Origin of the sequence: Bacteroides sp. M10 (assembly GCF_014334015.1) — a bacterium.
GTDB lineage: Bacteria > Bacteroidota > Bacteroidia > Bacteroidales > Bacteroidaceae > Bacteroides > Bacteroides intestinigallinarum.
Map to the genome: position 1 here is coordinate 346,030 of NZ_CP060488.1, position 56,931 is coordinate 402,960.

The window sequence follows — 56,931 nt, forward strand, 5'->3', positions numbered from 1 at the left end:
AGGCTGATGCGGCAAGCCGCCGCCCTCTACGAGAGGAAGACGGGCGGCAGACTGCCCGGCGACTATCTGGAAGCGGTGAAGGCGGAACGGGCGCTGCTCCACGGGCTCGCCCGCCACGGCTGGGACGGTCAGCGGGAAGTCCCGAAGGAGACGGTGGAGAAGTACGGGCTGACGGAGGATTTTGCCGGCATCGCCCGGCTGAGGTGGGACTACCACCTGAGCGAGGACAACGGGGACCTCTCCCGTGACTACCCGGAAGCCGCCATCGGAAGCCACAACCGTGCCATCCGGGAGCGGGCGGCGAAAGAACTGGCAGGTCTGGAAGCGAGGCTGTTTCCCGAAAAGGCGGCAAGCCGGGAACGGAAGGCTGCACACCTGCGGGCGGACAACCGGGCAAGCCCCACGGCATCGCTCAAACGGGAACGGAAGGAGCCGCCCGGCAAGCGGCAAGCCGGGGAGACAGACAGGCGGAAGCCCCCGGTAAGGAGAATCAGAATGTAGGACAACCATAAATTTTTGACATGATGGAAGAACAGAACCAAGAAAAAGCAACGGCAACGCAGCACGTAAAGGCGGCGGATGCCGCAGCCCCGGAGACGGGGAACGGAAAGAAGGAGGACAAGGGCGGCGGGAAAAAGGAGAAGAAGACTGCCAAGCCGCTCACCCCGAAACAGTTGCAGCAACGGAAGAAGCTGATGGTATATCCGCTGATGGGCTTGCTGTTCCTCGGCTCGATGTGGCTGATATTCGCGCCTTCGGAAAAGCGGGAGGTGAACCGGGACACCGTGGGGGCGTTCAACGCCGACATCCCCCTGCCGGAGAACGACGGGATCATCGGCGACAAGCGGAAAGCCTACGAGCAGGCGCAGGCGGAAAGGCGGCAGGCAGAGAAGGTGCGCTCGCTGGAGGACTTCGCCTTCTCCGAAGAGAGCGATGCGGACGGGGTGGAAATGGAACTGCCGGACAGCGAGCCGGAACGGGAACCGTTCAGGGACTACTCGGGCAACGGCGGCCGCCGCTCCTCCGTCGCCGCCTACCGGGACATCAACCGGAAACTCGGCTCGTTCTACGAGGAGCCGAAGGTGGACGGGGAAAAGGAGGAGCTGAAAAGGCAGGTGGAGGAACTGACCGCCAAACTGGAAGAAAGGGAACGGCAGGCGGGCGGAATCGACGATCAGGTGGCACTGATGGAGAAGAGCTACGAGCTTGCCGCCAAGTACATGGGGCAGAACGGGCAGGACGGCGCAACCGTGCAGGCACCCGCCACCGGGCAGGGCGGCAACGGTCTGGGACAGCCCGCCGTGGCGGTGCAGGCGGCACGGGAGCGGACGGTATCGGGGCTGCAACAGCCATTGAGCGATGCGGAGTTCATGCGGCGGTACAGCCAGCCGAGGAACTACGGCTTCAACACGGCGGTGGGCAGCGGGTACGCCCTCGGGAAGAACACGATAGCCGCCTGCATCCACCAAGACCAGACGGTTATGGACGGTCAGCAGGTGAAGCTCCGGCTGCTCGAACCGTTGCAGGCGGGAAACTTGACCATCCCACGCAATACGGTGGTATCCGGTACAGGCAAGGTGCAGGGGGAACGGCTCGACATCACGGTATCGTCCGTCCAGTACCAAGGTAACATATTGCCGGTGGAATTGGCGGTCTATGACAACGAGGGAATGAAAGGGCTGTGCATAGAAACCTCACTGGAGCGGGAAGCGGCAAAGGAGGCGATGGCGAACATCGGCGGCGGGCTGGGAACGAGCATCTCGTTCGCACGGAGCGCCGGGCAACAGGTGGCGATGGACATCACCCGTGGGCTGATGCAGGGCGGCAGCCAGTACCTCGCCAAGAAGTTCCGCACGGTAAAGGTGCACCTGAAAGCGGGTGATCCGCTGATGCTCTACGCCAAACAACAATAAATCAACAGATTATAAAACCATTAAAAAGTAAAGACAATGAAAAAGATTTTTGGATGGGTCGCCCTGCTTGTGGGCATGGTGACGGGTGCGAACGCACAGGTGAACGACACGATACAGCGGACCACGGGCAATGACCTGTATCAGGGGATTACACGGAAGCTACCCTACCGGCAGATGGTTACGCCCCACGGGGTGCAGGTGACGTTCGCCAAGACGGTGCATATCATCTTCCCCTCGGCGGTGCGGTACGTGGATTTGGGAAGCGACCGGATTATCGCCGGGAAAGCGGACGGTGCGGAGAACGTGATCCGGGTGAAGGCGACGACCGAGGGGTTTCCGGGGGAAACGAACTTTTCCGTCATCTGCGAGGACGGGAGCTTCTATTCGTTCAATGCCCGGTATGCGCATGAGCCGGAGATGCTGAACATCGAGATGAAGGATTTTTTGGAGAACGGGGACACGACGGACTTTTCGCATACCCGCATGAACATCCATTTCCGTGAGCTGGCAGGCGAAAGCCCGCTCTTGGTGAAGCTGATCATGCAGAGCATCTACAAGGAGGACAGGCGGGAGATCCGGCACTTGGGCTGCAAACGCTTCGGGGTGCAGTTCCTCCTGAAATCCATCCACTCGCACAACGGGCTGTTCTATTTCCACACGGAAACGAGGAACAGGTCGAACGTGGCTTTCCGGACGGACTTTATCCGGTTCAAGATCGTGGACAAGAAAGTGCCGAAGCGCACCGCCATTCAGGAGCGGGTGATAGACCCGGTGCGCAGCTACAACGAGGTGCTGGTGACGGAGGGGAAAAGCGACGTGCGCACGGTGTATGCCGTCCCGCAGTTCACCATACCGGACGACAAGCTGCTGGTCATCGAGCTGTTCGAGAAGGACGGCGGCAGGCACCAGACCATCCGGGTGGAGAACGCCGACCTCGTGGCGGCAAGACAGATTAACGAACTGAAAATTAAGTAAGCGATGAAAAGGTTACTGTTCATTATCCTGCTTTTCGGGGTGTGCCTGCATGTGAACCAGGCACACGCCCAACGGTGCCTGCCCGGAATGAGGGGCATACAGCTCACGGGCGGGCTGTCGGACAACATGCGCTGGAAAAACGGCGACGGCTTCGGCTACCACGCCGGGATAGCGGTGAGCACCTACACGAAGAACGCCCACCATTGGGTGGTCGGTGCGGAATACTTGGAGAAGCGGTACGGCTACCGGGACTGCCTCTATCCGGCGAGCCAGTTCACGGGCGAGGGCGGCTATTACCTGAACTTCCTGTCAGACCGGAAGAAGACGTTCTTCGCCGCACTGGGGCTGTCCGCCCTTGCCGGGTACGAGACGGTGAACTGGGGCGAGAGCCTGCTGCCGGACGGCTCCCGGCTCACGGATGAGGACAATTTCATCTACGGGGGTGCGCTGACGCTGGAGCTGTCCGCCTACGTGACGGACAAGATTGTCTTGCTGGTAAACGGTCGCCAAAGGGTGCTGTTCGGCGGCGACTGCGGGAAGTTCCACACGCAGGTCGGCGTGGGAATACGTTTTATGATTCGATAACTGCTATATTATAATAATGTATATATGAGGACAATGATTTATAAAATACTCACGGGCTGCTACATCGTGGCCGCCCTCGTGCTGGTCGCAGCCTGTAATGACGGGCTGGACATTCAGACGAAATACCCGTTCACGGTGGAGACGATGCCCGTCCCGAAGGAGCTGAAAGTGAACGAGACAGCGGAGATACGGTGCGAGCTGAAACGGGAAGGACGCTGGGAGGACACCCGGTACACGATCCGCTGGTTCCTCTTCGACGGGGAAGGGACGCTCAAACTGGATGACGGCACGGTGCTGCTGCCCAATGACCGCTACCCGCTGGAGAAAGAGACGTTCCGGCTCTATTACACCCCGCTGTCGGACGAACAGAGCGGCTTCACCGTCTGGGTGGAGGACTCGGACGGTCAGGCGGTCGAGCTGGAGTTCGACTTCAATGCGGACAACGACAAGGAGGACGGGTATGGAACGGAATGAACTGGTTCTATACCTCGACATACCGGAATTTTCCGAAGCCCTGCATGCCTCGAAGTGGCGGACGGACATTGTCCTTCCACAAGCGGGGGACAATATATGTCCGGAAAACCTGTTGTCGGAGAAAACGCTCGCCATGCTGGAGACGGTTTCCGCCGGGGAGGTCTGGGAAGACATGAAGGACGACTGCCGGACCATGCGCCGGGTCGTGGAGCACGAGCTGTTCCGGGTGACGGAACGGGGATTTCACCTGCGCAGGGACGGGACACCGTGCTGCACGCTGACGCTGCAAAGATACCGTGTGCACGATGCCGGAAGGCGGATGAAAACAGAAGTGCCGCCACCTTGTCCAGCCCGGGGCGTGGAACGGAAAAGCGGGAAAATCCGGTTTTATTTCCGGAAATACTTTGTGCATATCGACGTGCCGGACACGCTGTCGCAATACCCGGAGGTGCGTGAGTTCGTGAACATAAAGTCGCTGCTCTCGGAGGCGGATAGAAAACTGCTGGCGGAAACGGAATGCGATGAAGCGGAAAGCCTGCTGGAACGGATAGAGAATGAAGGCTATTGCCATGTCCGGGCGAGGTGCTGGACGCCGGACGAGGAGAGCGGCGGATGGATGTGCGTGTTGTCGGTGGATGTTTAAAGGGGTTTATAACAAGAAAAAATGTAAAAACATGGAACGAGAAGAAAGAATGTATCAGGTGCCTTTAGAGATGATATGCAGGCACGACCGCACGGCGGAGGTCTGCCGTGCCGCCGTTGAAGAGGACGGCTGGCAGTTGGAGAACGTGCCCGAAGAGTTGAAGACGCCGGAACTGTGCCGGAAGGCGCTGGAAACGGAAGCGGGGTTCGGGAACGACTTCCACCGGGGGCTGGTCCAGCATATCCCGTCCCCGGAGGTGTGCATGGAGGTGCTGAAGGAGTGCCGGGAGAACAACCCGGAAGAACTCTACGGGGTGGCGGTGGCTATCCGCCCGGAGGTGATGAACGGCGAAATGGCGGACTTCCTGCTGCCGCTGGACGGCAGGTGCATCAGCATCCTGCCCGTACACCTGCAAACGCCGGAGCGGGTGCGGGTGGCGGTGGAAACGTCGGGGATGTCCGCCGTCGGGCGTGGCGGAGTGCCGAAAAGCCTGCTCACGCCCGAGGTGTATGTCAGGTGCGCCGCCCACAGCCGGGAGTCGCTGATGATGATCCCGTGGGCGGAACGCTCGCCGGAGGTCTGCCTGATGGCGAAGACACTGTACCCGGACTGGGTGAGGAATCACCCGGAGTTCGTGCCGGAGAGCGTGCGTAACCAAGACAGCATCTACACGCTGAACAGCCTGATGGAAAGCCTGACGGGGGAAAAGTTCAGCTACCGGCAAATGACGGACTTCTACAACGGGAAGCCGCTGGAGGTGAAACGGATGGAGACGCCGGACGGCGTGCAGAAGGACAAGTCGGTGAAGTTCGACAAGGAGACGGGGAAGTTCTCCTTCTCCGACATCCGGCAGGAGCGGAAACGGGGGTTGAAGATGTAGCGTGAGCCGGACGAAATGGAAAGCATCCTTCGGGATGCTTTTTTCATATCCGCCCTGCCGCTTTCCGGTTTCTTTTGCTTCTTGTTCTTTTCCCGCCCCGCTCACGAAAGAAAAGAAGTGCGAAACGGATAGCGAATAAAAAAGGGGACGCTTAAAGCATCCCCTCGTCCGTGTAGCTGAGGTAGGTGTCCTCGGTCAGTATGATGTGGTCCAAAAGCTGTATGCCGATTGCCTCGCAGCCTTTCTTCAACTGGCTGGTCAGGTTGTTGTCCGGCGTGCTCGCCACGGTCGAGCCGGAAGGGTGGTTGTGCGAGAGGATGATTCCCGAGGCGTGGGAGACGAGAGCCGTCTGGAGGACGATGCGTATGTCCACCACCGTGCTGTTCATGCCGCTGCGTGAGACGCACGAGACGCCCAGCAGCCTGCCTGCGCCGTTCAGGTACATCGCCCAGCACTCCTCGTGGTGCTGCATACAGTCCTCGTAGAAGGTCTTGAGGATGTCGTAAGACTCCTTGGAAGAGTGGATTCTAACTCTCTTGGATGCGTCAGCGTCCTTGTAACTTACGGTGATTTGAGGAAAAGACAGTGTATTCATAATGCAAAAAATTAAAAGTGAAACATTTATTTTTTGCTTTGGGGCACGGGGAAAGAACGGACTTCATGCAAGGCTTTTGCGTGGAATACGACCCGAAGGTGTGGAGATTGCGCGCAAAACCGTCAGGTTCAGCCTTGCTACTTGTCCGTTTTTCCCCGTAGGTTTGCTAAAAAATGAGTGTGGAGCTTGGCTAAAAATCCGGTGGGTCAAAGGGTTTCTTTTTGCTTCTTTGTCTTTTCCCGCCCACGGCTCACCGAAAGAAAAAGAAGTGCGTCCGAAAATCGGGTCAATCCTTTCCCACGGGCGGGTAAAAATAGAAGTCCGGGCGGATCGCTACCCGTCCCGGACTTCCGGCGATGAAACATAGAGGGGGAATGTTATGGCTTGATTTCCCCCGTTGCGATTAAATTCCCGTCCGAATAATACGCTATCTTCCCGTAGGTAAATCCCATGTCGGGAATGGCTACGAAAGCGATATAGTCCGAATACTCCCTGCCTTTGAGGTTCTTCCCGACAAGGTTGTTGAATATCATGGGGATGCTATGACCGTCCCCGCTGTAAAGGACGGTTTTCCCGTTCTGTCTGATTTCCCGCTTCATGCCGTTTCCTTGAAAAGTGTCCCGTCGATAAGGTACTCCCAATTATTCCTGTGGCTCTCGTCCGTGAAATATTCCTCGCTCTCGCAATACTCGCAATCGTCACGGCACGAGCGGAAGAAGTTTTCCAGACAGTCACGCATGAGTTCCTTGAAATTCCGTGTGTCGGGCGAGCGCATGAAGTCCATGAGGGGTTGCAAGATGATTTCGTCCGACACAACGCCCGTGAAGGGGCATTCGCAAGTGACGGAGATACGGCTCCTGCGCCTTTTCTTGCGGTCTTTCGTCCAATAGACCTTGGGCTTGTACAACCCCGCATGGAAGTTGTTATAGAGGTAAGCCAGCAAACGGACGCCTGAAAGTTCCTCCGTGTCCGCCTCGTGCTTGGTATAGAAACGGTAAGCGTATGTGCAACTGTCGTAACGGTAGTTGGTGCAGACGATACGAAAAAGATTGCAGAAGGCTTCGAGCGTGTCGCAGTTCTCGGAAGCATACGGGTAATCGTTTCCCTTGGCAAGCCAGTCGGTATAGGCTCTCTGACGGGCTTCGTCCTCCAGTTCCGCAATGCCGAATAGTGTATAGGTTCTCTGTACGGTTCGCATAAGTTTGAAAATTTGAAAGTTTGAAAATCGGTTTCTTTGCTATCTTTCTTTTTCGCCACGGCTCACGAAAGAAAGTAGCGGGCGGATTTCTCCGCCCTGCCCTTTGTCCTTAGGCTGCAATCTCTTCGGGTTGCGGTTGTTCCTCGGGTTGCGTTACCTTGCGCTCCCTTGCCCGTTCCTGTACCAAGAGGACGGCTTTCTTTTCCTCGATGCGCTGGTGACGCTTCTCGTACACCCCGTTGTACTCCCTTTCGATGTTGGCGAGTTCCTCCGGCATGTGCCTGCGTGCGAAGTCAAGCAAGAGGGTCGCCACGGTGTTGTTCCCATACGCTCCCTTGAAGTTGGCTACAAGGAAGTCCCTGCGGATGATGGTCTTCATCCTCACGGTGAGGTTGCCGATAATCCCCATCTTGTCCTCGTCCGTGATATACGGCTTGTCTTCCGCAATCCCCACGGCTGCGAAGTGTTCCTTTCGGAGCGAGGACAGAAGGAAGAAGTACAACATGGTATCTTCATCGGCACTGAACTTACCGCCCGTGATGTCGGCTTCGAGGATTTGCTTCTTGGTGTCCTCCACCGTGCGTTCGAGTGCGATTTCCTTATTGCGCTCGTCCTGCTTCTCCAACTTCTCCACGGGTGAGAGCGGTGCGGGTCCGGGCGTTCCGTCCGCTGTCTGCGCTTCGGTCATGTTCTCCACGTAACAGAATGTAATTTCCTTCTGCCCGATTTTGGCATAGACGGTGATTTCCCCCGCTCCGCTCCTGCGGGTGATTTCCTCCTCCTGCTCCATGTAGTCCGCCCATTGCTGCTCGTAGCGGGTGCGGGCTTCCCCGTAGCGTTCGGGGTCGTTGAAATTTTCGGCTTTGGGTTCTTTGGGGCAGCTTGAAAAGGCGGTGTACCTGTCAAGGGTCTCCACCTCGTAGCCCGAAGCGGTTAGCCGTTCTACCACCGTCTCGTTGGTAGTGTAGCGGTCACGGCAGAGCGACACCTCCGGCTGGTTCCGCATGATTTGCACGGCTCGCTCCATGAGGTAGGATGCGTTCATCTCGGCAAGGCACGTGCGGTTGGCGCAATGCCCGCACCCGCCATCACGGAACAACAGCAAGTTATTGGTGTTGTGTGCGCACGTGGCGCACTCGGTCTTGTCGAAGCGGTAGTATTGCAGGTCGGTGGTGAAGTTCTGTTCGATGCGCCTTGCGACATCGGCGGCTTTCAGTCCCCGCCAACTGTTGTACGTTCCCTCGTCCTGCAAATGCTTTTCGTACACCTCACGCTGAATGTCCTCCCCGTATCGGCAGATTTCAGCCGCCACGCTGATGGTGATTTCATCCGCATCCAAGAGGGCGGCGATTTCGGGGATAAGGGCGGTGAATTTCAGCCGTGTGCGGATGTAGTTCTCGTTCTTTCCGAAGAGTTGCGCCAAGGTCTGCACGGTGTGGCGTCCGCTCTCGATAAGCCGCTGATAGGCTGCGGCTTCCTCCACGGGTGTCACGTCCTTGCGCTGCAAGTTCTCGGTAATCGCCATTTCCTCGGCTTCCTCGTCCGACAACTCGGTTACGATTGCGGGAATTTCGTCCCTGCCCGCAATGACGGACGCACGGTAACGGCGTTCCCCGAAAACAATCCCGTAACGGTCTGTCCCGTCAACGGGGCGCACGGTGATGGGCTGCAACACGCCCTGCTGCTTGATGCTCTCTGCAAGCTCGTAAAGGCTCGTTTCATCGAAACGCTTGCGTGGGTTGAAACCGCTCGGCTGAATGTCTGCCAACGCTACCATCGTGATGTTTCTCTCTGCTGCTGATTGATTTGCTTTTGTCTTCATAATCCGTTTGTTTTTAAGTTGATTGTTTATTCTTGTTCTTTTTGATAATTTTTTCCGTTCGGGTAATCGGTTTCTTTGCTATCTTTCTTTCCCCGCTCCGGCTCACGAAAGAAAGTAGCGGGCGGAAAATCCGCCCTTGCGGGCTACCTGCGGTTGTAGCATACGTTCGCGAACTTCTTCTTTTGCTCTACCGCCCGTTTGAGGGTGTAGAACGTACCGCCCACGGCTACCGCATCGTAATAGACCATCAGAAAAGCGGAGTTTTCCAAAAGGTAGTCGTTACGTCGTAGGAAACAGCCCTCGGTATATCCGTCCTGCAAGGTTACCACTTCATCGGCTTGCGCCAAAATGGTGTCGTAACGCCGCTTGTCGGCTTGGGTGTACCGCTCGGCTTGTCCCTTGAAGGGAACAACGCATTTCAGCCGGATATGTGGGTATTCCTTTTTGAGGTTCAAGACTTCCTCTGCTGCGATAAGGTCGAAGCCCTCGCACATTCCCGACAAAAAGGTGTCGTAGCCTTTTTTGATGCAATAACTCTCGATGGCTACAAATGTATCGAACGCCACCTCCCTGAAGAGTTTCTCACGGTCTGCCGTGAACTTGGCTATACGGTTGGTGCGGTGTCCCGAAAAGGCTACCGTCTTTTCCTTGGTAACGGGTGTTCCGTTTTCTGTCCATGTCCTTGTTTCCATATCGGTAAATTTTAGAGTATTAAAAGAATGATTATCAGTACGAACACGAAACCGACAAACAGACGCCACGCAAGGGCGAGAACAAGCCGTGCCACGAAGTAAAACAGAGCCACGACAAGCGACAAGGCGAAAAACCGCCCTGCGGTGGTGGTGAGGAAATAAACCACCGAAGCCCAAAGGATTAGGCGGTATATCCGTTTGTAAACAAATGTCGTTTTCATGTTCTTGGGTTTTGTCGGGCGGATTGCTCCGCCCGTGGTTGTTTAATAGTTTCCTTTCGGGATATAGCGGTTATCAGCCAACAGCCGGAAAGTGTCGTAATCAGCCGTTCCCCGATAACTTAGGGACAGTTCAAAGGAGAGGTGTCCTTTCTCTATGTAGAAAGTGAAGCGCAAGCCGTTGCGGGTTATCGTCCCTTTCGCATAGTTTCTACGTTCCCAGCTTACGGGTTCGTTCTCGATACTTTTCAAGAAGTCGGCTACCTTTTTCGAGTTCTCCGCATTTTCCTGCTCCACCTGCCTGTATATCTGCGTGCAGTAGTTTATCCAATCGTTTATTTTCTTGGCGGTGAACACGCCGATATTGCACGGCTTTTCGTATTGGCTGCCCGCCCTTTCGATGTCGTAGCGGTTGACATACTCAAAATGCTCCATGTCGGTGGCTATCCTGTATTTGTTCTCTTTGTTTATCCTGTACACATGGAAACGGATGCCGTTGTACGTGAACTCTATGCGCACGCCGTAAAATGCGGGGTATTCACCGCTTACCACGTGGTAGCCGTATTCCGCTTGGGGTATGTACTTCCTTACCTCCTGCATGAGTGGAGACAGTTCTTTTTTTGCCTGTTCCACCTTCTCGGTAAACATAGCTTTTATGTTTAACCCGTTAAATTCCTTTTCTGATAATGTTTTCATCGTCTTATGTCTTTAGTGGGGCGGACTGCTCCGCCCGTTGGTTTATACTCTTGTTCCTTTGCCGTCCCGCTTAGGCTGCTGCGGGTTCGTTTATCGGTTCGATTACCTTGTCGGCAATCATCTTCGCCGCCTTGTTCACGTCCCCCAATATCTCCACCAAAAAGGCGGGTTCTTCCTTTAGCTTGGTGAGCCAGTGTTTCAGATAGGCGGCGTTGTTCTCCTGCGGTGCGGCTGCGTAGCCGAAGAACGCACCGCAAAGGGCTGCGGTAAGTTCGGCGACAAGTTCCTCACGGGCATAGAGCGCATCCCCGAAGAAGCTGCCGAACGTGCGGTTCAGCCGTTGGGGGCTTCCCGTGCTGTGCGCCATCTCGTGCAGGAGCGTGCCGTAATATTCCGCTCCCTGCGGGAACTGCTCACGCTGCGGGCAAATGATATGGTCGGAAGAGGGCGAATAGTAGGCACTGTCCGAATACTGCACCTTGATGGGGCAATACCAATTTTGCAGATAGACAAGCTCGTCCAACGCCTCGTAAATCATTCCGTCCGAATAGTCTTCGGGTTGCTCCCCCTTCTTCATACGCTCGTAGCGTTCGGGCTGCTTTTCGGCAAAATCGGTCTGGTCGATGTTGAAGACATTGTAATACTTCATCTGCGGGATGACCTTGTAATTTTCCTGCTCGGTTGCGGACAGTTTGCGGTATTCCTCGTACTTGATTGTCTTTTTCGTTTCCTTGTGTACCACGAACTTAAACCAATAATAGACGGGAAACGAGCGTGCGCCCTTGCAAACACTTAAATCCTCTTCCTTCGCTTGGTTGAACGTGAGGAACACGGGCAAAGTGAATTTCATGAACTCGGTGTAGAACAATAACATCAAGACATTTCCGCCGTTATAGAGCGTCCCTCTGATGTTGCGGGGCAAACCTTGTTCAAGGCTCGCAATCCACGGCTTTTGCCAATCCGTTTTCAAGCACTCGATTTTCTTGATTAACAAATCGGTGAACATCGGTGCAATCTTTTCGATGGTGCTGTTCGTTGTTGCCATAACTCACAAATTTTAATCGTTATTACTCTGTTTTCATCGCTTGTCGCCCCAACCAATTTTTTTCCCTTGGCTGATTGGGAAGAACATTGACCATCATTGAAAGCGGAAAAGGTGAATTGCAACCATCTGAAAAAATGGTAAATACTACCCGCAGGGTGGAGATTTGGCATTTTTTGCGGATTTGCTTTCACCTCCGCCTACCTTCGTCAATGTTTTTCCAATCAGCTTAGGGAAAAAATGCCCTGTCAGTCTATTCCAGTCAATGGTAAGTTACTTGCCGGGTGCGGGAAGAAGAAGCCTTCCGGAGAGCCGGGAACGCCCGTTTCCCAAGGCAAGGAGATACGGGCGGGAGAAGTATATGGGAGCACGGTCAGGTTTCGGCTGCCGGACAAACGCCGGGGAACTCTTTCGGGCGGCACGGACGGATGTGTTCCGTTTGTCCTTCCGCCCGATGTCCGGCTTCGGCCATGCAGCCTGCCGGAATGGTCGGAAACGGACGCCGGGACGGGACAGCCCGTGCGCCAAGGTTTAAGCGCAAGACAGTGAAATCCCTTTCACCCACGTTAGGGATTGCAGGGGAAAGCCCACAGCATAGCGAGGACTTGCAGCGGAAAGCCCGACCCGAAGGGGAACGCCCAAACAACCGCCCGCAAAAACTGCTTTTAAGCATACCTTGAAAAAAGGAAGACCGAATATTCCGAAGTTTCGCCCTTATGATATATATTTGTAATTGAGCGAAGATAATAGCGGAAAACGTGGATAATTACATGTCAGTGATTATGAATCAAAAAAAGGAAATATTAGAAAAATTGGCTTTCATAAGACGCCATAAAGAATTTGCATCTTTTGGAGTAAAGGAACAAGAGGTATCTTATAATCCTTGTCTATCTGAAGAAGATATTAAGGGGTTTGAGCATAAACATTGTATAACTCTTCCTGATGATTACAGAACTTTTATTTCTGAAATAGGAAATGGAGGTTTCGGACCGGGATATGGATTATTGCCTCTTGATAAAGCTATTGTTGATTTCAAATTAAGAGACAAACCTAATATTTCCTTGAATGAAAAATTCCCATATCAAGATAGTTGGAATGAAGAATGGATAACCTCCTTTAATTGGAACGAGGGATACCCGGAAACGGAAATTGTTAATGCGTATATTAGTACCGCACATATTGCAGGCTGTCTGCAAATAAGTCATTTCGGACATGGATGTACATTTCTATTGGTGGTGAATGGAAATGAAAAAGGACATATTTGGTTTGATGGACGAGCTGATTATAGTGGACTTGTACCGAAATTGAAAGATGGGCAAAGAATATCATTTATAGAATGGTATGTAACCTTTCTTGATATGGAAATTGAGAACATAAATGAATCACTAACACACAGCACTACCGCTTAAAGCGGAACGCTGTCGGACATTATCTGCCCAATAATATGAACTAAAAAAAGTGATATGGAAACTAAAGCGGAAGTCCTAAAATACATGTTTACAAGAATACAAGAGATGCTTCCTGTAAATGTGGTCAAAGCAAAAAAGAATAAAGACTACTTTACTTACATAGTGGAAAACGATTGTAGTATTGAGTTTTACTTTCAAACAACCCAAGGTGGATATGCCGGTAAAAACACTTTTTGTATGGGTGTATCAGCTAAAATAAAGAATCCATATTTATGTAGTCTTGTATTAGAACCATTAAATAAAAAAGACGCTGGTGGTAACATCATAGTTTGCTTTGATAATAATATTGATTGGTTTAAGCAGCATCTAATGGATATGGATTATTTTTTCGGGAATAAGAGTGACAAGACTCCTAACGTTGAGAGATTCTTAAACGATTTGAAAAAGGATTTTTTTCCGTATATCATACCTTTTGTCAAACAATATACAAAAATTATAGATTTTTACTCAAATTCGGGTCATATTCAACATATATATGCAGATAAACAGTTTAGCTTAGGAGTAATCTGTTCTCTCTTGTGCAACCATGAAGAGTTCATTGAAGAAACTTTGGTTCCATTAGCCAAAGCAAGTGAAGGAGGTTGGATATTTAGAGAATTTTTTAAGTGCACAAACTACGTTACCGATATAGTTGAGCCGATTAAGAAATATGTCGCAGAGAATAATATCCATTTTGAACAATGAGAAGAATAGAATGGGCAGATAAAAGCGGATTAATTGCTCTCGAAATGGTCGGTTATCCACCAAACATTATCCGTCAAAATAAAAAATAAAATGGAACTTGAATTTAACAATAAATCAGAATCAATTACAGCTAAGGATATAGCTGATGTTGAGCGGAAAAACAAATTTATTTTCCCGCAGGAAATCAAATCGTTCCTTCTTGCCAATAACGGAGGTCAACCAAATAAAACGATATACACTCAAAATAGTCAGGATTATGTGGTGGATTTCTTTCTGCCCATAAAGTCCACAGAATTTGAAGACTTGACGTATTCGGCGACAATAACTGATTTGAGTGATATAATCCCGAATACTGTAATACCATTTGCTATAGATCCATTCGGCAATTATTTCGTTTTTGACAAAGCTGAAGGTAAAATCTATTTCTTGGAAATGGAAGAAGTAGCTCTTTCCTTATTGGCGAGTGATTTTGAATCGTTTATTTCATCATTAAAAAAGGAATGAGACGGATAACAAGCGGATCAATCTCATTTAATGATGATTATCCACCAGACATTAGCAACCCTGTAAATACAAATTATATGTTCATTGAAAAATTAAATCAATATACAGAAGAACAGATTATCGGATTAAAGCATGAAGATAATAAGTTGCGATTGTTGATAGAAGAACAACCTGACATAGAGAAATTGAAACTTCTAAAAGAAGCTATAATCAATGAAACGACAGAAGTAACATTGGTAATGCGTTCAAATAACAACAATCTGATTGCTTTCTCCTATTTTGAATGTATAAGTGACAATATAATAGGAGTTGAATCGTATAATTACACCGAGAATATTCTGAAAACAATTGAAGGAATTTCAATATTCAGAAATTTGAGGAGTATAGTTATTGATGCACTATATGATAATAAACTCTGTATTGACGAACTTGTTTCATTGGAGAAACTGGAAGAACTCTGTATGAGTTTTTATCCTATAACGAAATATCAATATCCTACATTGAACAAGCTGAACAGACTGAAACGATTAAAAATAAAAGGGTTAGATTCGAACATGTTGTCCTGCTTACCAAACTTGGAAACATTAACTTGTTTTAATTTAAAGGATGGGACACATTTAGGTATTAAGACACCAAATTTAAGAAGCATAGATATATACCGTTCTCCGAAAATATTGAATCTTAATTTTTTATTGGACTTGAAAGAACTAAGATCTATTGGTTTAGACGGACTTAGCAATGTTGAAGAAATGCCGGATTTAAGCAACCTTCATTCTTTAACCGGTATGTCTCTTGCCAATATGAAACGGTTACAAAGTTTTCCTTTATACCACGAGAATTTAAAAAACTTACTCTTGCAATTGCCTTTTGATGTATTGGATAATATAATTCCTGAAAATCTTCCTAACCTCAAGCATATAAGTGTAAATTTGGGAAGTGATAAAAAAAACGGAATGGTATTAGATAGATTCAAGGGTATTTGTGAAGTTGGTATATGGTAAAAAAACAAGATTGCTGACAAACAGATGAAACATTTAAAGCGGAACGCTGCAAAACATTATAACCAATCATATCATGATAACGCTATATAAACAAATTGAAACAAAAGGTCTATACTACAAGGAAATGTGGTATGAAAATGCCGATAAGGTTCTAATTGAGCATTCTGGAAAAGTTGGATATGTTGGAACTATTGCGAAAACAAGTATGACAGAGAAAGAAGCAGCTATACGTTTACAGGATTTTAGTAATGTATGTGCGAGTGAAGGATATACAAAGTTGTCCGAAAATCAATTATGTACGATAGTAGTTCAATATCTATTGAAAAGCAAGGATGGGAACAAACGGGATAAATGGTTAAAAGACAAAGTTTCAGAGTATCTAAAAGAACATTTGGGCTGGCGAGGTATAGGTGTAGTCGAAAGTTTTGCAATAGATAACGGCAAATTGAATATTTATTGTATAGTCGTGGAGGAAGAACGGGCTGTATCCGCAATCAAATCATGCCTTAAAACATATCGGCTGGATTTGACACATGCGATTATCGCTGCCCGAAACTGGGATGATGAAGGCTTTAGGGTGAAATACTCTTATAAGCCTATTAATGATTTTTCGGTGATATGATTGATTATAACAAACAGCAAGCCGACTGAACAAGCGGAAGGTTGCCGAACACTACGACTCTTTTCCGTAACTTTGAAACCTCTAATGAACATGGTTATGAATAGAAACATACTCACCTTTTTAAATGAATATGCGGAAATACCCGATCCGCAATATGCCATCATGTTGCGAGGTGCTTGGGGATGCGGCAAAACGTTTTTCATCCGCCAATGGATGGAGCAACTGAAAAGCAACAGAGATGCGGACAAGTTAAAATGGCAGCCCATTTATGTGTCTTTATACGGTTTGACCACTACCCAGCAAATCACAGAACAAATCAACAAGGAAATATCCCCGTGGCTGTACAGCAAGGGAATGAAAATAGCCAAGAATATATTAAAAGCCGCCTCGAAAATCGCTTTGAAATACGACATTGACGGTGATGGCAAGGATGAAGGGAGTGTAACCTGTGACTTGGACTCCATTTTGTTGTTGAAAGAAGAAAATTCCGAAATAAAAGGAAACAAGATTCTGATTTTTGACGACCTTGAAAGATGTGATGTAAAACTGGAAACCTTGTTGGGATACATCAATTACTTTTCGGAACATTGTAAATGCAAGGTCATCATCATTGGCGATGAGAACAAGATTTCCGAAAAAGAGGGCGAAAAATCTAATTTGAAATTCAAGGATTTCAAGGAAAAGACCATCGGGCGCACTTTCGAGATCAAAGTGAATATAGAGGAGACACTTGATTTTTTCATTGGCGAAATATCCGCCAACAACAGAAACCTATTGTCTGAAAACAAAGAGCTTATCATCAAGATATTCCACGCCTCTAAATTCGATAATTTAAGAGTCCTTCGGCAATGTCTGAACGATTACCACAGGATAATCATGGCTTTGCCGGAACATTATCATGAATCTCCCAAATACAAACTTATCATAACATCACTATTGGCAAATTTTGTCGCCGTTTACTGCGAGTATAAGGGTGGAAATACCGAAATTGCGAGCCTGTTCAACAGCCTGTACAATATGTTCCCAGATAAAGAGAAAAATGAGGAGCGTGAAAAAATCCTCTCCAAATACCATTTTATAGAGATAGGCAAGCGGTTGGATATTTTCAGTGATTTTATCGTCAATGAAATTGTCTGCTATCTGGAAAGCGGGTATTTTGACACAACCTATTTGCAGCAATACTTTGCTGCCGAAGACGCAAGTTTGAATAGTTGGGACTATCTGTATGATTATTGGAGACTGGATAACGAAGAATACGAGAAACATTACGAGGAAACGGTACGGTATTACTTTGCGGATAAAAGCGTTGATCTAAAAGAATTGTTTGTCATTATATCTATACTATCGGTTTTATATAGCGACAACCTTGTTCACGTATCCGAGGAAGACATCATTGCCCAAGGCAAGCACTCCATAGACAGGCTGATGGAAGGTATCAACGACATGGAGGGTTTGTTGAATTGTAGCTCAAAGGTACATGCGGGTACAAGAAGGAATCATTCTAATATTGGTTCAGATCGAATTTTGAATGTACTGGTTGCGTATTTTCAAAAACTATTCGAGCAAAGATTTGAGAAATGTCCTAATAAAGTGTCTGCCATGCTGGAAAATCTGACGGATGAAACTTGCGAACGCCTGAATCTGGCATTGAATGATGCAATCCCGGTCAAACAGCGTCTTTATAGGGATACTTCAATATTCCAAGAGGCTGATGCGGACAAGGTTTCAAAAAGTATTTTGGGATTGTCTAACGAATCACGCAACACCTTTCTGCATTTTTTGCAGTCTCGTTATAAATATACCTCCTATGGCACTGAAATAGAATACTTGAACGAATGCTGTCAATCGGATCTGCCCCAACTAAAATTAATCAATGAGAAATTAAAGACAGAAGCGGCAACCAGAAGATTGATAGAAAAGTATTCCATTGAGAAAATTACAAACCTGATAGATGAAATTACCGCAAAAGTGAAATAGCTATTCCCGTTCATCCTCGAAAGCGATGGTCTGGCAAGGGATATGCCGATGATGAACTTCATTCCGTGTGACGGCACGGACGGACGTGTTCCGTTTGTCCTTCCGCCCCGATGTCCGGCTTCGGCCATGCAGCCTCACGGAGTGGTCGGAAACGGACGCCGGGACGGGACAGCCCGTGCGCCAAGGTTTAAGCGCAAGACAGTGAAAACCCTTTCACCCACGTTAGGGATTGCAGGGGAAAGCCCACAGCATAGCGAGGACTTGCAGCGGAAAGCCCGACCCGAAGGGGAACGCCCAAACAACCGCCCGCAAAAACTGCTTTTGAGCATACCTTGAAAAAAGGAAGACCGAATATTCCGAAGTTTCGCCCTTATGATATATATTTGTAATTGAGCGAAGATAATAGCGGAAAACGTAGATAATTACATGTTAACGGACTGAAATATGAATTATTACCGTGTACATTCAAGAGATAATGATACTTGTTTCTATTATGACAAGGACGAACAAGTACAGTTGGAATATTGTCCGACTTGTGGACTGCTCACTAATCGGGAAAAAGCAAGAGAACAAAGTATCGCAATTTATCGTAAAAAAGGAAAATATTTAATGTCGGATACATGGGATGGAGAAACGATTGTATCAGAGCGTTTCGTTGAAATATATAATAAATACAATCTTAAAGGGCTTGATTTTATCCCATTACCTAAAAGTCCGCATTATTTTCTATTACGCTGTAATAATATAGTCAGATATGACTATGATTATAATACCAATCTTTACATGAAAGACAAATGTCCAACTTGTAATCAATGGTATGAAATATGTCCTCAAGGTATCTTAAACATAAGAATGGAGGATGAAGCTATTATGGAAGCTGACACATTCTATGTCAGTGATATAATAATAGGAGAAAAAGTTGCCCGACGCAGAATATTGTATGCGACAGACAATATACCATCTTATTTTAAGATAGAAAAAGGAAGAATATTTTTTAATAAGATAGAAAGAGTCCGTTAACAAACAGCAAACCGACTGAATAAGCGGAACGCTGCCAAACATTATCGACCTGAAAAGAACAAGAAATGAAACCAAGAGATATATTTATTAAAGCCTGCAATGAGATAGCTATTCCTTTTATCGCAATGGGATTTAAGCCGTCTAAAAATGGACAATGTTTGAAAAAGATTTCAAAAGACAAAAATTTGACTTTTGAAATATGGTTTCGTTCAAGTGTATATAATTCATCTTGTAGTGTGGCTATATATCCACTGATTACGATTACCTGTAAAAACTTGAAAAAGTGGGTGCAAGAAGAGAATCTCAATGTCAATGATGATGGCTTAGTATATCATAATCATATTGGATACCTATCGCCAATAAATCAATATCAATCTTGGGATCTTGCCGGACTAAGCTATGCTCCATCAATAAAAACAATAATTGATTTACTTGAAAAATATGCTTGTCCGATATTTGATTTATTTGAGAATAGACAAATGGCTATTGACTTCATTACGCAACATGGCTGTTGTTTCAATCAATACACGAAAGACTCTCTCCTTGCCCTGCCATATATGTTGAGATATGGTGAAAAGGAACAAGCCGAGAACTACTTCAATCATTACATACATTCAAGTAAATGTCGAAATAGATTTGTAAAAGCCTATTCTCAATTAGAAAAGAATGATGTAATTGATTGTGGATTAGATAATCGTTTTGTAATACTTGCATATAGTCAAAAACTAAAAATAAAATAGGTCGATAACAAACAGATGAAACTTTTAAGGTGGTTTATCCGCCGAACATTAGCATCATATAAAATTGAAATTATGAAAGAATTAGAATTAAGAAAACCATATCGTTTACAAGAAATTATCGAAATAGTTTCTAAAAATATAGCTAATAATGGCTTCACTGACTCTAACTATTGCTTATACTCCAATGAGGGTACAGCCCAATTGAATCAATTATGCTATTTGGAACTATATCCTACGATAGATGATAATGATGAGGAAGTATATCCAGATTTTGTAAGAGATAAGTCTTTGGATTTATTTTATTACGGGCAACAATTTGAAGATGTATTGATGTCCGTATTTGATCAAAAAGAAACTGCATCAATTAATGACTATATTGATGCGTTGAACTATTATATGGAAAATGATACGTTTATGGATTTCTGATGATGCTAACAAACAGCAAACCGACTGAATAAGCGGAACGCTGCCAAACATTATCTATTTAATAATAAGCATAAAACTATGAGATTCTTAAAAATTATGGGAATATTTACTTCTATCTTAAGTTTATTGAGTTGCGGGCATGGGAATAAACGAGTGACGCAAAACGACGGTATAAACTCCAATATCCCGGTTGCTGCCCGGATTACGATAGACAAACTGCCGGATGTATTGAGAAACGTGCAGGCAGGAAATACTGATTATGATTTTATAGGTATTTGTTCCAATGGTGTGGACTGCATCTACTTTGTGCTGGAGAACGGAAAGTTTTACATAGATTTTGAAGCTATGGGTAAAGAGCAGCTTCCCTACATAGATACCTTGAAACAGTTCGCAAAGGAACATAATTATCCTATTGTCGAAACAACCTATAACAATACTCCGGTCGATTACGAACATCTGAAATACGCTCCCGTCCTTAGCCTGAAAGTCAATGCTGACATAGACAGCATCGTAAAGGTCGGAAAACAGATTGAGCAGACCATTTTCAGGAACAACGAACGAACCGTTTACGAAATAGTGCCTTGATTTTGCCAATAAAGACATTAAGATTTAGATAACAAACAGCACTGCCGCTTAAAGCGAAACGCTGCCAAGCATTACCGATAAGAAATAAAATGAAAGATATAATTGAGTTATTACAAAAAGAACGAATAAAAACTGTTGATGCCCTGAAGCATGGCAATCAGCAGGAACTTTCCTATCTTCAACAAATAGATAAGGCTTTAGGATGGTTGAAACGGATTGAAGAAAAAGGATTGGAAGATGTTGGATGTTATGACATACATAGTCTGCCGGATTTACCTCAAGAAAATTCCGGTCTATACTCCTTTTATCATATAATGATGGATTATGAAAGTCCCAACATTGAAGATTGGAAAGAATATAGACCAAACGGTCAGTCTTTGCCATTAAGTTTTGATGATATTGTAATAACTCGAAAAAACAGATAGCAAACAGCACTACCGCTTAAAGCGGAACAATAATAAAGGAAAGTAATGAAGAAGTTATTTGATGCGATAAATAAAGGAGATTTCGATACAGTTAAGCAAGTGATAGAAAAAAATCCTGTTCTTATCAATAGCATAGAAAAAGGATGGCGCAAAAGGGATGAAGGTTTGTGCCCTTTACGCATAGCAATCAAGAATTGTCACTATGATATTGTCTGTTTCTTAATAGATGCGGGTGCGAATGTAAATGACTATACTCCCAAAGATGATATGTATATAAGTCACCAAGCTGTCTATACCGCTGTTACACATTGCATACCCAAATATGGGTTACAATGCGGTACATACGAAGATTCTTTAAAAATATTGAAGTATCTTATTGAACATCGGATGGACATCAACCTTACAGATAACAAGGGGGTTAATAGTTTCTTTCATGGAGTAAATCTCTCTCACTCAATGATACATTCGACATCGGATATGTTTGAATCCGATCTGCCTGATACTCTAATTTGGAATCCGGAATTTGATGTAAATATAGCTTATCAAAGATTCAAAGAAGTATTCACACTCCTTTTGGAGCATGGTGCCAATACTGATATCCCTGATTATTGGAAAGAGCAGTCTGCATCTTGGGAGGGGTTTAATGCAAAAATCAAATGGGCTAAGAATTTATTAAATCTATGCAATAGAGAAAAGTAGGATGTACGATATGATTGGATATGAAAATGAAGATGATTATCACATTCATCTTGATGGGCTTTATGATATAAATGAGGAAAACAAGGTATTTACAATAAATAAAAGTAAATAGTAGGCGGTTTAATAGCAAACTGGCTGAATAAGCGGAGCACTATCAAACATTACCCATGCAATATATTTAGAATGAAGAAACGGGAATATAAGGAGCAAGAACGACAACGGCATTATTATTTCTTCGACTATCTGTTCTGGTTGGGAGAAATGGCACAATGGCATTATAAGGGTGAGCCAAGACGCCCCGACGGGGAGTCCATGCTGATGCTTTGCATCATGATATTTATCTATGAGCCGATATTCCTTACAACCGCTCATTTTCTTTACGGTTCCCCGGCATTTGGGTGGTTTACAGTCGCCATGATAGTTGGAATCGTCGTAGTCCATCACTGTGTTTCGCGCGGCTGGATATACCCGTTTTCACGAAGGCAAGCGGTCATGCAGCACTATGAAGGACGCAGGTTCAGCCCCTTCAGATGTTACTTCTTCCTGTTCTCCCTCGTCTTTCTGATTATTGCCGAAATTAACCTGTTGCCAAGCACACTGATGCGGATAGACGGGCGCAAGGCGGAGCCGGTGGAGAACACACGGACGGAAGTTCCACAAAGGTGGAGGGATTACCTTGCGCTGCATATCACGGTAGGAGCCCGTCAGGAAGTACCCAGCGAAGCCTTGCTATATCTGATCAATCAGGACGGTCGCACCTCCCGCTACGGGCAACCGGTCTATGTCATGCAGGTAAGGGCAACAGAGGGAGATATGGGCGGAGAGTTTCGTGCAGGGTTGCTGAACCACGCCACCTTTGAGGAAATCCAAGACGGCAGACGGAAGTTTGTCGAATGCACATGGGTCAAGGGATATACGCCGGACAGCATAAGGGTACTGCTGACCGGGTGGTACGAAGTGAATAACGCCGGACTTTGTCCGGTGGACTCTCTGGAATGGACAGAAGATACGGAATTTTGAATAATCAGCAACATACCCAATAAATAGAATGAAGAAATCTGTCATAACATTGTTTTTAGCGGTTGTATCCGGAGATCCACCCATGTCGCCGTGCGCCAAGGTGTAAGCGCAAGATAGTGAAAGCCCTTTCACCCACGTTAGGGATTGCAGGGGAAAGCCCACAGCATAGCGAGGACTTGCAGCGGAAAGCCCGACCCGAAGGGGAACGCCCAAACAACCGCCCGCAAAAACTGCTTTTGAGCATACCTTGAAAAAAGGAAGACCGAATATTCCGAAGTTTCGTCCTTATGGTATATATTTGTAATTGAACGGAAAAAATAGCTGCATATCAAGGCTTGAAGCGAAGATTACAGCGAAAAAGCAAATCACTACCTATTTTTGAAAAGAATTGCATTTATGGAAAAATACAAAGTAGATTATAGTGAGTTTTCTTATTTTAAAGGCATAACGATAGATTTTGATTCTTTAGAAGAAGGTCTTGATTATGCCCAAAGACATAATATCAAAGATGTTTTAGTCCGCTCTGAAAAGAATGATATAAAAAGAGTTGTAAACTTTGATTTTCTAAATAGGCGGGATTTTATACAAACATTTCATTGGATCGTTTCTCTTTCTAAAAGGTCGAACATTACTGGATTATATCATCTTTCAAAACTGAAAGATTTCCGTTGGGGAGTAGATAATAATTTTGACTTGGATTTATCTCTTTTTCCAGTATTAGAGAAAGTCAATATCAGTTATGATGCAAAAATCAGTGGTTGGGAAATGCTGCATCAATTAAATTGGCTTCAGCTAAGTAAAGTTAGGACAGACAACCTTTCATTTTTAGAAAAGACCATTAGTTTACAGTATTTGCGTATTATCGGAGGTTCATTTACTTCGATCGAAGGTTTGGAAAAGTGTGTCAATCTAAAAACTCTTTTTCTACAAAGGTGTACGGCTCTCACAAACCTAAAACCAACAATCGCAAATTTGTATAATTTAGAGAGATTGAATTTGGAAGCATGCCGAAAAGTCAGTGTAGAAGAACTCAAAGGCATTGCTGTCAGATATATATCAGTAATTTGAAAAACATTGGGAGCAAAAATGAAAATACCCATCACAATCCTGCTTTTAGCAAGCCTGTTTGCCGCAAGTTGCGGAGAGCCGCCCATGCCGCCGAGCGACGAGGAAATGATACGCCACTTCGCCACGCACGAGGCGGCGTTCCGTAAGGTGTACAAAATCATGGCAGAGAGTTCAGAAGGCAGTTTCCACTATCCGCCGCTTTCTCCGGAAGAGGTCATTATACTTGATTCAACAGAGCAAAGCGATACATCCCATGAAACGAATGACGAAGAAGACCTCCCGGTATATGGGCTGCTGAAGCCAGACCGAATACAGCTCGATTCCTTGTTGTCAGAGATTGGATGCGGTCTTGTCCTTGTTGACCGCAGGGAATGGGAAACGGCGGATTCGGTATACGTGAGCCTCGTTATGCCGTACTATTCCCACGGCATCGTGGATGCGGGAACATCCAAGAGTTTCGTTTACGACCCCGGATTGAGAAGCCGCCGGAACATCCGTATCACCGAACACGGCGACCTGAACGAGATCTACCGCAGGACATACAACGACACCACGCTGTACAAGCCCGTCAAGGGAGACTGGTACATCGAGTTAGACCATTCACGATAACCTGAAATGATAAACGCATGAGAGCTTTCTCGCCTTATTCCTTCCGCCCGTCCTCGAAGGCAATGGTCTTGGCAAGGAACATGCCGATGACGAACTTTGCCCCGTACCTGATCAGCTTGCGCCGCAACGCTATGAAAGTAGCCCCGGTAGTAAGCACGTCGTCCACAAGCAAGACGCACTTCCCCCTGAACCGTTCGGGATGGAACTCCAGATTGGCGGTGCGGTCTCCGTTCCCGTGCGTGCCCTTGTATTGCGCCCGGTCATAAGCGACGGTTATCGCCCCGTACCCGTCGGCTACTCCCATATCCGCCGAGAGCTTGCGGCAGAACGCCTCGTACCGGGTGCGGTGCTTCTCCCGTGTGGATGCCGGGACGGGAACCAGCACGGCACGGTGCCTGTTCTCCTGAACCGCCCGGATGCGGCTGGCGGCGATGGAGAAGAGCTTGACGAAAAGGTCGGTCTGCTCGCCGCTCTTGAAACGCCAGACGGCGTTCGACACCTTCTTCCCCTCGAAGGTGATCTTGTCGTTCCGCCGGACGGGGCAATAGTCATAAAGGTACAAACACAAGCTGCCGTCCAAGCGGAAGAATCCCTGAAAGCGGTTGTCGAGCGGAAAGAACGCCTTGCGGAAGTCATTGAAGAAAGTGAAGACAAGGATATTGTTCCAGAAACGTGCCTCGTCCTCGCTGCCGGAATCGAGCCTGTACATGAAGCCCGCCAAGTTCCCGCTCTCGTACAAGCCCATGCCGATGGTCAGGCGGCTGTTGAAGTCGGTCTGGCTGACGATGTACCAGCCGCACCGGGCGAAATGCTCCTCGTAGCCGGAACGGGTCTCCAAAAGGAAATAGAACTTGCCGTCGTCCTCGAAACGGATGACGTACTCGCAACGCAGGCGGCGTGCGATCTTGCCCAAGATGCGGCTCTCCTCCTCGATGACCGCAGGAGTGGCAAGGAAGGTGTATTGAGCGATAAAGACAGCCTCTTCCATAGTGATGATGTTTGGTCGGTTACAAATATGCGAAATGTCCGGCACACGGCAAGCGGAAAGGGCGGGAAATATGCGGAAGGGCGTGCGGATATGTAGAGCTTCTCCCTGCTTTTCACCGCCCGGAACGTGACAAGGCTACAAACGTGAAGCAAAACGAGGACAAGCGGTACGGTTTTGATACACGGACATATACAGACCGGTATATTTGCAGGGAAGTATAACCATAAAAACGTATCGGGACAATGGAAATAGTAAGCATCGAGAGAAAGACCTTCGAGGAGATGAAGGAACGGTTCGGCAGCTTCTCGCAGCACGTGAGGGAGCTTTGCGCCCGCTACCGCCCGCCCGAAAAGATGAACTGGATGGACGGGGCGGACGTGTGCGAGAAACTGGGCATCAGCAAGCGGACATTGCAGACCTACCGTGACCGGGGGCTGCTGCCGTACAGCCAGATCAACCACAAGATTTACTACCGGACGGAGGACGTGGAGGCGTTCGTGGAAGCCATGAGCCGGGAAATGACGGAGGACGAGTGAGATGGAAGTGATCACAAGGGACACGGAGGAGGTACGGGCGTACTTCGAGGCGTTGGAAGAGGGCATGAGGTACCTCGACACGGTAACGGCGCACTTCCGCCCGGCGATGAACGGCGAGGTCTATCTCACGGGCGAGGACGTGTGCAGGCTGCTGCACATCACGCCGAGGACGTTGCAGGACTACCGCACGCAACGGCTGATCCCGTACATATCGCTGCCGGGCAAGACGCTCTACCGCCAGTCGGATCTGCTGCGTATGCTGGAGGAGAACTACGTGGACATGCGCCCAAAGCGCAAACGGGGGAAAAGTCCAACATAAACGCACGGGGGTGTGCATCGGGAAATGCAGCGAAAGCAGGGACACCGCATCGGAAGTTCCTGCCTTTGCCGCATTCTGCACCGGGGGAAGGCGTCAAGCCGTTTCCCGGAGGGAGCGGCGCACCCGCTTTCCGTCCTGTCTCCTGTCCTTCTTCTCCAGCACGCTCCGCTGCATGGCGGCGAGGTTGCCGGAGATCGCCCGGAAATCGGAGCTTACCATCCTGTTGGTCACCTCGGCGTAGATCTGGGTCGTGGAAATGTGCTTGTGCCCGAGTATCTTGGAGAGCGCCTCGATGGTGCCGCCGTTGCAGAGATAGACGGTCGTGGCGAAGGTGTGGCGGCTTAGGTGGAAGCCGATCTCCTTGTGGATGCCGCAGGCTTTGGCTATCTGTTTGAGATGCCTGTTGCACACGCTGTTGCTGGGCATGGGAAAGACAAGGTCGCCTCCGGCAAGCCCTCTGTAACGTTCTATCAGCTCCTTGGCAATCTCCATGAGGGGGACGTTGCTCGACACACGGGTCTTGGTGCGCCGGGTGATGATCCATTCCTCGCCGTCGAAGTCCATGCGCTGTATCTTGTCATGGGTGAGCGTCTTTATGTCAATGTAGCTAAGCCCGGTGAAACACCCGAAGAGGAACATGTCCCGCACGAGGCTGGTCTGTTTCTTGACGAACACGGCGTTAGCCAAGGTGCGCAGCTCCTCTTCCGTGAGATAGCCCCGGTCGGTCTCCTGCATCTCAAGGCTGTACTCGCCGAAGGGGTCGGTGCGGACGATGCCCCGCCGCCACGCCTTGTCGGTCAGGCTGAGCAGGGGCATGGTGTATATCCAGAGGGTGTTGGCGCTCAATCCCTTCTCCACCCGCAGGTACTTGTCGAAATCGGCGATGATCTCCTTGGTCAGCTCCTTGTAAGCCATGTCGGTGCGCTTCTTCTTCTCCCAAAGGAAGGTCTTGAAATGGTTGTAAACAGCCAGATACTTGTTGTAGGTGGACTTGGCTCGCTGCCCTTTCTCGACCATCGCCTCAAACTCCCGGTTCATGTTCCCGAAGTCTTTGAGGATGCAGTTCTCCATCACGCCGACACCGAGGAAGGCGTTGCGCAGCTTCTCGGCTGTGACGAAATCCTCTTCCCGGAGGATGCGGTGGTAGTGGTTGGTGAGCCGGGCGGAGACCTCCTTCAGTTGCCCGTTTATCTCGTTTGCCTCTGCGGACTTGCCTTTCGCCTTGCCGTTCTCCCAGAGGTCGGGAGTGACGAACAGCTTGGTTCCCACCGCCTTGTCATCCCCGTCAACGGAGATTTTCACCATGATGGGGGCTTTCCCGTCCCGGTTTCTCACTGCGGATCTCTTGATGTAGAACGAGGTCGCAAACGTACTTCTCTTTGTTTCCATAACTCTAAAATTTTCGTTTCTAAAGGTAGTTACTTATTTCTTACCAAGAGCTATGCAAAACAAGGCAAATCGATGAAACAGAACTTGTTATGCTGTATATACCCCGTTTCGGAACCGGTAGCTGTTTAGTAGCCGAACTTTGTCCGAAAGGGGTGTTTTCAGGCATTTTATGCCGAAGCCTGCTTCAACCCGCTCTGCATACAAGATGCTGACCTGCATTTATTTATGTAGAACTTTGCTTTTCTTTGCGCCTTATGCCGATTTTTCTGATAAAAAGAATCTTTCGCCTGTGCTTTATCCGGTCATTCGCCTTCACTTTTATGACATTTTGTTACTTATTTATCAAATCTATTATTATATTTGCGAAAACAATCGCACAAAATCAGCTTATGAGCCCATTAAATACTTCCGTATTGTTAATATACACCGGTGGAACAATTGGTATGATTGAGAATGCCGCGACAGGTGCTCTGGAGAACTTTAACTTCGAGCAACTGCAAAAGTATATCCCCGAACTGCAAAAGTTCAATTTTCCAATTGATACCTATCAGTTTGATCCTCCGATGGATTCGTCGGACATGGAACCGGATATGTGGCGAAAGCTGGTACGCATTATTCATGACAACTACAATCGTTACCACGGCTTCGTCATCCTGCACGGAACGGACACGATGGCTTATACCGCTTCCGCACTAAGTTTTATGCTGGAAGGACTGGACAAACCCGTCATTCTCACAGGTTCACAGCTTCCCATCGGCGTACTCCGCACGGACGGAAAGGAGAATCTGATGACCAGTATCGAGATTGCCATCGCACAAAACAAGGAAGGAAGGGCACTGGTGCCCGAAGTATGCATCTTCTTTGAAAATCACCTGATGCGGGGAAACCGTACGACAAAGATGAATGCAGAAAACTTCAATGCATTCCGTTCTTTCAATTATCCGGTATTGGCGGAAGCGGGAATCCATATTAAATATAATAATGTGCAAATTCACGGAAATGGTGAAGAGCGCGAATTGAAACCGCACTATTTACTGGATACCAATGTAGTGGTACTGAAGCTCTTTCCGGGCATCCAGGAAAATGTAATTGCCACCATTCTGGGGATTGAAGGTTTAAAAGCGGTTGTGCTCGAAACATACGGTTCGGGGAATGCTCCCCGAAAGGAATGGTTTATACGCCGGCTCTGTCAGGCCAGTGAACGTGGAATTGTGATTGTCAACGTAACACAATGCAGCGCAGGAATGGTAGAAATGGAACGTTACGAAACAGGATACCAGTTATTGCAGGCAGGTGTTGTCTCCGGATATGACAGTACAACGGAATCGGCAGTCACTAAATTAATGTTCTTACTGGGACATGGATATACCCCGGATGAGGTACGCGACCGGATGAACCGTTCGATAGCAGGAGAGATAACTCTGTAAACCTTCTATTTGTTTTATGCATTGAACAGATTTAATCTGAATTTGTTTTGCGCGTTGAACAAATTATATCTATTTTTGTCTTCTATAGTAAACATCTTAAAATATGGATACACTCATTAGAAGATATAAAAGGCTGTTAGCAGCTACTTCTACCGCCTATATCAGAAGCCTGATGGATACAATCAACTGGGATAACCGCCTGATTGCTATCCGAGGAGCCCGTGGAGTCGGGAAAACGACTTTAATGCTTCAATACTTAAAACTTCATTATGCTAATGATAGCCAAAGTGCCTTATATACGAGTTTAGACAGTCTATATTTCACGCAACATTCTCTTAGTGAACTTGCCGAACAGTTTTACCTGAAAGGAGGAAAGTGCCTCTTTCTGGACGAAGTACACAAATATCCGTCATGGAGTAAAGAAATCAAAAACATATATGATGAGTTTCCTGAACTGAAAATAGTATTTACCGGTTCATCCTTACTACAACTTCTGAATGCGGAAGCCGACTTATCCCGCCGATGCATATCATATAATATGCAGGGGCTATCCTACCGTGAATATCTGCACTTATTCCATCAGATTCAAATCCGTCCTTATACACTGGAAGAGATACTGGGCAATAGTGATGGAATCTGTAATGCAGTAAATTCCCAATGCCGCCCTCTTGCCTATTTTGAAGATTATTTGAAACACGGATACTATCCTTTTTATCAGGAAGGAAATGCGGAATACTATACACGCATCGAAAATATAGCAAACCTGATACTTGAAATCGAACTTCCACAGCAATGTGGAGTGGATATCAGTAACGTACGTAAACTAAAAAGCCTGCTGGGAATCCTCTCCTCCGAAGTGCCCTTCATGGTGGATATCACCAAACTTTCTGCCATGGCGGAACTTTCACGGACTACCATTCTGGCTTATCTACAATATCTGGACAGGGCTAAATTAATCCACCTTCTTTATTCGGATAATGATTCTATCAAGAAACTACAAAAGCCGGATAAGATTTATATGGAAAATACCAACCTGCTTTATGCATTGACCTTTAAGGATGTAAACAAAGGTACATTGAGAGAAGTGTTCATGGTAAACCAACTCTCCTATCAACATCGTGTAGAATATTGCACACGCAGTGCAGACTATACAATAGACAGCAAATATACGATAGAAGTCGGAGGAAAAAGTAAAGACGGAAAACAGATAGCCAATAGTCAGCAGGGATTTATCGCTGCAGATGATATTGAATATTCCGCTGGAAACAAAATCCCACTTTGGACATTCGGATTTTTATATTAAAGGAGCAAGAATATGGCAAAAGAGAAAACCGTATATGTATGCAGTAATTGCGGACAGGATTCACCGAAATGGGTGGGTAAATGTCCGTCGTGTGGAGAATGGAATACGTATGTTGAGGAAATCGTACGGAAAGAACCCACTAACCACCGTCCGGTGTCGGGCATTGAGACACAGAAGCCCAAACCACTGGCACTTAGCGATATAGAGGCAGAAGATGAGCCACGCATCAATATGCACGATGATGAACTGAATCGTGTATTGGGGGGCGGACTTGTACAGGGTTCTCTTGTCCTGATAGGCGGCGAACCGGGAATCGGTAAATCGACGCTCGTCATGCAGACCGTACTGCACATGCCGGAAAAGAAGATTCTTTATGTATCCGGTGAAGAGAGTGCACGACAGCTGAAACTTCGTGCCGACCGTCTCTCTGGCACTTCCAGCGATTGCCTGATCGTTTGCGAGACTTCACTCGAACAGATTTATGTGCATATCAAGAATACAAATCCCGATTTAGTGATTATCGACTCTATACAGACTATTTCCACCGAAAGTATCGAATCGTCTCCCGGAAGTATAGCGCAAGTCAGAGAATGTTCGGCGTCTATTCTTCGTTTTGCGAAAGAAACGCATACGCCTGTATTGCTGATCGGACATATTAATAAGGAAGGAAGTATTGCAGGACCTAAAGTGCTGGAACATATCGTAGATACTGTTCTTCAATTTGAGGGCGACCAACATTATATGTATCGTATTCTACGCAGTATCAAGAATCGTTTTGGTAGTACGGCAGAATTAGGTATTTATGAAATGCGTCAGGATGGGTTGCGCCAAGTGAGTAATCCTTCCGAACTTTTGCTAAGTCAGGATCATGAAGGGATGAGCGGGGTAGCCATTGCCTCCGCCATTGAGGGGATTCGCCCGTTTTTAATTGAAACACAAGCTTTGGTAAGCTCTGCAGTCTACGGAAATCCGCAACGTTCGGCAACCGGTTTCGATTTGAGAAGAATGAATATGCTGCTGGCTGTTCTCGAAAAGCGCGTGGGATTTAAGTTGGCACAGAAAGATGTATTCCTGAATATTGCCGGAGGATTGAAAGTAAATGATCCGGCTATCGACCTGCCGGTTATCAGTGCGATCCTTTCTTCCAATATGGATGCAGCCATTGAACCGGAAGTTTGCATGGCGGGAGAAATCGGTCTGTCGGGAGAGATACGTCCTGTGAATCGAATTGAACAGCGTATCGGTGAAGCTGAAAAGTTAGGTTTCAAACGCTTCTTGCTGCCCAAATATAACTTGCAAGGGATCGATACCCAAAAACTGAAGATAGAATTAGTACCGGTAAGAAAAGTAGAAGAGGCGTTCAGGGCTTTATTCGGATAAGGCACTGATGCATAAATAGCCCGTTTTTCTAATTGGATAGTCGAAAACAATATCAATAATAACTAAATGACACAAGAATACCAACTCCGTATACTTCCCGAAATCGCAGCAAACGAACAGAAATTAAAGGAATATCTTTCTAAAGAAAAAGGTCTGAATTTACGTGACATCACCGCTACCCGAATCTTGAAACGGAGTATTGATGCACGCCAGCGGACTATCTTCGTCAATCTGAAGGTGAGGGCATACATCAAGGAAATGCCGCAAGAAGATGAGTACGAACGTACTATATATAATAATGTAGAAGGAAAACCGCAAGTGATTGTCGTTGGTGCAGGCCCCGGCGGCCTATTTGCTGCTTTACGCCTTGTTGAACTCGGATTACGCCCTATCGTCATCGAACGTGGAAAAGACGTGCGCGAACGTAAAAAAGACCTGGCACAAATCAGCAGGGAACACACTGTTGATCCGGAATCGAATTACAGTTTCGGAGAAGGAGGTGCAGGAGCTTATTCGGATGGGAAACTCTATACCCGGAGCAAGAAGAGAGGAAATGTAGATAAGATTCTGAACGTATTTTGCCAGCATGGAGCTTCGACTTCGATATTGGTGGATGCGCATCCGCATATCGGAACAGACAAATTGCCACGTGTCATTGAAAATATGCGGAACACCATTATCGAATGTGGCGGAGAGGTACATTTCCAGACACGAATGGATGCATTGATTATTGAGAACGATGAAGTCAAAGGTATCGAAACAAATACAGGAAAGACCTTTCTCGGACCTGTGATACTGGCAACCGGACATTCGGCAAGAGATGTATATCGTTGGCTGGCTGCCAATAATGTGACAATTGAAGCGAAAGGAATCGCTGTCGGGGTACGTCTGGAACATCCGGCCATGTTGATCGATCAAATACAATACCATAATAAGAATGGACGGGGCAAATACCTGCCCGCTGCTGAATACAGCTTTGTAACACAGGCAGAAGGCAGAGGAGTATATAGTTTCTGTATGTGTCCCGGTGGCTTTATCGTTCCTGCTGCCAGCGGACCGGAACAAGTGGTAGTAAACGGAATGTCTCCTGCCAACCGTGGGTCACGATGGAGTAATTCGGGAATGGTAGTGGAAATTCAACCGGAAGATTTGGGAAATGAAGAATTAAAAATGAGGAATGAAGAATTGGCTGCGCAACAAGATGAACAGCTGATGGCACTGAACCCGAATTTAAAAAGTTCACAACTTTCAGAGATTAATTCACAGTTACTATCTGTTCTTCACTTTCAAGAGGAATTGGAACGTCAATGCTGGTTGCAGGGAGGCAGACGACAGACTGCTCCGGCACAACGCATGCTGGATTTTACCCGCAAGAAATTGAGTTACGATCTGCCCGAGTCATCCTATAGTCCGGGATTGATTTCGTCTCCACTTCATTTCTGGATGCCATCATTTATTAGCAAAAGGTTATCTCTTGGTTTCCAACAATTCGGACGAAGCAGTCACGGATTCCTGACAAATGAGGCAGTAATGATTGGTGTGGAAACACGAACTTCTTCTCCCGTTCGTATCATACGCGATAAGGATACTCTGCAACATGTCACCGTTCGCGGATTATTTCCTTGCGGAGAAGGCGCAGGCTATGCCGGAGGAATTGTGTCTGCCGGGGTGGACGGCGAACGATGTGCAGAAGCAGTAGCCAACTATTTCAATCATTAATTAAACTTACACTAAAATGAATTATCAACCCGAAATAGCAATTATAGAAGCCAATACATTGACCTGTCTCGGTCTGAAAGGAATCCTGGAGGAAATGATTCCTATGGCAACCATACGGACTTTTCATCACTTCAGCGAACTGATGGACGATACTCCCGATATGTATGCCCACTATTTCATTTCCGCACAGATTTACGTGGAGCACAATGCTTTCTTTCTCCCCCGGAAACGAAAAACGATTGTATTGGCAAGCGACAGTCCGCAATTCCAACTATCCGGCGTACCTGTACTCAACATTCACGAATCCGAAGAAGAGCTGGTGAAAAACATATTGAAACTTCACCAACATGCTCACCACGACGGTTATCCGGTAAAAGATATGCCCCCCATGCCTCCGATGCAGCCTCATCAGGAAATTCTATCCGCCCGTGAAATAGAAGTGCTCGTACTGATAACCAAAGGGTTAATCAACAAAGAAATAGCAGATAAGCTGAATATCAGCCTGACTACCGTTATCACTCACCGAAAAAATATCACGGAGAAATTAGGCATTAAGTCCGTCTCCGGGCTGACTATTTATGCTGTAATGAACGGATATATCGAAGCTGACCGAATCTGACTTCTTAAAAAATAAGTCATAATCCTAATAAATGAGGATTGACCGTCATCTATATTTGCCGTTACTTTGCACCAGATAAATTAACAGCAGATGAAGACAAAGAAGATTATGATTGCCCTCATGCTCCTGACGACAGGGACAGCATGGGCTGAAGATTTCCCCAAAGACTCACTAAAAATAGTAGACATCGAAGAGGTGGTAGTGATTGCTACTCCAAAAGAGAACCGTAAATTACGTGATCTGCCGGTAGCCGCCACCGTTTTATCGCAAGACAATATGCGCGCCAATCAGGTAAATTCCGTGAAGAACCTGACAGGTATTGTTCCCAATCTGTTTATCCCTGACTATGGTTCCAAACTGACTACTTCGATTTATATCCGTGGAATCGGTTCACGCATCAATACTCCGTCCGTAGGACTTTATGTAGACAATATCCCTTATATCGACAAATCCGCTTTCGACTTCAACTATGCTGATATCGAACGTATTGATATTCTTCGCGGGCCACAAGGTACTCTCTACGGGCGTAACACGATGGGAGGACTTATCAAAGTACACACAAAATCACCTTTCACTTATCAAGGTACTGATATTCGCATGGGAGCAGCAACTTACAATAATTATAACGTTTCACTCACCCATTATCACCGTACATCCGACCGCTTTGCTTTTTCTACCGGAGGTTTCTACGAGCATACAGGCGGCTTCTTTGAGAATTCTGCACGAAATAACGAAAAGGTCGACAAAAGCAACGCCGGAGGCGGACGTTTTCGTGGAATTTACCTGCCGACATCGAATCTGAAAATAGATATGGCACTTAGCTATGAATATAGCGATCAAGGTGGGTATCCGTATTATTATACCGGTATTACTCCCAGTGCCATAGCCAAAGCTCAAAAAGACGGTAAAGAAATGACAGAAGATCGGGCAGACTACATCGGTAAGATTTCATATAACGACCGTAGTAGTTACCGCCGTGGATTGCTCAACTCCGGTGTTAACATCGAATACCAAGCCAGTAACTTCATATTAAGTGCGGTGACAGGTTATCAGAACCTGAATGACCGTATGTTCCTCGATCAGGACTTCACAGAAAGGGATATTTTCAACATCGAACAAAAGCAGAGAGCGAACACCATTTCCGAAGAAATTGTCTTGAAAGCCAAACCCGGAAAAAGATGGCAGTGGGCTACGGGTGCTTTCGGATTCTATCAATGGCTACACACTACAGGTCCTGTTCTGTTCAAAGAAGAAGGAGTGAAGTCAGTCATTGAAAACAACGCCAATTCCGCTTTTGAAGAAGTCTCTGCCAAACCCGGAGCTCCCACCATGGGAATGACTGTGCACAACCCGACATTAAGTGTAGGAGGAACCTTCGATACCCCGACCCTTAGCGGTGCACTTTATCATCAGTCCACTTTCAACAATCTGTTCATCGAAGGGTTGTCCGTTACAGCCGGACTCCGACTCGATTACGAAAAGATCAGTATGAAGTATAATTCTCTTAGCACTCCTATCGACTTTGGTTTTGATTTCCACATGGCAATGGGTCCCACGCAAATAAATCTGTCCGATCAGAATATGAAAGCTCCGGCCTCTTTCGTAGGCAAGCTCTCGACTGATTACGTACAACTTCTACCCAAATTTGCTATTCAATATGAATGGAAGAATCAAAATAATGTTTATGCCACCGTTACCCGGGGATATCGTTCGGGAGGATATAACATCCAAATGTTCTCTGATTTATCACAAACTGAATTGAAAAATTCGATGATGAATGCCATCAAAGAAAGTCCTACAATAGGGCAAGATGCCAAATGGGGAGCAACCATTATAAAAATGATGGACCAAATGGTACCAGCAAAAGAGATCGACGTAAAAACTTCTACTACTTACAAACCCGAATATTCGTGGAACTACGAAGTAGGTAGCCACCTTACTTTATGGGAAGGCAGACTTTGGGCCGACGTCGCAGCATTCTACATGGATACCCGCGACCAACAACTCTCCCAATTTGCAGAAAGTGGTTTGGGACGTATCACGATTAATGCAGGAAAAAGTCGCAGCTATGGTGCAGAAGCAGCTCTTCGTGCCAGTGTGACTAAAGAACTTAGCCTGAATGCCAGTTATGGATATACGTATGCCACCTTTACTGATTATGTAATCACCGAAGAGAAAAAAGATGGCACTCCCATAATTACGGATTACAATGGCAAATATGTTCCCTTTGTTCCCAAACATACCTTAAATATCGGTGGAGAATATGCCATCACCTGCAGCCCACGTTCTATCTTCGACCGGGTTGTATTCCAAGCGAACTATAACGCTGCCGGACGTATCTACTGGACTGAACAAAACGACGTCAGCCAATCCTTCTACGGCACACTCAACTGGAGAACGAATCTGGAAATCGGTGATGCAATGATTAGTTTCTGGGCACGTAACTTCCTGAATAAAGACTATGCCGCCTTCTATTTCGAAACAATGAACAAAGGTTTCATGCAGAAAGGACGCCCAATGCAATTTGGGATAGATCTTCGCTGCCGCTTCTAATCATTTTTACTCATAAGGATATTATTTAGTCTTTTTATTGTCAGCTAAAGATTTCATCCATATAGAATAATGATTTTCAACGCATTAACAGCTGACAATAAGCGCTGACAATAACCCCAAACAGGCTGACAATAAAAGATTCGGACTTTTATTGTCAGCCTATCTCTTTGTAGATTAACAGCATAGAATACGGGATAGAAGAACATATGTCCCTATGAAGTATGTATTATAAAGCCGTTATACTTGATTTACCCAATCGGTATTGTTCTGTCAGACCTACGCTATCCTTAACTCTCCACGGCCGTGGTAGCATCTCTTCACGGCCGTGGGAGGATCTCGTCACGACTGTGGGAAGAAGTTACCACGGCCGTGGGAAGGTAAAGATAGCGGCATCTTAGGTAAGCATTCGGGCTCGTGCGTGTTTCTTTCCCTTCTTTTCTTTCCTACCTTTGTGCCTTCATAATCATCTTAATCCATTATGTGTTCAGTATTAGTATTTTCTAGTGAAAGTGAAAAGCTGCGTAGTCTCTTATCCGAGTGTAAGCGTCTCCGCGATTCTATCTTGTCGCCCTTTTTTCATTCTTATATTTTTGCTATGTATAAAAATGAAGCATTATGGATTTAGCAGAAAATCGATTTGGAAAAACTTGGAAACATTTCCTTGAAGTATTGAAAGTAGACTACAATTGTTCTTTAGCCGATGTTTGCCGCGATCAGCATACCACTTTTGGTGGTATGAGTTCCTGGATGTCCAGACGGGGCTATAGCGTTAAACAAGCCAAGGCAGATGTGGTCCGTGATTATTATGGCGGCGTTGAACCCTCCCAACCGACAACTTCCTCTCCTTCATTCACTCAAATAGCACCCGCCATGTTGCCGGAAGAAGAGTTTAGTCTTGCCGGGATCACAATCACCTTTAACAGTGGAACCACCATTTCGGTCAAACGGGCCACACCCAGTGGTGTTATTAAAATGTTGCGCGATTACGAAAGAAAGGAGGGAGATCCATGTATTCTCTAACATCAGCCAATCGCTACTATCTGTACCAGGGCTTTGTTCGTATGAACCTTGGCATTGACGGTTTATTCAAAATTATACGATCGGAAATGAAGGACTTGTCTCCCGTTTCCGGAGATATCTTTTTATTCTTTGGTAAAAACCGACAAAGTGTAAAAATACTGCGTTGGGATGGCGATGGCTTTCTTCTGTACTACAAGCGCCTCGAAGGTGGAAGTTTTGAGTTACCGACATTTAACCCCAATACAGGTAATTACGAGATTTCTTATCAGGTTTTGTCTTTTATCTTGAATGGAGTGTCATTAAAGTCTGTACGGTTGAGAAAACGTTTTAGGATCTAATACAACATTTTGATTATTAGTTATTTGTACTAAAGATATCATCCGGTTTATTTGGTTAATTTGTTGATTTTTTATATCTTTATGCCATGAAAAAGGATGAGATCATAGAGTTATTGAAGGAACAAATCAAGGGATTACGAGATGACAACAACAGACTCTTGGACCAAATAGATGCTTTGATAAAGGAGGTTTCTTCCCTTAAAGAGGCACTCCTTCAAAAAGGCGAATCTCTTAGCAAGCAACAGCGCCTTACTAAGGGACTCGCCAAACTTGTATCCAACACATCCGAACAGCAACAGGCTCCCCAATCTGCCATATCCGAAGAAGAGCGGCAGAAGATAGAAGCGGAAAAAGCAGATAAGCGTAAAGCAAGAAAGAACAATGGGGCCAAACGTGACATGCATTATGAGATGGAGGAAGAAGAACATGTCGTTTATCCCGATGATCCCGATTTTGACATCAATAAGGCCCGGTTGTTTACCACTGTTCCCAGAATATGCGTCCGCTATGAATGTGTACCCATGCGCTTCATCAAGCATGTCTACAAGATACACACCTATACGCAAGAAGGTCGCCTGTTTGAGGGAAAAACACCGGCTTCGGCCTTCTTGAATTCCAGCTATGACGGTTCATTTATTGCCGGATTGATGGAATTACGTTATATACAATCGCTACCTGTTGAAAGAATCATCAACTACTTCGAGGGGCATGGCTTTACGCTGAAGAAACCTACGGCTCATAAGTTGATAGAAAAAGCCTCAAGCCTCTTCGAAAATCTTTATAAGTGCATCCGGCAGACAGCTTTGAGTGATCCTTATAAGGCAGCCGATGAAACCTATTACAAAATACTCGTCCCGGAAAAGAACAGCAAGGGAAAAAGAGTCAGGAAGGGATACCTTTGGGTGGTTGTCGGCATAAACACCAGGATGATATACCTGCTCTATGATGACGGCTCCCGGTCTGAAAGAGTTATTCTTAACGAATTAGGCGGTTGCAAAGGTATTATACAAAGCGATGGCTACTCACCTTACCGGAAGCTTGAAAGCGATGCTTATCCCAATATCACACGCATCCCGTGCTTGCAACATATAAAACGGAAATTTATAGATTGCGGTGAGAAGGACCCGGATGCAAAAAGAATCGTGGAGCTGATAAACGCACTTTATCAAAACGAGCATAAGCATAAAGTTGGGGTTGAGGGATGGACGGTAGAACAGAATCTTATGCATCGAAAAAAGTATGCGCCGGACATACTCGGAGAAATAAAAGATATGCTTGATGAAATAGAAGAACGGGGGGATTTATTACCTAAGAGCGAACTGCAGGAAGCCATTACCTATCTTCGCAATGAGTGGAATGCAGTGGTGGACATCTTTAATTATGGTGACACTTATCTGGACAATAATATGGTTGAACGGATGAACCGGTACATATCCTTATCAAGAAAAAACTCATTGTTCTTCGGCAGCCATAAGGGGGCCGAACGAGGCGCCATACTCTATACGATAGCACTCACTTGTAGGATGCATAAAGTGAATTTATTTGAGTATCTCACGGATGTGATAAACAGAACAGCCGAATGGCAACCGAACACACCAATTGAAAAATACAGGGAACTGCTTCCTGACAGATGGGAAAAGGCTAATGACTAAAAAGGGATCATTAGCCTTTTTATTTTAATACACTATATAGAATCGCGGAGACGCTTACATCCGAGTCTAACCATTTTGATTCTGTTCTTTTCATATTTGATGGTGGTCGTCGTTATAAAGTTTCGGCTTCCAGTCTTGGCATCCATTCTCCTCAGGATCTACTTCTCCCCTTAGGTCTTGGTCTTTTCCGTAACAGTCCTTTCTGGTCTTATTACCTTTATCCCAATGGTTGTAATTTCCATAAAGGTATTGACGGTCTTTGTGGCGAGGTCATCCGGCACACGGGTTCTTGCGTGTCAGAGCAGAGTTGTCATATTTTTCTTGACCGTTCCCGTAGCAGATTGCATATCCTCTATCGGTGCGAGGACGAATACCGACTGGAATGCCGTCGTCTGAACCACAGTTCTTTCTTCTTGAAAAAGGACGAACGGAAAAGAGATTTTCTTCAAATTTCCTGGAATCGCCTGAATGAGCTGCTTACTGTTAAAAAGTATCGGAAAACAGTTGAAAAGTAATCTCCCATCCTACAAGCCGTACAGGTTTATTTTGATAACTTTGCCACATAATAAAAAAGTGGATATGCAGTGAAAGAACCAGTCATTACCTTTACTTTGGAAGAGTACGAAGAGTTGCGCAAGGAACGTGAACGTCTTGAAAAGGAACATGCGGAACTTCAGAGAAAATACGCAGCCTCTTTGCAGGAGTATTCCCGCCAAGTTGAGGAAATCTCAGCCTGTACAGCCGTCATTGCTGACCTGAGATGGAAATTGGCTGATTTGACACGCCGTTTATGGGGTAAATCCAGTGAAAAACGTCATCTTCCCGAAGATGCCAACCAATTGAGCATCTGTTTTGAATCTCCGTCCGATGTCAATGACCCGGTAGCGGAGGAGCAGAAAACGGCTGAGAAATCTGCCCGGTCGGAGAATGGTTACAATCGTTTCCGTAAGAGCTTCACCCAAAAGATTACTCCCCACGCCCGTAAGCCCATCGATCCGTCCCTTCCCCGTGAAGAAATCATCATTCCCATGCCGGAAGGTCTTTCTCTGGAGGGAGCGACGAAGCTGGGGGAGGAAGTGAGCGAACAATATGCCGTCAGCCCTGCCCGATTCTATGTGAGACGCATCATCCGTCCTAAATACCGGCTTGCCGACGGTCGTATCATAACTGCTCCCATGCCCGTAATGGCACACCCTCACAGCAATGCCTCGGAGAGTGTACTGTCCCACATTGCCACCGCCAAATATTACGATCACCTGCCTCTGCACAGACAGCTGGACATTTTTGAGCGTGAAGGCATCCATCTGAGTCCTTCCACCGTAAGTAACTGGATGATGGCTGCCGCACAGCGTTTGGAGCCGATCTACAATGAGCTTCGTGAACTGGTTAAGGACAGTTATTACGTCATGGCCGATGAGACGCCCCACCCCGTACTTGAAAGCGACCGACCCGGTGCTCTTCATCGCGGGTATATGTGGAACTTCTATCTGCCCCGGTTTCATACCCCCTTCTTTGAATATCACAAGGGGCGTGGCAGCAGCGGAATAGACACACTGCTGGCAGGACAGGTCCGCGTGGTACAGAGTGACGGCTTTGCAGTATATGACGAGTTCGACACGCTACCCGGAAAGTTGCACTTGTGCTGTTGGGCACACGTCAGGCGCAAGTTTGTGGAAGCGGAAGGAAATGACCCTCCCAGAGCAAGGTATGCACTTGAACAAATAGGCAGACTGTATGCTGTGGAGGAGGAAATCAGGATAGAACATCTGGAAGGCGAGGCTGTAGTAAAGCTTCGCCGGGAAAAATCGTACCCTATTATCAAAGGACTGGAAAAATGGTGCAAAGAGGAATATGAACATACGGTCGATAAATCGCCTGTTGCCAAGGCCATATTCTATATGTACACACGCTTTGAACAACTGTCCGGATATGTCAATGATGCACAGTTCTGCATTGATAATAATCCGGTGGAGCGTTCTATTAGACCGTTGACTGTAAACAGAAAAAATACACTCTTCTCCGGATCGCATGAGGCAGCACACGCAGCGGCAATATTCTTTTCACTGATGGGATGTTGCAGGGAAAATAAGGTGAACCCAAAACTATGGATGCAGGACGTGGTGATTAGAGTACAGGATAAAGAAAGAGAAGAGAAAAACGACTACTCCGATTTACTGCCATTTAATTGGAAAGGATAAACAAGAAAGGTTTATAAAGTCAAAAGCCAGACGTACTCCGTCTGGCTTTTGACTTTATAAGAGTTTGGAGAGAATACGCACGAGACCGAATGCTTACCATCTTAACATAACTATACCGGCACCTTACCGGAACTTTATCAATGCTTCGGCATTAGTTTACCTACTGCTTAATATCAGTTTGCTTATACCTAAGACTGCTTCGTCCATAATCCAACGTACCTGACCTATACTACAGTACGATCAGATTCCTCCACCCCACCATGCAAACGCTTCATCTGATAGGCAATACGCTCCGTCCCATTCTTTACATAAATGATGCCGCAACGTTGAAAGCCATACTTCGTCAGTATGTGCTGCATGACCTTATTATCCCGATGAGTATCTACCCGGACATTAGGCCAACGTTGAAAACACCAGTCCAGACAAGTTTCCGACACCCCTTTCTGCTTTCCGTTCGTTGCCAACCGGTGAATCACTCCATAAGGTTCGTCATTGAGCCATGCACCTTCATAAATCTGTTGGTAAGTAGGATCTTCTCCCAAGATGAAACAAAAAGTTCCCAAGATTTCTCCTTGTTCATCGATACAGACAAAGCTATGACCGTCTTCAATCTCCTGACAGATCAATGCTTCCGACGGATAACCGTCAATCCACTGGGTCGTATTCCCGGTTGCACGCATAAAGGCACGGGCATAGTCATAAATCTCCATCACTAAAGGGAGATCTTTTATTTCGGTAGACCTGATTTCCATCATTTGAAAAGTTATTCAGAAATAAAACAGATAATAAAATCACTCGTTAATCGCTCCACAATGGGGGCATATACCTTTCTCTTTCAGTTTCTCCCCGCAATGTCCGCAACGATACTTATACCCAATGTTCCGATAGACCTTCTTCGCAAAAACCAAAATAAAAAAGGCCAGGAATAGATAACCGATATAGATATGTGTCATCAGGATAAAGAAGAAATAACAGAAAATACAGCAAGACATCAGTCCCAGCAGATAAAAGATAGCTGCAGCGGGAGTCAACTGCCGGAACAAATCATCCAACACCGCCAAAGCGACTATCAGAAACAACCAGATACTCAACAGAAAAGCAGAGAGAATGAAAGGGACTTTGAACGGCGACAAAGTTGGATTGAAATAAAAATGTTCCCACGTTTCCGGTACAAAGACCTGCATTGATTCGTAAATCGTTGCACTGAAAGCCATCAATAAACAAAGAAACAGGGGATAAACACTGTCAATATCATTAAAATAAACCATCTGCAACTGCTTCCGACGGAAAGCGCGAAACAAATAAGCTCCTACGAACAAAGCGAAAATAACCACAAAATAAGAGGCATGCGTATCACTGAAAAGATGAATAGCCTGCGAAATACTATCAGTCGGTGCAAATGACTTCTTGAGTTCTTTCTCACGTATCCAACCCTGTTCATCTTGTGTATGTGCCAGTTTCACCCAAATGCTGTCTACACTATCGGCAGGATGAACCGCAAACTCTGCAACCACTACCCTATCCCCCCTATTCAACTGAATAAAAGTATCTTTTATCGGGAGGCATTCCAAAGAGATGGAATCATCGACTACTTCCAAGTTTGTATTCCATGTATAATGGCGTTCATACAGGTAAGTCAGCGAATCCTTTGTTTTCTTCGACAGCTCCTCCGAATCCAGGGCAGGCGTTTTATAATAACAAGACGAAAGCAGGAACAGACACAATAGCAAGCTCATGACAGACTTCACCACAGAGAATGCAGAGAACACAGAGTTACTATAAGACACGGATGACATAGAAGACACAGAGAATATGGAGAAAAGTTTTCCATTTCTCTTCCACAAACCGTTCAATCGACCGATTCCGGAAGGATGAGTTGAAACGTTGTCTCCTCTACGTCCTCTGTGACGAATAATTCCGTGATTAATTATCCTCATTGTGCCGCCTTTACTTTCATTTGACAATTCTTACAATCAAATTCCAAACGAAAACGTTTGCTGTCATTCGACACCAGATAATAGGGCTCTTTATAAGGCGAACGTATCCGTTGATGGATAGGACACCAGCCCATGCTATAGCGCAAACAATGTTTGCAGAACATCAGTACCGCATCTTCCACTGCTTCTTTTTCGTACGCTGCCGCTACCTGTTGTACTCCATGTTCCTGATAGAAAGAAGCTGCACGGGTGTTCATTACATTTCCCAGATAGGTTAATGTCGTTTGTGGGAAAGCATGACTTGTTGGCTTCCATACTGCCAATTCCTGACGATAATTGATTCGACGGGCAGTTATTAACTGGTCGACTGCCTGTCTGCGGAAATCGGCTAACACTGAAGCCGGCAGAAACCAGTTCCCGGTAAAGGATATTTCTATTTCTTTTGCTTCAAAAGGTGTATTCCCCAGTTTGGACAGTTGCATTTTCAGATTGTCCGTCTGTGGAGTCCGGGCAAGTTCTTTCTCACGAGGGAGGGTGATTGTTACACTATTATCATCTTCGTCAGTCAATGTCAGAGAGAAACCGAAATTGTTGTCGGCAAGTAAGATTTTCACTGCGATCTTCCTTTCTGCAGATTTGCGGGAAAGGATTCGCTCAAATTCCTGGTCGAAATTACGATACAGTGTAGTGCGGGGTTTGATACGGGGCATTTCTTGTGGATAGAGTTTGTTGCTGTCCACCCGGTTGATGCGGAAACCCTGCAAACGTCCCTGTTCGTCGATATAGCAAACACCGTCTCCATTGTTAAAGGATTTCAGTCCGGCAACTGTCAGATAGTTGCCCCGGGCCTCCTTCATGGTTCCCATCTCTTCGCCCAGCGATTTAGGAGTGTCGAAAGAGAATATCTCTTTATCACGTCCGTGCAAGAAATAATGCGTAAACCCACGACTGAAGCTCTTGTCGAGTTGTGGTTTAAATTCGAAACTACACGTACCCGAAGAAGCACGTACATATTCCGGACGACGGGCAAAGATTGCATCCAGCTTCTGACGATAAGCAGCCGTTACATTCTTCACATAAGATACGTCTTTCAGTCGTCCCTCTATTTTGAATGAAGAAGCTCCGGCATCCAGTAGTTGCTCCAGTTCGTCGCTTTGATTCATATCTTTCAGGGAAAGCAGATGTTTGTCTTTGACAATCACTTTCCCGTCTACATCTACCAGACTAAAAGGTAGACGGCAGAATTGTGCACACTCTCCACGATTGGCACTACGACCGAAACAGGCTTGACTAACATAGCACTGCCCACTATAGCTGACACAAAGCGCCCCATGTACAAATACTTCCAAAGGCACTTCCGGACAACTTTCATGAATCTTCTTTATTTCACGCAACGATAACTCCCGCGCCAACACCACTTGACGGAAACCTGCTTCCCTAAGGAATTTCACTTTTTCCGGCGTACGGTTGTCCATTTGCGTACTGGCATGAAGCGGTATCGGAGGAAGGTTCAGTTTCGTGATTCCCATATCCTGTACAATCAGTGCATCGACACCAATCCGATAAAGTGCATGAATCATCTCCTCCGTCTCTTTCAACTCCTCTTCTTTCAGAATCGTATTGACCGTGACATAAATACGTGCATTATACAAATGAGCGTGCTGCACCAATGCTTCAATATCTTCCAATGAGTTCACAGCTGCCGCACGGGCACCGAATTTCGGAGCACCGATATATACAGCATCTGCACCATGGTTGATAGCTTCAATACCACATTCCAAGTTTTTCGCCGGAGCGAGAAGTTCTATTTTACGCTGCTTTATCATTTAATATCATTGATGTTGTAAGGTGTTTCCTGATAAACAAAGTAGTTCAACCAGTTGGAGAACAACAAATTGGCATGAGCACGCCAACGTACCAACGGGCCTTTTTCAGGATCATCGTCTATATAATAATTGCGAGGGATCTCTATTGGCAGGCCTTTATCCAAATCACGGCGGTATTCTGTATCCAGTGTCAGCGGAGAATATTCAGAGTGTCCCGTGACAAAGAACTCACGTCCGCCCCGTGCCATCGCCATATAGACACCGGCTTCTTTCGATTCGGAAAGCAACGTCAGTTCCGGAACTTTCAGAATATCTTCCCTGCGCACTTCCGTATGACGGCTATGAGGCACATAGAAACAATCGTCAAAACCACGGAAGATGGAATGGAAAGGTTCCAGTACGCGATGCTCAAAGATGCCGAACATCTTCTCTTCCAACGGATATTTTGGAACCCCATAATGATGATACAATCCGGCCTGCGCTGCCCAACATATATATAAGGTAGAAGTGACATGCGTACGTGCCCAATCAAAGATTTCCGTAATCTCATCCCAATAGGTCACTTCTTCGAAGTCCATCTGCTCTACAGGGGCTCCGGTGATAATCATACCATCATACTTCTCATGACGCATCTGATCGAAATCCGTATAGAACGTTTTCATGTGTTCTATCGGTGTATTCTTCGACGTGTGGCTCTTGATCTTCATAAACGAAATCTCCACCTGAAGAGGTGTATTCGAAAGTAAGCGCACCAAGTCTGTTTCCGTTGTAATCTTCAACGGCATCAGGTTCAGAATCACAATCCGTAGCGGACGAATATCTTGCTGCGTAGCGCGGGAAGTGTCGATCACAAAAATATTTTCTTCCTTCAAAAGCTCTATCGCAGGTAGTTTATCGGGTAAATTTAAAGGCATAATCGCTATATATTAGTAATTTGAGTGCAAAAATACGAAAAATATAGCAGATTATAGGGAGGTTGCTTATTTAGAAGACGTACAAATTAAGTCAATTTAATCATCGAAGCATAACAACCAATCAATAAAAGCCTTATTTTTGCCGAAGAAATTAGTACTAATAATTTAAATCTTAGAAAAATGGCTTACGTAATTAGTGACGATTGTATTGCTTGCGGAACTTGTATCGACGAGTGTCCGGTAGAAGCTATCTCTGAAGGTGATATCTATTCTATCAACCCAGATGTATGTACTGACTGTGGTACTTGCGCAGACGTTTGTCCGTCTGAAGCAATTCACCCGGCTGAATAATACAAGCTACAAAAAATGTATAGGCTGCTTTCTACGGAAGGCAGCCTTTTTTTTCACCACAGAGGACGCAGAGGACACAGAGAAGAAACAATGAAAGGATGTGTCACCACCCTTATAAATTAGAAATCCCCCTTGCCACAAATGGTTTGTAGCAAGGGGGATTCCACTGAAAGGAGAGTTGCGACACATCTCCCAAACTATTTAACTCTGTGTCCTCTGCGTCCTCTGTGATGAACTCTTATTTCAATTTAGCCAATGCTTCCTTGATACGACGGATAGCCTCTACGATATTTTCATCGCTTGTAGCATAACTCATGCGGATACATTCAGGAGCACCAAAAGAGGTACCACCTACACAAGCCACGTGAGCTTCTTCAAGTAAGTACATTGCCAAGTCATCCGAATCTGCAATCTTACGTTCGCCGTTGCTCTTTCCAAAGAAAGTATCACATTTCGGGAACAAGTAGAAAGCACCTTGCGGAACGTTTACTTCAAATCCCGGAACTTCTTTAGCCAACTTCACAATCAGGTCACGACGACGTTCGAATGCTTTCTGCATTTCTTTTACCGGTTCTTGTGTTCCTGTATATGCAGCTTCAGCAGCTTTTTGAGAAACAGAGCAAGGACCTGAAGTGTACTGACCTTGCAACTTGTTGCAAGCTTTTACAATCCATTCCGGACCGGCAATAAAACCGATTCTCCATCCTGTCATAGCATACGCTTTGGATACACCGTTTACAATCACTGTACGTTCCTTCATTTCAGGGAATTGAGCGATACTTTGATGTGCGCCGATGTAATTGATATGTTCGTAAATCTCGTCAGCGATTACGATTACCTGCGGATGTTTAGCCAATACAGCAGACAGTCCGGCCAATTCTTCTTTTGTATATACAGAACCTGTCGGGTTGGACGGAGAACAAAGAATCAACGCTTTCGTTTTCGGAGTAATAGCAGCTTCCAGCTGTTCCGGAGTAATCTTGAAATCTTGTTCAATACCTGCTGAAACGATAACAGGAGTACCTTCTGCCATTTTCACCATTTCCGGGTAGCTTACCCAGTAAGGAGCCGGAACGATTACTTCGTCACCCGGATTTACCAATACAAGAATCGTATTACAAACAGATTGTTTTGCACCATTTGCACACGAAATCTGGGCGGCTGTATATTCAAGACCGTTTTCTTTTTTCAGTTTCTCAACAATAGCATTGCGCAAAGCCGGATAGCCCGGTACCGGAGAGTAGCGGGAAAAGTTATCATCTATGGCTTTTTTCGCAGCTTCTTTGATGTGGTCAGGAGTATTAAAATCAGGTTCTCCTACACTTAAGTTAATAACATCAACGCCTTGTGCCTTGAGCTCGTTGCTCTTTTGAGACATGGCAAGCGTCGCCGACGGCGACAAGCTGTTCAAACGATCTGATAATTGATTCATTTTGTATCTATTTTATTGTTGTTGAGTGAAAATCGCTGCAAAATAAGCGATAATATTTGATATATGAAAACAAAATGGCAATTTACTTATTAAAATGTAAAGTATGCCCCATTCTTTCTTTCTTTGTTCTCAAGTATCGCTCATTATACGGATTAGGAACTGTTTCAACAGGCACGTTTTCTACAATCTCCAATCCATAGGCTTCCAAACCAACACGTTTTACCGGATTATTTGTCAAAAGTCTCATTTTGTGTACTCCCAGCTCACGAAGGATCTGTGCACCTACTCCATAATCACGTTCGTCAGCAAGATGTCCTAAGCAAATATTCGCATCAACGGTATCCATACCGTCTTCCTGGAGCTTGTATGCTTTCATTTTTTCCATCAGACCGATGCCGCGTCCTTCCTGATTGAGATAAACCACTACACCTTTTCCTTCTTTTTCGATCATTTCCATCGCTTTATGCAACTGTTCGCCACAGTCACAACGCTGCGAACCAAGGATATCTCCTGTAGCACAAGATGAGTGGACACGTACCAGGATAGGTTCGTCTTCACTCCACGTACCTTTAAATATAGCCATGTGCTCCAATCCGTTTGATTTCTGGCGGAAAGGAATCAGACGGAACATCCCGTGTTCAGTAGGCATGTTTACTTCCACTCCTTTTTCCACAATGGATTCCTGTTTCAAACGATAGACAATCAGGTCATGAATAGAGATCAGTTTCAGTCCATGTTCATCTGCCATCTGGCGGAGTTCGGGCAAGCGTGCCATTGTTCCATCTTCACTCATGATTTCCATCAAGGCACCTGCCGGGTAAAGTCCTGCCAGACGAGCCATGTCAATCGTAGCTTCCGTATGTCCGGCACGACGAAGCACTCCTTTTTCTTGTGCATACAACGGATTGATGTGTCCGGGACGACCGAAGGTTGCCGGTGTAGAAGTAGGATCGGCCAACGCCTGAATAGTAGCGGCACGATCGGAAGCAGAAACACCTGTTGTACAGCCTTCCAGTTTGTCAATGGTAACCGTAAAAGGAGTTCCCAACACGGAAGTATTGTCACTTACCTGATGCGGCAAATCCAACTCCTTGCAACGAGACACTGTGACAGGTGCACAAAGCACCCCACGCGCATGTTTCAACATGAAATTCACTTTCTCGGGAGTTATCTTTTCAGCGGCAATAATCAAGTCGCCTTCGTTTTCGCGGTCTTCATCATCCACTACTATGACAAACTTGCCTTCTTTGAAGTCGGCAATCGCATCTTCTATTCTATCCATTTTAATAGTCTCTTTCATAACACTTATTTATTGATTTTCTGTATGATGAATTGAATTTGTTCGTTGTTCTTTATAATCCGTTCCATATCCTTAGCCAGACGAACGCGGAACGCCCAAATGCGGAAATAGAAAAATAAACCGATAGGGAAAATGACTCCGGCTACCAAATTCAACCAATATATATGAAACGGGCGCACATGAGCAGAAACGGAAATAACCGGATAATTGTTTAATGCACCGATCAAAGTGGCCGATTTCGTATTGGACATTTCTTCAACCAACGCTTCCAGCTTTTCATTGATAGCCATTACTTCGTTGTCATCCTCGCTCGACATCCACAATTTAAAATAATTCGGTGCTTTTTCCAATCGTTTCCTGGCAGCATACGCTCTGCACTCTGCAGTAAGTTGTTCCAAATCACCGGTCAGACGTGCGTAATCAGGATCATGGATAATCACTTCTTTCTTAAATATATGGCGTACACTACGGATTCCCACAATCTTCTTGAACCAGTTGATATAGGCATCTGCATTAAGCACCACAGAGTCCTTATTCGATTTATAGGTAAGGAAAACTCCTAATGGGGCAAGGACCGCACTACTTGTCCACATTCCCATCCATACTATCCACTTACCGTCACGGGCCATTTTATATCCTGTATTATCAATGATATAGTAAATGATAAATACCAACACGGATACAATTACCGGCATTCCGAGACCTCCTTTGCGGATAATTCCGCCCAATGGAGCTCCGATAAAGAAGAACAGCAGACAAGAGAGTGAAATCGTTATCTTCTTATGCCATTCGGTCTTATGCTTGCGAATACTATAATCGTTGTTCTCCATCGTGAATTTCTTGAACCCAAGATCGTTGGCCACATTCTCCGCCCGACTGACAGCAGAAGAAAGCACCTTCTGTTTCTGCGTTAAAGAGGCTACCTCGTAAAGGCTGTCCACGTTATATTCATGTATATCCGCCTTTTCTATTTTGACCGTATCTTCCTTTGTCAATCCATAAGAAGCGCGGAAATTCCCTTCTGCCACTTCCCTGTAATATTGTCGTCCGATACTATCTCCCACTACCGTCATTGAGTCTATAGAGCTTTGCAACTGCGCCATATCCTTAGCACTGGACTGCTTGCCCATAATTTCACCATCAACCATATTGAAATCGGAGTTAAATTCAATAATGCTATGTTTCTCCCGGAATTCCTCACGCCGATAGGGCACATTCTCCGATTTCATACTTTGTGCCCTCAAATTCTCAAATAAATCTCCGCTATACAAATGCAACCAAAGATGCTGCTTATCCGCTGTCATCTCTAAACGTCCGGAATCAGCATATATAATACGTGCTTTCTCAAACCCATCTTTCATACTATAAATCAGCACATCATATAGCATACCGGTCTTCCGGTTCTTCTTGGCAACCTTTAAATTATAATCCTTTATTTCAGAATAGAAAACTCCTTCCGGAATATCCAACTCCGGAGATTTCTGTTTCATCGAAAGAATCAGGGTTCCCAGCTTAGCCTGGGCGATAGGACCAACAACATTTTGGAAATAGAATGAGACACCGACAAGTCCGCAAACAAAGAAAGCGAGCGGACGCATGATTTTAAGTAGAGAAATACCCGCAGCTTTCATTGCAAGTAATTCATAACGCTCGCCAAAGTTACCGAAAGTAATCAAAGAAGCCAGTAACACTGCCAATGGCAACGATACTGGCACTAATGTTAATGCGGAATAAAAGAAGAATTGAGCCATAACGCTCATCTCCAACCCTTTTCCGACCAATTCGTCTACATATCTCCACAGGAACTGCATCATGAATATGAACAGACAGATGAAGAATGTACCAATAAAGAGCATCAAAAAACTCTTTACGATGAATATATCTAATTTCTTTATGCGTAGCATCTTAATAGGTTCGTGCAATTAGGATGCAAAATTAGCACAAAAAAAGGAGCATCGAAAATTTTTAGTTGAAAGTTAACTAAAAACCACAAGTTCTTCTTAATTTAGCTACTTGCGACTCCCACAATTCTTTCATATCGGCTACTTCATCCGGCTCTGCGAAATCGGTAATTTCCAACACATAGTCACTAGTCAGCTCATTATAAGTCATCTTGATTTCAAAATAATCGCGTTCGTTTTCATCATCCTGCCAACGGAAACGGATAAAAGAGAAAGAGCGAATGGCAATAATCTCTGCTTTCCTCTGTTCTGTCTTGCCCCAATGAAACTCTACTATTTTATCGTCAGAAATAACTTTGTCTGCAAACCAGTCCTCCAACCCGGTCGGTGTACTAATAGCTCCCCAAAGAATATTTTTAGACGTTGCATTCAACAAATACTCCAAATGAATCTTTTCCTTTTTCATAGCAATTTCGAATTGTTTTTACGTGTGCCAAGATAAATACTTTTTTCTAAATACGCTGCATAAATCAGACACTTTATTAATTATTCTTTCATTATCGGGCATCAAACTCCCTATTTATAGGGAAAATCAAGACCCGTATTAAAGAAAAAACACAAAAAAGTTATGAATTGTTTTGGAGATTATAAAAAATCATCTATCTTTGCACCCGCAATCGAGAAACGATGGCGGGATAGCTCAGCTGGTTAGAGCGCATGATTCATAATCATGAGGTCCCCGGTTCAATCCCGGGTCCCGCTACCAAAGATACCCGTTAAACCTCTGATACAGAGGTTTTTTCATTTAAACAGGTAGCCAAAGGGTAGCCAAAAACAACATAACTACTACTTTTGGTATATAAGAATAACCGTTTGGGAGGCTTCCACTCTTGGGCGGTTTTTTTATTTGTAGAACAACCAACAGACGCAAAAAAGAGGCTCACCGATCCGATTGCCTCTTACTAATTTATCCTTACTTTGATATACCACCTTTTATATTACCGAACAAATAACCGAACCTTTCCCGCTTCCTCTCTATCACCCGGCGTACTTCCAGTTCTTTCCTCACAGAACTTTCTAAACGCTTCGACATTCCCAGATGATAGAATAAATTCGGTCGCAAGTTCCTTCGCTGTCATTTCCTCGATTACTCGCCTACGTAAACGCCTCATCTCTGCATCTTGATTAACCACCCGATAAAACAAACCTTGCGCCTCTATAACGTTATTATATCCCTGTAATATTAGATTGTGTATTTCGTCGTATGGATTATCAAACCCCGCCAACATAATAGGGGTAATGTCACACGCCGCACTCATGCACTCTTTTTGGTGTGCTTTCCGGTTCTTCGTGAAACGTTCTAACCGCTCCTGTTGTAATTCGATTACACTCTCCTTAGTACAACCCATATAGCCGCCGTTTGCTTCGCCTAGATGAATTGTGTTTCTATCAAGTTGCATACCTTTCACTGGGCGACCGTCCGCGTCCAAAATTACTACTTCTTCCATGATTTTATATTTTAGATGTGAATAAATCGAGTTTGTAAGATGAGGCTACACACAACGCAAGCCCCGTTATATTCGGCGCGGCTGTATCCGCTTCCGTAGCAAATAGCAGGATCGCACCCGCTATTAATCCGAGTATATAGATCGCTTTCATAGTGAATAACTTAATAATTCGGTTTGTATACTAAGTAACTTCATTATGTTGGGAGTAAGCAGACCGGAACGAATTACGCCGTTATCTTCCCGTAGATACCCGAATAGATTTCTAATAATTCCCGCATTTGCTAAGTTCGCCTCGCAACTAACTGTTATTCGCCACATACCCGAATCCTGTTTAATACTGATCTCTAATTCTTTCATTTGAATATGTATTTAGTTCGTTAATAATCAATCACCGCAATAATTCCCCCATCCACTAAAAGATGAATAATGATCGCCACGACCGTAACCGTATGCCAGACATTCAGCCTCAACCTTTGCGGCACGTTCTGCACGTTCGCGCTTTGCGGCTTCTACTTCCATTGCGATACGTTCGGCTGTCTCTGATTCGATACGAGCGATACGGGCGGCTAGTTCCTGCGCTTCTTGTTTCTTCGCTTCGTGGTATGCGATTGTTTCGGCGCGGCGGTCTGCTATTTCTTTGTTGAACTTGGCAACTTTCCAAGCCTTTTTCAGTGCTTCCGAGAAGGTCGGGTACTTTTCCGGTCTAAACTTTCTCATCGTGTGAGCTGATTTCATTATTTCGCTTAAATTGTATCGTTTCATATTGCGTGATATTTAATGTTACTTTGATATTACAAAAGTAACGTTTAATATCACAACATCAAAGTATAAGAAAGAAAATAATTGATATTTAACGTTACTTAATATAGATATTCGTGATAACATACGATACATTGTTGTATATTTGTGCCAGTAACATTTAATATCACATTAATATGAATCTAAGAGTTAAAGAAATTTGCAAGGAAAAAGGAATTACCATTCAAGAGCTTGCCGATAATATGGAAATGAAAAGGGAAAGTTTAAGCCGTGCTATTAACGGAAACCCCACTCTTGAAACCCTCGAAAAGATTGCTAGCGCTTTAGGCGTGAACATCTCGGAGCTATTCGACCAACCAAAGAACAATACAGCCGGAATCACGTGCCCGCACTGCGGAAAAAATATCAATATCAAAATAGAATAAGATGAAACAACTCGAAGTAATACAAAGTAAGATTTACGACATACGCGGCTGTAAAGTGATGTTAGATTTTGATTTGGCGGAAATGTACGGAACGGAAACGAAGTATTTAAAGCGGTCGGTAAAGAATAACCTTAAACGGTTTCCTAGTGACTTCATGTTTGAACTAACAAAGGATGAATGGGATTCTTTAAGGTGCAATTTTAGCACCTTAAACGGTGGACGCGGTCAGCATCCTAAATATATGCCTTATGCTTTCACAGAACTAGGCGTTTCAATGCTTAGTAGTGTGCTCAACTCTGATTTAGCGATTGAGGTTAATATAAATATTATGCGTGCTTTCGTTGCGGTTCGCCAGTTACTGTTAAACCCGCCGACCGATCCAGTACGTGAACTCCAAAGCGAAGTCAAGGAACTAAAGGAGTACATCGAAGAAGTGTTTGCAGACTACAACGACATTAACGATGACACCCGGATGCAGTTAGAGTTAATCAATCAGACGTTAGCCGAATTACAGGCGCAAAAGGCTTTAGCAGATAAGCCGCGTAATCCTATCGGCTTCGTCACTCCAAAGAAGAAATAATAAATAGGCTGTCCGATTGGCTGTCTCATTGGCTGTCCGATTGGCTGTCCGATTGGCTGTAAATTTTACAGTAGTAGACGCGGTAGTCAGTAGCAAAGTACGAAAAAATCGTAGTAGGCTACTTTGGTGTAGGCTACCCGGTTGCCCGTTGGTTAGTTGTTGGTTGCTTCGTTGGTTGCATCGCGATTATAAAGCCTCATAACGAATGAATATTCAATCAGTTGCACCGATATTGCATTGGTTCATTTGTTGGTTGATTTGCGTTCCGTTTGCGTGTCTATTTGCGTCTCTATTGCTGTTTCCTTACTGTTTCCTCAATGCTCGCAAGGTTGATGTTATCTGATTGTATATCGTTCGTTTAAGGTGTTTCCTTACTGTTTCCTTTTGCGTACTCGTTTGCGTATCTATTTGCGTGTCGCCTGTCCCTTACCCTGTCCCTCAACCTGTCCCGAAAACTTCCAATCTAAGCCGGAAATATATTGAACTATAATAAGTTGAGACGGTTTCAGCCTGTCCCGTTTGCTGTCCCTTGACCTGTCCCGGATCGCTCCGTATTCAAACAGGAAGCGCCAGAGAATAGCAAACCGTTTCGAACTGATACACTTTTCTTCGTCTCGCTTGCTTGGTTCAGTTCGCTTTATGTTGCTACGCAAATACAAGCCCGTAGCGGAATAATCTTTCTTTGCGCGATAACTTGATAAGGCGGCGAAGCGTTCGGCTGTCTTGCGTCTCCGTATTCGGTGATGAACAATACAAAGCGGGTGCGAACGCTTCGAGTTATGGCAAGGGGGCACGATTTTTATTTTTTGACGCGACTCTGTGAAACCCACTTCACCCCATCTATTTACACGCGGGATATTTTTTTCGGGTGGGGGTGACCGTTGGGGGTGATAAAATTTATTGTTATCCATCTTTAGTTCAGTAGTTTATATGTCGTTCCTTGATATAAATTAATAATGAAAAAAGCTCCTTTTTCCGTCCAATACATGTGCTTTGCTGTTTTGGTTTCGCCTGTATCTGGGTCGGTGCGGGTGAATGTCTTATAGCCTTCTAATCCTTTTCCTCGAATATCAGAATAGAGAAAATATAAATCACCCTGTTTGTATTGTATTCCAGACCCACACAGGAAACTGTTTAATTTTCGGGCACTTATCCCTAATTCGGCGGCGATTACATTAGTTGCGATTAACTTAGACGAACGTAACACCGTATCGAAATACTCCGCTTTCGGTTGCATCGCTTCGCTTTGCGCACGGAGTAAAGCATTTTGTTCCTGCTCATTCTTTAGGGTGGATAGTAGTTGTATTAGGGCGTCCGGGTTTTGGAACATCTGCATGATCGTATCGGGCATCATATATGCGCCGTGTTTACGGATACTTGGCAAAACGTCCTCACATACCCAATCTTGAAATAATTCTGCATCCGGTAATTTGGATCGCATTATTAATCTGATAACGTCGCTCTCATTGATGAATGACATTTCTAAAACTTGATTGGTCGTTTTGCCATGTTGATTTGTTGTGCGGGCGACCCCGTCGCGCTTTACTACCCCTTTGCAATGCTTACTAATTGCGTCCCTAGTATTCGCGTATCCCAATGCTCGCGCCACATCTACAGCCGCAAATAAAGGTTCTCCGCTTTCACTTGTTGCGGTTCTTACTTCTCCGAATCTCTCGTTTTTGAAAATAGTAATCTCGTTCATAATTAATTTGATTTTAAATTGTGTTTACTGTTGTTTAAAGAATCGTTATTCATGGAGCGTTTCGGCTTCACATATTCAAAATGTCGTTCAGAGTTTGACAAATCGCCGAACATCATTTCTATTTCTTCCGGTACTGGTTCAATCTCTACATCATTGGCAGGATCGGCAACACGAAGGAAGCAGGATAAAATATACTGCATGATTTCGTAATTGCTTTTAAACTTGAACTTTTTGCGGATTTCGTCGAGTCGTTCCCATTGCTTCGGGTCAATA

At 45.5% G+C, this 56,931-nt stretch carries 65 protein-coding genes and 1 tRNA gene (2 of these 66 cut by a window edge); 42 read left to right on the forward strand and 24 right to left on the reverse strand.

Annotated elements, in window-relative coordinates:
* The 7 genes in view from H8796_RS01435 to H8796_RS01465 are tightly spaced (at most 36 nt apart) and all read left to right on the forward strand, a layout consistent with a single transcriptional unit that may run on beyond the window.
* Positions 1–501 carry the 3' end of a hypothetical protein gene (locus tag H8796_RS01435; RefSeq protein ID WP_117599373.1) on the forward strand. It extends 666 nt beyond the left edge of the window, so the window shows 501 of its 1,167 coding nt (coding positions 667–1,167); the start codon falls outside the window, past its left edge; the stop codon is at positions 499–501.
* Between the two features lie 20 nt (positions 502–521).
* Positions 522–1,913, forward strand: a complete 1,392-nt coding sequence (traM, locus tag H8796_RS01440; protein ID WP_117599374.1) for a conjugative transposon protein TraM — start codon at positions 522–524, stop codon at positions 1,911–1,913.
* A gap of 36 nt (positions 1,914–1,949) precedes the next feature.
* Positions 1,950–2,888: a conjugative transposon protein TraN gene (gene traN / locus H8796_RS01445; RefSeq protein ID WP_117599375.1), complete on the forward strand. Its 939-nt coding sequence runs from the start codon at positions 1,950–1,952 to the stop codon at positions 2,886–2,888.
* A gap of 3 nt (positions 2,889–2,891) precedes the next feature.
* Positions 2,892–3,473, forward strand: coding sequence for a conjugal transfer protein TraO (locus H8796_RS01450; protein ID WP_032581425.1), 582 nt, complete (start codon positions 2,892–2,894; stop codon positions 3,471–3,473).
* Between the two features lie 24 nt (positions 3,474–3,497).
* Entirely contained in the window at positions 3,498–3,947 is a 450-nt protein-coding gene (locus H8796_RS01455) for a DUF3872 domain-containing protein (protein ID WP_004326117.1), read from the forward strand.
* Positions 3,934–4,590 carry a hypothetical protein gene (locus H8796_RS01460; protein WP_117599376.1) on the forward strand — a complete coding sequence of 219 codons (657 nt, stop codon included), beginning with the start codon at positions 3,934–3,936 and terminating at the stop codon, positions 4,588–4,590. The genes H8796_RS01455 and H8796_RS01460 overlap by 14 nt, the downstream gene beginning before the upstream one ends.
* A gap of 31 nt (positions 4,591–4,621) precedes the next feature.
* Positions 4,622–5,470, forward strand: a complete 849-nt coding sequence (locus H8796_RS01465) for a hypothetical protein (protein WP_117599452.1) — start codon at positions 4,622–4,624, stop codon at positions 5,468–5,470.
* A gap of 151 nt (positions 5,471–5,621) precedes the next feature.
* On the opposite strand, the gene H8796_RS01470 is transcribed toward H8796_RS01465, so the two are convergent.
* Complete coding sequence (locus tag H8796_RS01470) at positions 5,622–6,065, reverse strand: RadC family protein (protein ID WP_117599377.1); 444 nt, start codon at positions 6,063–6,065, stop codon at positions 5,622–5,624.
* A 76-nt stretch (positions 6,066–6,141) separates the two neighbouring features.
* Here H8796_RS01470 and H8796_RS01475 point away from each other — a divergent pair, with 76 nt between their 5' ends.
* Positions 6,142–6,432: a hypothetical protein gene (locus H8796_RS01475; protein WP_233530320.1), complete on the forward strand. Its 291-nt coding sequence runs from the start codon at positions 6,142–6,144 to the stop codon at positions 6,430–6,432.
* Between the two features lie 10 nt (positions 6,433–6,442).
* Here H8796_RS01475 and H8796_RS01480 read toward each other — a convergent pair whose 3' ends face one another.
* The 7 genes from H8796_RS01480 to H8796_RS01510 form a co-directional block, all read right to left on the reverse strand.
* The gene (locus H8796_RS01480) at positions 6,443–6,664 is read right to left on the reverse strand and encodes a hypothetical protein (RefSeq protein WP_117599379.1); all 222 of its coding nucleotides are present in this window, start codon (positions 6,662–6,664) and stop codon (positions 6,443–6,445) included.
* Positions 6,661–7,263: a hypothetical protein gene (locus H8796_RS01485; protein ID WP_004326128.1), complete on the reverse strand. Its 603-nt coding sequence runs from the start codon at positions 7,261–7,263 to the stop codon at positions 6,661–6,663. The genes H8796_RS01480 and H8796_RS01485 overlap by 4 nt, the downstream gene beginning before the upstream one ends.
* A gap of 109 nt (positions 7,264–7,372) precedes the next feature.
* Positions 7,373–9,085, reverse strand: a complete 1,713-nt coding sequence (locus tag H8796_RS01490; protein ID WP_117971472.1) for a ParB/RepB/Spo0J family partition protein — start codon at positions 9,083–9,085, stop codon at positions 7,373–7,375.
* Positions 9,086–9,228: 143 nt separating this feature from the next.
* Positions 9,229–9,777, reverse strand: coding sequence for an SLOG family protein (locus H8796_RS01495; RefSeq protein WP_032581444.1), 549 nt, complete (start codon positions 9,775–9,777; stop codon positions 9,229–9,231).
* Between the two features lie 11 nt (positions 9,778–9,788).
* Complete coding sequence (locus tag H8796_RS01500) at positions 9,789–9,998, reverse strand: hypothetical protein (protein ID WP_187343907.1); 210 nt, start codon at positions 9,996–9,998, stop codon at positions 9,789–9,791.
* A 42-nt stretch (positions 9,999–10,040) separates the two neighbouring features.
* The gene (locus tag H8796_RS01505) at positions 10,041–10,691 is read right to left on the reverse strand and encodes a hypothetical protein (protein ID WP_187343908.1); all 651 of its coding nucleotides are present in this window, start codon (positions 10,689–10,691) and stop codon (positions 10,041–10,043) included.
* 70 nt (positions 10,692–10,761) lie between these two features.
* A complete protein-coding gene (locus H8796_RS01510) occupies positions 10,762–11,736 on the reverse strand; it encodes an ArdC family protein (RefSeq protein WP_187343909.1) in 975 nt (324 codons plus the stop codon).
* A gap of 281 nt (positions 11,737–12,017) precedes the next feature.
* Here H8796_RS01510 and H8796_RS01515 point away from each other — a divergent pair, with 281 nt between their 5' ends.
* From H8796_RS01515 to H8796_RS01595, 17 genes are all read left to right on the forward strand, one after another.
* Positions 12,018–12,413, forward strand: a complete 396-nt coding sequence (locus H8796_RS01515; protein ID WP_245006224.1) for a hypothetical protein — start codon at positions 12,018–12,020, stop codon at positions 12,411–12,413.
* 102 nt (positions 12,414–12,515) lie between these two features.
* Complete coding sequence (locus H8796_RS01520) at positions 12,516–13,142, forward strand: SMI1/KNR4 family protein (protein WP_044192787.1); 627 nt, start codon at positions 12,516–12,518, stop codon at positions 13,140–13,142.
* A gap of 54 nt (positions 13,143–13,196) precedes the next feature.
* A complete protein-coding gene (locus tag H8796_RS01525; RefSeq protein WP_008620113.1) occupies positions 13,197–13,886 on the forward strand; it encodes a hypothetical protein in 690 nt (229 codons plus the stop codon).
* Positions 13,887–13,976: 90 nt separating this feature from the next.
* Complete coding sequence (locus H8796_RS01530; protein WP_005842523.1) at positions 13,977–14,390, forward strand: SMI1/KNR4 family protein; 414 nt, start codon at positions 13,977–13,979, stop codon at positions 14,388–14,390.
* A complete protein-coding gene (locus H8796_RS01535) occupies positions 14,387–15,391 on the forward strand; it encodes a hypothetical protein (protein WP_120010852.1) in 1,005 nt (334 codons plus the stop codon). Before H8796_RS01530 ends, H8796_RS01535 begins: the two co-directional genes overlap by 4 nt.
* A gap of 73 nt (positions 15,392–15,464) precedes the next feature.
* Complete coding sequence (locus H8796_RS01540; protein ID WP_009041193.1) at positions 15,465–16,013, forward strand: hypothetical protein; 549 nt, start codon at positions 15,465–15,467, stop codon at positions 16,011–16,013.
* A 96-nt stretch (positions 16,014–16,109) separates the two neighbouring features.
* The gene (locus H8796_RS01545) at positions 16,110–17,990 is read left to right on the forward strand and encodes a P-loop NTPase fold protein (RefSeq protein ID WP_187343910.1); all 1,881 of its coding nucleotides are present in this window, start codon (positions 16,110–16,112) and stop codon (positions 17,988–17,990) included.
* A 48-nt stretch (positions 17,991–18,038) separates the two neighbouring features.
* Complete coding sequence (locus tag H8796_RS01550) at positions 18,039–18,326, forward strand: hypothetical protein (RefSeq protein ID WP_233554144.1); 288 nt, start codon at positions 18,039–18,041, stop codon at positions 18,324–18,326.
* A gap of 108 nt (positions 18,327–18,434) precedes the next feature.
* Positions 18,435–19,010: a hypothetical protein gene (locus H8796_RS01555; protein WP_118419577.1), complete on the forward strand. Its 576-nt coding sequence runs from the start codon at positions 18,435–18,437 to the stop codon at positions 19,008–19,010.
* A 65-nt stretch (positions 19,011–19,075) separates the two neighbouring features.
* Positions 19,076–19,750 (forward strand): hypothetical protein, encoded by a 675-nt coding sequence (locus tag H8796_RS01560; protein ID WP_007662658.1) that lies wholly within the window; start codon positions 19,076–19,078, stop codon positions 19,748–19,750.
* 72 nt (positions 19,751–19,822) lie between these two features.
* The gene (locus H8796_RS01565) at positions 19,823–20,176 is read left to right on the forward strand and encodes a hypothetical protein (protein ID WP_032581402.1); all 354 of its coding nucleotides are present in this window, start codon (positions 19,823–19,825) and stop codon (positions 20,174–20,176) included.
* A 78-nt stretch (positions 20,177–20,254) separates the two neighbouring features.
* On the forward strand, positions 20,255–20,761 hold the full coding sequence (locus H8796_RS01570) for a hypothetical protein (protein ID WP_004326134.1): 507 nt from the start codon (positions 20,255–20,257) through the stop codon (positions 20,759–20,761).
* Between the two features lie 89 nt (positions 20,762–20,850).
* Positions 20,851–21,186, forward strand: a complete 336-nt coding sequence (locus H8796_RS01575) for a hypothetical protein (protein WP_117599383.1) — start codon at positions 20,851–20,853, stop codon at positions 21,184–21,186.
* 45 nt (positions 21,187–21,231) lie between these two features.
* Positions 21,232–21,885, forward strand: coding sequence for an ankyrin repeat domain-containing protein (locus H8796_RS01580; protein ID WP_118419681.1), 654 nt, complete (start codon positions 21,232–21,234; stop codon positions 21,883–21,885).
* Between the two features lie 183 nt (positions 21,886–22,068).
* The gene (locus H8796_RS25570; protein WP_117599385.1) at positions 22,069–22,905 is read left to right on the forward strand and encodes a hypothetical protein; all 837 of its coding nucleotides are present in this window, start codon (positions 22,069–22,071) and stop codon (positions 22,903–22,905) included.
* Between the two features lie 396 nt (positions 22,906–23,301).
* Positions 23,302–23,973: a hypothetical protein gene (locus H8796_RS01590; protein WP_187343911.1), complete on the forward strand. Its 672-nt coding sequence runs from the start codon at positions 23,302–23,304 to the stop codon at positions 23,971–23,973.
* Positions 23,974–23,991: 18 nt separating this feature from the next.
* Entirely contained in the window at positions 23,992–24,582 is a 591-nt protein-coding gene (locus H8796_RS01595) for a DUF4948 family protein (RefSeq protein WP_187343912.1), read from the forward strand.
* Positions 24,583–24,616: 34 nt separating this feature from the next.
* On the opposite strand, the gene H8796_RS01600 is transcribed toward H8796_RS01595, so the two are convergent.
* Positions 24,617–25,570 (reverse strand): ComF family protein, encoded by a 954-nt coding sequence (locus H8796_RS01600; protein WP_117599389.1) that lies wholly within the window; start codon positions 25,568–25,570, stop codon positions 24,617–24,619.
* 242 nt (positions 25,571–25,812) lie between these two features.
* Here H8796_RS01600 and H8796_RS01605 point away from each other — a divergent pair, with 242 nt between their 5' ends.
* Positions 25,813–26,106: a helix-turn-helix domain-containing protein gene (locus H8796_RS01605; protein WP_008629224.1), complete on the forward strand. Its 294-nt coding sequence runs from the start codon at positions 25,813–25,815 to the stop codon at positions 26,104–26,106.
* A 1-nt stretch (position 26,107) separates the two neighbouring features.
* Positions 26,108–26,425, forward strand: coding sequence for a helix-turn-helix domain-containing protein (locus H8796_RS01610; protein ID WP_005858007.1), 318 nt, complete (start codon positions 26,108–26,110; stop codon positions 26,423–26,425).
* A gap of 93 nt (positions 26,426–26,518) precedes the next feature.
* Here H8796_RS01610 and H8796_RS01615 read toward each other — a convergent pair whose 3' ends face one another.
* The gene (locus H8796_RS01615; protein WP_117599391.1) at positions 26,519–27,814 is read right to left on the reverse strand and encodes a site-specific integrase; all 1,296 of its coding nucleotides are present in this window, start codon (positions 27,812–27,814) and stop codon (positions 26,519–26,521) included.
* A gap of 389 nt (positions 27,815–28,203) precedes the next feature.
* Between H8796_RS01615 and H8796_RS01620 the strand changes: the two genes are divergently transcribed.
* From H8796_RS01620 to H8796_RS01670, 11 genes are all read left to right on the forward strand, one after another.
* Positions 28,204–29,241 carry an asparaginase gene (locus tag H8796_RS01620; RefSeq protein WP_032852820.1) on the forward strand — a complete coding sequence of 346 codons (1,038 nt, stop codon included), beginning with the start codon at positions 28,204–28,206 and terminating at the stop codon, positions 29,239–29,241.
* A 103-nt stretch (positions 29,242–29,344) separates the two neighbouring features.
* Positions 29,345–30,544 carry an ATP-binding protein gene (locus H8796_RS01625; RefSeq protein WP_117936292.1) on the forward strand — a complete coding sequence of 400 codons (1,200 nt, stop codon included), beginning with the start codon at positions 29,345–29,347 and terminating at the stop codon, positions 30,542–30,544.
* Between the two features lie 12 nt (positions 30,545–30,556).
* Positions 30,557–31,924 carry a DNA repair protein RadA gene (gene radA / locus H8796_RS01630; RefSeq protein ID WP_117936293.1) on the forward strand — a complete coding sequence of 456 codons (1,368 nt, stop codon included), beginning with the start codon at positions 30,557–30,559 and terminating at the stop codon, positions 31,922–31,924.
* A 66-nt stretch (positions 31,925–31,990) separates the two neighbouring features.
* Positions 31,991–33,643: an NAD(P)/FAD-dependent oxidoreductase gene (locus H8796_RS01635; protein ID WP_004306408.1), complete on the forward strand. Its 1,653-nt coding sequence runs from the start codon at positions 31,991–31,993 to the stop codon at positions 33,641–33,643.
* A 16-nt stretch (positions 33,644–33,659) separates the two neighbouring features.
* A complete protein-coding gene (locus H8796_RS01640; protein ID WP_117936295.1) occupies positions 33,660–34,262 on the forward strand; it encodes a LuxR C-terminal-related transcriptional regulator in 603 nt (200 codons plus the stop codon).
* Between the two features lie 90 nt (positions 34,263–34,352).
* Positions 34,353–36,815 carry a TonB-dependent receptor gene (locus tag H8796_RS01645; RefSeq protein ID WP_187343913.1) on the forward strand — a complete coding sequence of 821 codons (2,463 nt, stop codon included), beginning with the start codon at positions 34,353–34,355 and terminating at the stop codon, positions 36,813–36,815.
* A 615-nt stretch (positions 36,816–37,430) separates the two neighbouring features.
* A complete protein-coding gene (locus tag H8796_RS01650) occupies positions 37,431–37,835 on the forward strand; it encodes a hypothetical protein (RefSeq protein WP_122138311.1) in 405 nt (134 codons plus the stop codon).
* Complete coding sequence (tnpB, locus tag H8796_RS01655; RefSeq protein WP_004296723.1) at positions 37,823–38,173, forward strand: IS66 family insertion sequence element accessory protein TnpB; 351 nt, start codon at positions 37,823–37,825, stop codon at positions 38,171–38,173. The genes H8796_RS01650 and tnpB (H8796_RS01655) overlap by 13 nt, the downstream gene beginning before the upstream one ends.
* Before the next feature lie 86 nt (positions 38,174–38,259).
* Positions 38,260–39,825 (forward strand): IS66 family transposase, encoded by a 1,566-nt coding sequence (locus H8796_RS01660; RefSeq protein WP_187343914.1) that lies wholly within the window; start codon positions 38,260–38,262, stop codon positions 39,823–39,825.
* Between the two features lie 140 nt (positions 39,826–39,965).
* Positions 39,966–40,340 (forward strand): IS66 family insertion sequence element accessory protein TnpB, encoded by a 375-nt coding sequence (tnpB, locus tag H8796_RS25575; protein ID WP_370539797.1) that lies wholly within the window; start codon positions 39,966–39,968, stop codon positions 40,338–40,340.
* A gap of 69 nt (positions 40,341–40,409) precedes the next feature.
* Complete coding sequence (locus H8796_RS01670; protein ID WP_117932118.1) at positions 40,410–42,023, forward strand: IS66 family transposase; 1,614 nt, start codon at positions 40,410–40,412, stop codon at positions 42,021–42,023.
* Positions 42,024–42,247: 224 nt separating this feature from the next.
* On the opposite strand, the gene H8796_RS01675 is transcribed toward H8796_RS01670, so the two are convergent.
* The 4 genes from H8796_RS01675 to metA are packed head-to-tail and all read right to left on the reverse strand — an operon-like array spanning position 42,248 to position 46,700.
* A complete protein-coding gene (locus tag H8796_RS01675; RefSeq protein WP_187343983.1) occupies positions 42,248–42,775 on the reverse strand; it encodes a GNAT family N-acetyltransferase in 528 nt (175 codons plus the stop codon).
* 39 nt (positions 42,776–42,814) lie between these two features.
* Positions 42,815–43,960: a zinc ribbon domain-containing protein gene (locus H8796_RS01680; protein WP_187343915.1), complete on the reverse strand. Its 1,146-nt coding sequence runs from the start codon at positions 43,958–43,960 to the stop codon at positions 42,815–42,817.
* Complete coding sequence (locus H8796_RS01685; RefSeq protein WP_117937842.1) at positions 43,957–45,786, reverse strand: U32 family peptidase; 1,830 nt, start codon at positions 45,784–45,786, stop codon at positions 43,957–43,959. The genes H8796_RS01680 and H8796_RS01685 overlap by 4 nt, the downstream gene beginning before the upstream one ends.
* On the reverse strand, positions 45,783–46,700 hold the full coding sequence (metA, locus tag H8796_RS01690; RefSeq protein WP_032854763.1) for a homoserine O-succinyltransferase: 918 nt from the start codon (positions 46,698–46,700) through the stop codon (positions 45,783–45,785). Before metA ends, H8796_RS01685 begins: the two co-directional genes overlap by 4 nt.
* Before the next feature lie 180 nt (positions 46,701–46,880).
* Here metA and H8796_RS01695 point away from each other — a divergent pair, with 180 nt between their 5' ends.
* A complete protein-coding gene (locus H8796_RS01695; protein WP_002559159.1) occupies positions 46,881–47,051 on the forward strand; it encodes a DUF362 domain-containing protein in 171 nt (56 codons plus the stop codon).
* Positions 47,052–47,289: 238 nt separating this feature from the next.
* Here H8796_RS01695 and H8796_RS01700 read toward each other — a convergent pair whose 3' ends face one another.
* The 4 genes from H8796_RS01700 to H8796_RS01715 form a co-directional block, all read right to left on the reverse strand.
* The gene (locus H8796_RS01700) at positions 47,290–48,483 is read right to left on the reverse strand and encodes a pyridoxal phosphate-dependent aminotransferase (RefSeq protein WP_004323563.1); all 1,194 of its coding nucleotides are present in this window, start codon (positions 48,481–48,483) and stop codon (positions 47,290–47,292) included.
* Between the two features lie 82 nt (positions 48,484–48,565).
* Positions 48,566–49,783: a bifunctional 3,4-dihydroxy-2-butanone-4-phosphate synthase/GTP cyclohydrolase II gene (locus tag H8796_RS01705; protein ID WP_004299085.1), complete on the reverse strand. Its 1,218-nt coding sequence runs from the start codon at positions 49,781–49,783 to the stop codon at positions 48,566–48,568.
* A gap of 5 nt (positions 49,784–49,788) precedes the next feature.
* On the reverse strand, positions 49,789–51,687 hold the full coding sequence (locus H8796_RS01710; RefSeq protein WP_117937844.1) for an LptF/LptG family permease: 1,899 nt from the start codon (positions 51,685–51,687) through the stop codon (positions 49,789–49,791).
* Between the two features lie 76 nt (positions 51,688–51,763).
* On the reverse strand, positions 51,764–52,150 hold the full coding sequence (locus tag H8796_RS01715) for an START-like domain-containing protein (RefSeq protein WP_008999058.1): 387 nt from the start codon (positions 52,148–52,150) through the stop codon (positions 51,764–51,766).
* Positions 52,151–52,373: 223 nt separating this feature from the next.
* On the opposite strand from H8796_RS01715, the gene H8796_RS01720 reads away from it, so the two are divergent.
* Positions 52,374–52,450 (forward strand) — tRNA-Met (locus tag H8796_RS01720).
* Positions 52,451–52,682: 232 nt separating this feature from the next.
* On the opposite strand, the gene H8796_RS01725 is transcribed toward H8796_RS01720, so the two are convergent.
* From H8796_RS01725 to H8796_RS01735, 3 genes are all read right to left on the reverse strand, one after another.
* A complete protein-coding gene (locus tag H8796_RS01725; protein WP_117937846.1) occupies positions 52,683–53,192 on the reverse strand; it encodes a hypothetical protein in 510 nt (169 codons plus the stop codon).
* Between the two features lie 4 nt (positions 53,193–53,196).
* Positions 53,197–53,343 (reverse strand): hypothetical protein, encoded by a 147-nt coding sequence (locus H8796_RS01730; RefSeq protein ID WP_187343916.1) that lies wholly within the window; start codon positions 53,341–53,343, stop codon positions 53,197–53,199.
* A 233-nt stretch (positions 53,344–53,576) separates the two neighbouring features.
* Positions 53,577–53,954, reverse strand: coding sequence for a hypothetical protein (locus tag H8796_RS01735; protein WP_117937850.1), 378 nt, complete (start codon positions 53,952–53,954; stop codon positions 53,577–53,579).
* Positions 53,955–54,127: 173 nt separating this feature from the next.
* Here H8796_RS01735 and H8796_RS01740 point away from each other — a divergent pair, with 173 nt between their 5' ends.
* Both H8796_RS01740 and H8796_RS01745 read left to right on the forward strand, forming a co-directional pair.
* Entirely contained in the window at positions 54,128–54,376 is a 249-nt protein-coding gene (locus H8796_RS01740; RefSeq protein WP_117937852.1) for a helix-turn-helix domain-containing protein, read from the forward strand.
* A 1-nt stretch (position 54,377) separates the two neighbouring features.
* Positions 54,378–54,956 carry an ORF6N domain-containing protein gene (locus H8796_RS01745; protein ID WP_117937854.1) on the forward strand — a complete coding sequence of 193 codons (579 nt, stop codon included), beginning with the start codon at positions 54,378–54,380 and terminating at the stop codon, positions 54,954–54,956.
* 404 nt (positions 54,957–55,360) lie between these two features.
* Here H8796_RS01745 and H8796_RS01750 read toward each other — a convergent pair whose 3' ends face one another.
* The 3 genes from H8796_RS01750 to H8796_RS01760 form a co-directional block, all read right to left on the reverse strand.
* Positions 55,361–55,750 carry a hypothetical protein gene (locus H8796_RS01750; protein WP_187343917.1) on the reverse strand — a complete coding sequence of 130 codons (390 nt, stop codon included), beginning with the start codon at positions 55,748–55,750 and terminating at the stop codon, positions 55,361–55,363.
* A 119-nt stretch (positions 55,751–55,869) separates the two neighbouring features.
* Positions 55,870–56,658: a phage antirepressor KilAC domain-containing protein gene (locus H8796_RS01755; protein ID WP_117937856.1), complete on the reverse strand. Its 789-nt coding sequence runs from the start codon at positions 56,656–56,658 to the stop codon at positions 55,870–55,872.
* Between the two features lie 2 nt (positions 56,659–56,660).
* Positions 56,661–56,931: the 3' portion of a hypothetical protein gene (locus tag H8796_RS01760; protein ID WP_117937858.1), read on the reverse strand. 65 nt of this gene lie beyond the right edge of the window; the window shows 271 of its 336 coding nt (coding positions 66–336); its start codon lies beyond the right edge, outside the window — the gene reads right to left on this strand; it ends in the stop codon at positions 56,661–56,663.

Bases quoted from the DNA above. Each gene is read 5' to 3' on its own strand.
- traM (WP_117599374.1), top strand. From the start codon at position 522: ATGATGGAAGAACAGAACCAAGAAAAAGCAACGGCAACGCAGCACGTA.
- traN (WP_117599375.1), top strand. From the start codon at position 1,950: ATGAAAAAGATTTTTGGATGGGTCGCCCTGCTTGTGGGCATGGTGACG.
- H8796_RS01450 (WP_032581425.1), top strand. From the start codon at position 2,892: ATGAAAAGGTTACTGTTCATTATCCTGCTTTTCGGGGTGTGCCTGCAT.
- H8796_RS01455 (WP_004326117.1), top strand. From the start codon at position 3,498: ATGAGGACAATGATTTATAAAATACTCACGGGCTGCTACATCGTGGCC.
- H8796_RS01460 (WP_117599376.1), top strand. From the start codon at position 3,934: ATGGAACGGAATGAACTGGTTCTATACCTCGACATACCGGAATTTTCC.
- H8796_RS01465 (WP_117599452.1), top strand. From the start codon at position 4,622: ATGGAACGAGAAGAAAGAATGTATCAGGTGCCTTTAGAGATGATATGC.
- H8796_RS01470 (WP_117599377.1), bottom strand. From the start codon at position 6,065: ATGAATACACTGTCTTTTCCTCAAATCACCGTAAGTTACAAGGACGCT.
- H8796_RS01480 (WP_117599379.1), bottom strand. From the start codon at position 6,664: ATGAAGCGGGAAATCAGACAGAACGGGAAAACCGTCCTTTACAGCGGG.
- H8796_RS01485 (WP_004326128.1), bottom strand. From the start codon at position 7,263: ATGCGAACCGTACAGAGAACCTATACACTATTCGGCATTGCGGAACTG.
- H8796_RS01490 (WP_117971472.1), bottom strand. From the start codon at position 9,085: ATGAAGACAAAAGCAAATCAATCAGCAGCAGAGAGAAACATCACGATG.
- H8796_RS01495 (WP_032581444.1), bottom strand. From the start codon at position 9,777: ATGGAAACAAGGACATGGACAGAAAACGGAACACCCGTTACCAAGGAA.
- H8796_RS01500 (WP_187343907.1), bottom strand. From the start codon at position 9,998: ATGAAAACGACATTTGTTTACAAACGGATATACCGCCTAATCCTTTGG.
- H8796_RS01505 (WP_187343908.1), bottom strand. From the start codon at position 10,691: ATGAAAACATTATCAGAAAAGGAATTTAACGGGTTAAACATAAAAGCT.
- H8796_RS01510 (WP_187343909.1), bottom strand. From the start codon at position 11,736: ATGGCAACAACGAACAGCACCATCGAAAAGATTGCACCGATGTTCACC.
- H8796_RS01520 (WP_044192787.1), top strand. From the start codon at position 12,516: ATGAATCAAAAAAAGGAAATATTAGAAAAATTGGCTTTCATAAGACGC.
- H8796_RS01525 (WP_008620113.1), top strand. From the start codon at position 13,197: ATGGAAACTAAAGCGGAAGTCCTAAAATACATGTTTACAAGAATACAA.
- H8796_RS01530 (WP_005842523.1), top strand. From the start codon at position 13,977: ATGGAACTTGAATTTAACAATAAATCAGAATCAATTACAGCTAAGGAT.
- H8796_RS01535 (WP_120010852.1), top strand. From the start codon at position 14,387: ATGAGACGGATAACAAGCGGATCAATCTCATTTAATGATGATTATCCA.
- H8796_RS01540 (WP_009041193.1), top strand. From the start codon at position 15,465: ATGATAACGCTATATAAACAAATTGAAACAAAAGGTCTATACTACAAG.
- H8796_RS01545 (WP_187343910.1), top strand. From the start codon at position 16,110: ATGAATAGAAACATACTCACCTTTTTAAATGAATATGCGGAAATACCC.
- H8796_RS01550 (WP_233554144.1), top strand. From the start codon at position 18,039: ATGATGAACTTCATTCCGTGTGACGGCACGGACGGACGTGTTCCGTTT.
- H8796_RS01555 (WP_118419577.1), top strand. From the start codon at position 18,435: ATGAATTATTACCGTGTACATTCAAGAGATAATGATACTTGTTTCTAT.
- H8796_RS01560 (WP_007662658.1), top strand. From the start codon at position 19,076: ATGAAACCAAGAGATATATTTATTAAAGCCTGCAATGAGATAGCTATT.
- H8796_RS01565 (WP_032581402.1), top strand. From the start codon at position 19,823: ATGAAAGAATTAGAATTAAGAAAACCATATCGTTTACAAGAAATTATC.
- H8796_RS01570 (WP_004326134.1), top strand. From the start codon at position 20,255: ATGAGATTCTTAAAAATTATGGGAATATTTACTTCTATCTTAAGTTTA.
- H8796_RS01575 (WP_117599383.1), top strand. From the start codon at position 20,851: ATGAAAGATATAATTGAGTTATTACAAAAAGAACGAATAAAAACTGTT.
- H8796_RS01580 (WP_118419681.1), top strand. From the start codon at position 21,232: ATGAAGAAGTTATTTGATGCGATAAATAAAGGAGATTTCGATACAGTT.
- H8796_RS25570 (WP_117599385.1), top strand. From the start codon at position 22,069: ATGAAGAAACGGGAATATAAGGAGCAAGAACGACAACGGCATTATTAT.
- H8796_RS01590 (WP_187343911.1), top strand. From the start codon at position 23,302: ATGGAAAAATACAAAGTAGATTATAGTGAGTTTTCTTATTTTAAAGGC.
- H8796_RS01595 (WP_187343912.1), top strand. From the start codon at position 23,992: ATGAAAATACCCATCACAATCCTGCTTTTAGCAAGCCTGTTTGCCGCA.
- H8796_RS01600 (WP_117599389.1), bottom strand. From the start codon at position 25,570: ATGGAAGAGGCTGTCTTTATCGCTCAATACACCTTCCTTGCCACTCCT.
- H8796_RS01605 (WP_008629224.1), top strand. From the start codon at position 25,813: ATGGAAATAGTAAGCATCGAGAGAAAGACCTTCGAGGAGATGAAGGAA.
- H8796_RS01610 (WP_005858007.1), top strand. From the start codon at position 26,108: ATGGAAGTGATCACAAGGGACACGGAGGAGGTACGGGCGTACTTCGAG.
- H8796_RS01615 (WP_117599391.1), bottom strand. From the start codon at position 27,814: ATGGAAACAAAGAGAAGTACGTTTGCGACCTCGTTCTACATCAAGAGA.
- H8796_RS01620 (WP_032852820.1), top strand. From the start codon at position 28,204: ATGAGCCCATTAAATACTTCCGTATTGTTAATATACACCGGTGGAACA.
- H8796_RS01625 (WP_117936292.1), top strand. From the start codon at position 29,345: ATGGATACACTCATTAGAAGATATAAAAGGCTGTTAGCAGCTACTTCT.
- radA (WP_117936293.1), top strand. From the start codon at position 30,557: ATGGCAAAAGAGAAAACCGTATATGTATGCAGTAATTGCGGACAGGAT.
- H8796_RS01635 (WP_004306408.1), top strand. From the start codon at position 31,991: ATGACACAAGAATACCAACTCCGTATACTTCCCGAAATCGCAGCAAAC.
- H8796_RS01640 (WP_117936295.1), top strand. From the start codon at position 33,660: ATGAATTATCAACCCGAAATAGCAATTATAGAAGCCAATACATTGACC.
- H8796_RS01645 (WP_187343913.1), top strand. From the start codon at position 34,353: ATGAAGACAAAGAAGATTATGATTGCCCTCATGCTCCTGACGACAGGG.
- H8796_RS01650 (WP_122138311.1), top strand. From the start codon at position 37,431: ATGGATTTAGCAGAAAATCGATTTGGAAAAACTTGGAAACATTTCCTT.
- tnpB (WP_004296723.1), top strand. From the start codon at position 37,823: ATGTATTCTCTAACATCAGCCAATCGCTACTATCTGTACCAGGGCTTT.
- H8796_RS01660 (WP_187343914.1), top strand. From the start codon at position 38,260: ATGAAAAAGGATGAGATCATAGAGTTATTGAAGGAACAAATCAAGGGA.
- H8796_RS01675 (WP_187343983.1), bottom strand. From the start codon at position 42,775: ATGGAAATCAGGTCTACCGAAATAAAAGATCTCCCTTTAGTGATGGAG.
- H8796_RS01680 (WP_187343915.1), bottom strand. From the start codon at position 43,960: ATGAGGATAATTAATCACGGAATTATTCGTCACAGAGGACGTAGAGGA.
- H8796_RS01685 (WP_117937842.1), bottom strand. From the start codon at position 45,786: ATGATAAAGCAGCGTAAAATAGAACTTCTCGCTCCGGCGAAAAACTTG.
- metA (WP_032854763.1), bottom strand. From the start codon at position 46,700: ATGCCTTTAAATTTACCCGATAAACTACCTGCGATAGAGCTTTTGAAG.
- H8796_RS01695 (WP_002559159.1), top strand. From the start codon at position 46,881: ATGGCTTACGTAATTAGTGACGATTGTATTGCTTGCGGAACTTGTATC.
- H8796_RS01700 (WP_004323563.1), bottom strand. From the start codon at position 48,483: ATGAATCAATTATCAGATCGTTTGAACAGCTTGTCGCCGTCGGCGACG.
- H8796_RS01705 (WP_004299085.1), bottom strand. From the start codon at position 49,783: ATGAAAGAGACTATTAAAATGGATAGAATAGAAGATGCGATTGCCGAC.
- H8796_RS01710 (WP_117937844.1), bottom strand. From the start codon at position 51,687: ATGCTACGCATAAAGAAATTAGATATATTCATCGTAAAGAGTTTTTTG.
- H8796_RS01715 (WP_008999058.1), bottom strand. From the start codon at position 52,150: ATGAAAAAGGAAAAGATTCATTTGGAGTATTTGTTGAATGCAACGTCT.
- H8796_RS01725 (WP_117937846.1), bottom strand. From the start codon at position 53,192: ATGGAAGAAGTAGTAATTTTGGACGCGGACGGTCGCCCAGTGAAAGGT.
- H8796_RS01730 (WP_187343916.1), bottom strand. From the start codon at position 53,343: ATGAAAGCGATCTATATACTCGGATTAATAGCGGGTGCGATCCTGCTA.
- H8796_RS01735 (WP_117937850.1), bottom strand. From the start codon at position 53,954: ATGAAACGATACAATTTAAGCGAAATAATGAAATCAGCTCACACGATG.
- H8796_RS01740 (WP_117937852.1), top strand. From the start codon at position 54,128: ATGAATCTAAGAGTTAAAGAAATTTGCAAGGAAAAAGGAATTACCATT.
- H8796_RS01745 (WP_117937854.1), top strand. From the start codon at position 54,378: ATGAAACAACTCGAAGTAATACAAAGTAAGATTTACGACATACGCGGC.
- H8796_RS01755 (WP_117937856.1), bottom strand. From the start codon at position 56,658: ATGAACGAGATTACTATTTTCAAAAACGAGAGATTCGGAGAAGTAAGA.